35 protein-coding genes, 3 tRNA genes and 2 pseudogenes (1 of these 40 running past the window's edge) are annotated in these 57,671 nt (G+C 43.8%); 16 read left to right on the forward strand and 24 right to left on the reverse strand.

The genetic code is table 11. The annotated features are described in order from the left end of the window. Nucleotides 1-40: 40 nt before the first annotated feature. The 5 genes from EXU57_RS06270 to EXU57_RS06290 form a co-directional block, all read right to left on the reverse strand. Nucleotides 41-1,030, reverse strand: a complete 990-nt coding sequence (locus EXU57_RS06270; RefSeq protein ID WP_133267320.1) for a hypothetical protein — start codon at nt 1,028-1,030, stop codon at nt 41-43. A 22-nt stretch (nt 1,031-1,052) separates the two neighbouring features. Beyond that, on the reverse strand, nt 1,053-2,492 hold the full coding sequence (locus tag EXU57_RS06275) for an outer membrane beta-barrel protein (RefSeq protein WP_133267321.1): 1,440 nt from the start codon (nt 2,490-2,492) through the stop codon (nt 1,053-1,055). Beyond that, nucleotides 2,492-3,028, reverse strand: coding sequence for an RNA polymerase sigma factor (locus EXU57_RS06280; protein ID WP_133267322.1), 537 nt, complete (start codon nt 3,026-3,028; stop codon nt 2,492-2,494). The genes EXU57_RS06275 and EXU57_RS06280 overlap by 1 nt, the downstream gene beginning before the upstream one ends. Nucleotides 3,029-3,198: 170 nt before the next feature. Then, complete coding sequence (locus EXU57_RS06285) at nt 3,199-4,308, reverse strand: carboxylate-amine ligase (RefSeq protein WP_133267323.1); 1,110 nt, start codon at nt 4,306-4,308, stop codon at nt 3,199-3,201. A gap of 104 nt (nt 4,309-4,412) precedes the next feature. After that, nucleotides 4,413-5,366 (reverse strand): RimK family alpha-L-glutamate ligase, encoded by a 954-nt coding sequence (locus tag EXU57_RS06290; RefSeq protein ID WP_133267324.1) that lies wholly within the window; start codon nt 5,364-5,366, stop codon nt 4,413-4,415. Nucleotides 5,367-5,603: 237 nt separating this feature from the next. Between EXU57_RS06290 and EXU57_RS06295 the strand changes: the two genes are divergently transcribed. Further along, nucleotides 5,604-6,431: an alpha/beta hydrolase gene (locus EXU57_RS06295; protein ID WP_133267325.1), complete on the forward strand. Its 828-nt coding sequence runs from the start codon at nt 5,604-5,606 to the stop codon at nt 6,429-6,431. A gap of 148 nt (nt 6,432-6,579) precedes the next feature. On the opposite strand, the gene EXU57_RS06300 is transcribed toward EXU57_RS06295, so the two are convergent. Together EXU57_RS06300 and EXU57_RS06305 are read right to left on the reverse strand one after the other, a co-directional pair. Continuing rightward, entirely contained in the window at nt 6,580-9,915 is a 3,336-nt protein-coding gene (locus EXU57_RS06300) for a TonB-dependent receptor (protein ID WP_165958047.1), read from the reverse strand. 262 nt (nt 9,916-10,177) lie between these two features. Continuing rightward, nucleotides 10,178-13,339: a TonB-dependent receptor gene (locus tag EXU57_RS06305; protein WP_133267326.1), complete on the reverse strand. Its 3,162-nt coding sequence runs from the start codon at nt 13,337-13,339 to the stop codon at nt 10,178-10,180. Between the two features lie 215 nt (nt 13,340-13,554). Between EXU57_RS06305 and EXU57_RS06310 the strand changes: the two genes are divergently transcribed. Continuing rightward, nucleotides 13,555-14,763: a bifunctional 3,4-dihydroxy-2-butanone-4-phosphate synthase/GTP cyclohydrolase II gene (locus tag EXU57_RS06310; RefSeq protein ID WP_133267327.1), complete on the forward strand. Its 1,209-nt coding sequence runs from the start codon at nt 13,555-13,557 to the stop codon at nt 14,761-14,763. A gap of 289 nt (nt 14,764-15,052) precedes the next feature. Here the strand turns inward: EXU57_RS06310 and EXU57_RS06315 are convergent, their stop codons facing one another. The 4 genes from EXU57_RS06315 to EXU57_RS06330 form a co-directional block, all read right to left on the reverse strand. Further along, complete coding sequence (locus EXU57_RS06315; protein ID WP_133267328.1) at nt 15,053-19,948, reverse strand: translocation/assembly module TamB domain-containing protein; 4,896 nt, start codon at nt 19,946-19,948, stop codon at nt 15,053-15,055. 126 nt (nt 19,949-20,074) lie between these two features. Then, nucleotides 20,075-21,118: an aminotransferase class I/II-fold pyridoxal phosphate-dependent enzyme gene (locus tag EXU57_RS06320; RefSeq protein ID WP_133267329.1), complete on the reverse strand. Its 1,044-nt coding sequence runs from the start codon at nt 21,116-21,118 to the stop codon at nt 20,075-20,077. A 434-nt stretch (nt 21,119-21,552) separates the two neighbouring features. Then, nucleotides 21,553-21,636 (reverse strand) — tRNA-Leu (locus EXU57_RS06325). Between the two features lie 40 nt (nt 21,637-21,676). Then, a complete protein-coding gene (locus EXU57_RS06330; protein WP_133267330.1) occupies nt 21,677-22,828 on the reverse strand; it encodes a sensor histidine kinase in 1,152 nt (383 codons plus the stop codon). 48 nt (nt 22,829-22,876) lie between these two features. Here EXU57_RS06330 and EXU57_RS06335 point away from each other — a divergent pair, with 48 nt between their 5' ends. From EXU57_RS06335 to EXU57_RS06350, 4 genes are all read left to right on the forward strand, one after another. After that, on the forward strand, nt 22,877-23,896 hold the full coding sequence (locus EXU57_RS06335; RefSeq protein WP_133267331.1) for a glycosyltransferase family 2 protein: 1,020 nt from the start codon (nt 22,877-22,879) through the stop codon (nt 23,894-23,896). Nucleotides 23,897-23,945: 49 nt separating this feature from the next. Further along, complete coding sequence (locus EXU57_RS06340; RefSeq protein WP_133267332.1) at nt 23,946-24,149, forward strand: hypothetical protein; 204 nt, start codon at nt 23,946-23,948, stop codon at nt 24,147-24,149. Between the two features lie 110 nt (nt 24,150-24,259). Then, nucleotides 24,260-24,335, forward strand: a tRNA-Gly gene (locus EXU57_RS06345). 36 nt (nt 24,336-24,371) lie between these two features. Next, nucleotides 24,372-24,457, forward strand: a tRNA-Leu gene (locus EXU57_RS06350). A 2,120-nt stretch (nt 24,458-26,577) separates the two neighbouring features. On the opposite strand, the pseudogene EXU57_RS06355 reads toward EXU57_RS06350, so the two are convergent. From EXU57_RS06355 to EXU57_RS06385, 7 genes and pseudogenes are all read right to left on the reverse strand, one after another. Further along, nucleotides 26,578-29,175, reverse strand: a pseudogene (locus EXU57_RS06355) (ELWxxDGT repeat protein); the annotation flags it as partial. Nucleotides 29,176-29,876: 701 nt separating this feature from the next. Then, entirely contained in the window at nt 29,877-30,281 is a 405-nt protein-coding gene (locus EXU57_RS06360; protein WP_133267334.1) for a hypothetical protein, read from the reverse strand. A 143-nt stretch (nt 30,282-30,424) separates the two neighbouring features. After that, nucleotides 30,425-30,913, reverse strand: coding sequence for a hypothetical protein (locus EXU57_RS06365; protein WP_133267335.1), 489 nt, complete (start codon nt 30,911-30,913; stop codon nt 30,425-30,427). Then, nucleotides 30,861-31,430, reverse strand: a complete 570-nt coding sequence (locus tag EXU57_RS06370) for a YWFCY domain-containing protein (RefSeq protein ID WP_133267336.1) — start codon at nt 31,428-31,430, stop codon at nt 30,861-30,863. Before EXU57_RS06370 ends, EXU57_RS06365 begins: the two co-directional genes overlap by 53 nt. 137 nt (nt 31,431-31,567) lie before the next feature. Further along, on the reverse strand, nt 31,568-32,842 hold the full coding sequence (locus EXU57_RS06375) for a relaxase/mobilization nuclease domain-containing protein (RefSeq protein ID WP_133267337.1): 1,275 nt from the start codon (nt 32,840-32,842) through the stop codon (nt 31,568-31,570). Continuing rightward, nucleotides 32,830-33,219, reverse strand: coding sequence for a plasmid mobilization protein (locus EXU57_RS06380; protein WP_133267338.1), 390 nt, complete (start codon nt 33,217-33,219; stop codon nt 32,830-32,832). Before EXU57_RS06380 ends, EXU57_RS06375 begins: the two co-directional genes overlap by 13 nt. A gap of 219 nt (nt 33,220-33,438) precedes the next feature. Continuing rightward, nucleotides 33,439-34,341: a toprim domain-containing protein gene (locus EXU57_RS06385; RefSeq protein ID WP_133267339.1), complete on the reverse strand. Its 903-nt coding sequence runs from the start codon at nt 34,339-34,341 to the stop codon at nt 33,439-33,441. A 122-nt stretch (nt 34,342-34,463) separates the two neighbouring features. Here EXU57_RS06385 and EXU57_RS06390 point away from each other — a divergent pair, with 122 nt between their 5' ends. The 3 genes from EXU57_RS06390 to EXU57_RS06400 all read left to right on the forward strand — a co-directional run bounded on the left by EXU57_RS06390 (nt 34,464) and on the right by EXU57_RS06400 (nt 39,025). After that, nucleotides 34,464-34,799 (forward strand): hypothetical protein, encoded by a 336-nt coding sequence (locus EXU57_RS06390; RefSeq protein WP_243745527.1) that lies wholly within the window; start codon nt 34,464-34,466, stop codon nt 34,797-34,799. 1,462 nt (nt 34,800-36,261) lie between these two features. Beyond that, on the forward strand, nt 36,262-38,184 hold the full coding sequence (locus tag EXU57_RS06395; protein WP_133267340.1) for a T9SS type A sorting domain-containing protein: 1,923 nt from the start codon (nt 36,262-36,264) through the stop codon (nt 38,182-38,184). Between the two features lie 376 nt (nt 38,185-38,560). Next, complete coding sequence (locus tag EXU57_RS06400; protein WP_133267341.1) at nt 38,561-39,025, forward strand: hypothetical protein; 465 nt, start codon at nt 38,561-38,563, stop codon at nt 39,023-39,025. Between the two features lie 205 nt (nt 39,026-39,230). Here EXU57_RS06400 and istB read toward each other — a convergent pair whose 3' ends face one another. Both istB and istA read right to left on the reverse strand, forming a co-directional pair. Further along, nucleotides 39,231-39,917 carry an IS21-like element helper ATPase IstB gene (istB, locus tag EXU57_RS06405; protein WP_243745528.1) on the reverse strand — a complete coding sequence of 229 codons (687 nt, stop codon included), beginning with the start codon at nt 39,915-39,917 and terminating at the stop codon, nt 39,231-39,233. Between the two features lie 70 nt (nt 39,918-39,987). Next, entirely contained in the window at nt 39,988-41,517 is a 1,530-nt protein-coding gene (gene istA, locus EXU57_RS06410) for an IS21 family transposase (protein WP_165958050.1), read from the reverse strand. 229 nt (nt 41,518-41,746) lie between these two features. Between istA and EXU57_RS24995 the strand changes: the two genes are divergently transcribed. Continuing rightward, entirely contained in the window at nt 41,747-41,920 is a 174-nt protein-coding gene (locus EXU57_RS24995; RefSeq protein ID WP_165958051.1) for a hypothetical protein, read from the forward strand. Between the two features lie 118 nt (nt 41,921-42,038). Then, nucleotides 42,039-42,476: a hypothetical protein gene (locus EXU57_RS06415; protein ID WP_133267343.1), complete on the forward strand. Its 438-nt coding sequence runs from the start codon at nt 42,039-42,041 to the stop codon at nt 42,474-42,476. Nucleotides 42,477-43,185: 709 nt separating this feature from the next. Here EXU57_RS06415 and EXU57_RS06420 read toward each other — a convergent pair. Both EXU57_RS06420 and EXU57_RS06425 read right to left on the reverse strand, forming a co-directional pair. Beyond that, nucleotides 43,186-43,944, reverse strand: coding sequence for a LytR/AlgR family response regulator transcription factor (locus EXU57_RS06420; RefSeq protein ID WP_133267344.1), 759 nt, complete (start codon nt 43,942-43,944; stop codon nt 43,186-43,188). A 154-nt stretch (nt 43,945-44,098) separates the two neighbouring features. Then, nucleotides 44,099-47,383, reverse strand: coding sequence for a histidine kinase (locus EXU57_RS06425; RefSeq protein ID WP_133267345.1), 3,285 nt, complete (start codon nt 47,381-47,383; stop codon nt 44,099-44,101). A gap of 1,175 nt (nt 47,384-48,558) precedes the next feature. Between EXU57_RS06425 and EXU57_RS06430 the strand changes: the two genes are divergently transcribed. The 4 genes and pseudogenes from EXU57_RS06430 to EXU57_RS25865 form a co-directional block, all read left to right on the forward strand. Continuing rightward, the gene (locus tag EXU57_RS06430) at nt 48,559-48,897 is read left to right on the forward strand and encodes a hypothetical protein (RefSeq protein WP_133267346.1); all 339 of its coding nucleotides are present in this window, start codon (nt 48,559-48,561) and stop codon (nt 48,895-48,897) included. A 340-nt stretch (nt 48,898-49,237) separates the two neighbouring features. Then, on the forward strand, nt 49,238-51,616 hold the full coding sequence (locus EXU57_RS06435) for a WD40/YVTN/BNR-like repeat-containing protein (RefSeq protein ID WP_133267347.1): 2,379 nt from the start codon (nt 49,238-49,240) through the stop codon (nt 51,614-51,616). Nucleotides 51,617-52,901: 1,285 nt separating this feature from the next. Further along, on the forward strand, nt 52,902-54,119 hold the full coding sequence (locus EXU57_RS06440) for a DUF346 domain-containing protein (protein WP_133267348.1): 1,218 nt from the start codon (nt 52,902-52,904) through the stop codon (nt 54,117-54,119). 634 nt (nt 54,120-54,753) lie between these two features. Next, nucleotides 54,754-54,936 (forward strand): annotated as a pseudogene (locus EXU57_RS25865) (hypothetical protein); the annotation flags it as partial. A gap of 94 nt (nt 54,937-55,030) precedes the next feature. Here the strand turns inward: EXU57_RS25865 and EXU57_RS06445 are convergent. Beyond that, nucleotides 55,031-55,291: a hypothetical protein gene (locus tag EXU57_RS06445; RefSeq protein WP_133267349.1), complete on the reverse strand. Its 261-nt coding sequence runs from the start codon at nt 55,289-55,291 to the stop codon at nt 55,031-55,033. Between the two features lie 320 nt (nt 55,292-55,611). Here EXU57_RS06445 and EXU57_RS06450 point away from each other — a divergent pair, with 320 nt between their 5' ends. Beyond that, entirely contained in the window at nt 55,612-55,827 is a 216-nt protein-coding gene (locus EXU57_RS06450) for a hypothetical protein (protein WP_133267350.1), read from the forward strand. Nucleotides 55,828-56,618: 791 nt separating this feature from the next. On the opposite strand, the gene EXU57_RS06460 is transcribed toward EXU57_RS06450, so the two are convergent. Then, nucleotides 56,619-57,671: the 3' end of a pentapeptide repeat-containing protein gene (locus EXU57_RS06460; protein ID WP_165958053.1), read on the reverse strand. Its footprint extends 1,422 nt past the window's final position; only the last 1,053 of its 2,475 coding nucleotides appear in the window; its start codon lies beyond the right edge, outside the window; the stop codon is at nt 56,619-56,621.

Below are 57,671 nucleotides of genomic sequence, written 5' to 3' on the forward strand. Positions count from 1 at the left end.
GATGCTAAACGCAATTGGGCCGCACCTAAACTGTGAAGATTTACAACTGGTCTAAAAAGGTATTAATTTCTGATTTGGTTTTTTTCTCCGGTTCAAGACGAAGCAATGCGTCGGCAGAAACGTTTAACTGTTTGGCGCCGTAATAAAGCTGGTCGCCGATGATCCCTAGAGCAACCAGGCTGACATTACTGCCGATAGGAAGTGCCGGTGCAAAAAATGTTCGGCTCAGGTAATCTGCATCGAGCCGGACAACAATGCGCTGGTCCCGGAGTATGGCATATACACTGGTGTTGGTGTTGGTAAAATTAGGAGGGAGGATGGCATTGACCCTGGTGCGTGGTTTGGAGGTATCCACAAAATAGTCGCAATTAACCCAGGCAAACCTTGCGGAGATCATTTCGTAACCACGGAATACACCACCCATTGAGTCCTGACGCTGAAAGGTTGCAACCCTTGAGCTATCCGCTGCGGGTACCCAGGTAAAGCCGCTGTTTGTTCCGGGTGGGGTACTGCCGGCATTTTGCTCGCCGTAAAATACGCGCATTAGTGGGTTGGTGTTTGGCTCACGGAACCTGATCATTATACTCTTGCCAGCTGCTAACCCAAGTTCCTGGCCTTCCTTAGAAGCCTTTATGTGAACGGCACCACCTGACTCCAGCAACCGGTGGAAGCTGGTGGTCGGCCGGGCAAAACGTACCATGTCGCCCTTTGTTTTAAGGTAAATTACCTCCAGGTTTACGGCGCCTGTAGCGAGCGTTCCATTTGGGTATGCAAAAGCCGAAGGGGGAAATATCATCTCAAGGTCGCGGGGAAAGCTAATCATCCCCCCGGCAACAGCGTTTACGCTACCATTATTTGCTGCCTGGTCCAGGCTTTTCTCAAGCTTGTGTACCGCGGCAGCTGCTCCGGGTTCCGCCACCCAAACAGTATCGTTTAATGGATTGCTTCCATATGGATAGAAAGAGTCAGAAGTTTCTTTCGCGCAACTGTAAGCCATGGTAATTAAAACCAGGCAGAGTAATCTGTTCATCGTCATTTTAATTTAAATGTCATTACCGGAAGTATCGTGAAGAGCCTGGCAGCCGGTAGCGTATGCCAAGGCTTAGACCTGCGACCTGGAATTTCTGGGTAAAAGGATTTTGGGCAGTGGTCATCTGCGAGAAGTTGTACCTGAACCAGGGTTCTGCAAAAATTTGCAGGTTGTTGGAAATGCCTTTCATTATGCTTACACCTGCGTACAGGCCAACTCCGAGATTTCTTTTAAAGACCTGCCCACCCGGGGCTTTGTTTATTGGCACTGCGTTATAGCCGGTGTCGAGCATTTGTCCCGTTTGCCACGATGATAAGTTCAGCAGCACACCCGCATTAAGTGCTACCCTCAGGCGGTCGCTTCCCCATTCGTAGCCTACGATCAATGGCAGGTCGATACTACGGTATTTGTTCATGGACGAAGTAACCAGGTAGCCGATTTGTTCAACCGTACTCGTGTCGCGAACCAATAGGGTATCTCCAGGCGATCGTATGATGCTTCGGATCGTGATCACCGTCGTTTGCCGGCGCTCGTTCTCTCGTCGGAAGAGGAACTTTTCGTTGATCTGCGCATATTGCAGACCTGTTTTTAGAACCATGTTCTTTCCAAATGGCTTGACCAAACGAAAACCGGCTGTGAAAGCATAACTAAAGTTTTCACTGCTGTCTTTTCGGGCCAGGTAATCCGCGGTCATGTTAGGTGCAACAACAGATTTCCTGGCATAGTCGGGAGAACCATACACCTCCAGGAACATGGGGTGGTTGCGGTGCCTGTTGCTGGTTGGGCAGTCGACAGAACAAGCAATGGCAAATTGTTTTAGCGACCCGGGGAGAGTTCGGTTTGCCTGCTTAAAATCCCTGCGGTTATCAGTAATGACGGCCTCACCCCTAAGCAAAGCAATCTTTTCTGAGCGCAGTTGATCAACCGCTTTCTCCTGATTTCCGGCATTGAGCATACGGTTTTTACCCCCGTTTAGCCGTATGCCACTGGTGTATGCTGGTTTGTTGGTTTTTTGTAGTGACGTGAGCTGGACAACTTTTGAATGATTGTCTACTTTATTGTTCAATCCGCCTGGTGTCTTTTTGCTGGCTGCTAATGGCGCTTCGACAGCCTGGTTTAACACTGGTTTTAATGTTGCTGAGCCGTTAGCATTTGCAGTTGTTGTTTCGGCTGTCGAGGGATTGCGTTTGCCGTTCGGCCGTTGATTTGTTTGAGGTACTGGTATATGGTGTTTGCTATGATTGGCCGGAATGACTTGCCTGTTTTTTGTTGATTTCGTGAAGATGACCAGACCGGTAGTTATGGCGATCAGCAATAAGGCTCCGCCAGCTTTCCACCACCAGCCAAATCGCGGTGCTGCACTTTTTTGCGCATGTATCCGGTTCCACATATCCCCCGGAACTGCCGACGAGTGGTCGTGTAACTTATCGTGGACCCATTTATCAAAGTTGTTGTCGGTCATTAAACGGCGATTTTTTGTAGTTCAAAAACCTGGTTTTGCAACATCTTGCGAGCTTTAACCAACTGGCTCCTGCTGGTTCCCGGTTGTATATTGAGCATCGTGGCAATTTCTTCATGAGTAAATCCTTCGATTACACTCAGGTTGAAAACAAGCCTGTAGCCTTCGGGCAATTGGTTAATAAGTTTCATCAGGTCTTCTTCGCCCAGGTTTGAATAAGCAAATGGCTCAAGGTGTTCGGCCACATGTGTGCGGTCGTTTATTTCCTGGAAGTTGATCTTTTTCTTCTTGACGCTTTTTAGCGCATTGTTAACTACGATCCGCCGGATCCATCCTTCAAATGACCCTTCAAATTTAAACTGGTGTATATAGCGGAACACTTTAATAAATGACTCCTGCAACAGGTCCTCGGCTTCCATGCTGTCCTTAGCATAGCGCAGGCAAACCGTCATCATTTTGCCCGCATAGTGCTCAAAAAGCTTCCGCTGGCAGTTAACGTCGTGCTTAAGACATCCCCGGATGATTTCGAATTCGTTCAAAGTTTTACATACGTTTTCGATGGTTCACACACAGATAGGTGCAGCCGATGAAATGCTGCCTGATAAAATAAGAATTTTCAGCAGAAAGCTTGCGGTATGTACATAAAAAAGCCCCGAAACACATTTGGCGGCCGGGGCGTTGGATATTCTCGAGTTCGAAATCGTTGTACTTACACTCTCAGAAAGCTATCATGGATGTAGTCCATAACGCTTACAAGACTTTTTGTTTCGTTATAAACCGCCAGTTGCCTGTCGGCACCTGTACCATTTTCGATCATTCTGTTTACGTAATTTACAGCAGAGCGGCTACCAAGTTGATCCACCACGTCGTCAACAAAGTCGAGCAATTCATAAATGAGGACCCGGGTATTTACTTCGGACTCTTTTCCAAAGTCGATCATGGTACCATCGATACCATACCTGCCGGCGCGCCATTTATTTTCCATGATCAGCCTGCGGTGGTACATCATGAAGTTCAGGTTCTGCATCCGCAGCTTGTACAACTTGGCACAGATCGCCTGAAACAGGGCTGCAATGGCTATGGTTTCATCGATTGTCATCGGCACGTCGCAAATCCTGAACTCCACTGTGTTGAAGAAAGGATGGACCCTGAGGTCCCACCATATCTTCTTGGCATTGTCGATGCAGTTTGTTTTAACCAGCAGCTTTATATAATTGTCGTAGTCTTCAATGCTTTCAAAGTGATCGGGAATGCCGGTACGCGGAAACTTGTCGAAGACTTTAGTCCGGAAGGATTTATAACCGGTCAAACGCCCTTCCCAGAAAGGAGAGTTGGTGCTGAGTGCATAAACGTGTGGGAGAAAGTACCTGGCCGAATTTGCGATATGAATGGCCATCTCGCGTGTTTCCATGCCCACGTGTACGTGTAAGCCAAAGATCAGGTTGCTGCGCGCGGCTTCCTGCAATTCGTTAACGATATCTGCATAACGTGCATGGTCGGTAATCAGCTGACTTTCCCAATGGCTAAATGGATGGGTTCCCGCGGCGCCAACCCACAAACCCAGGTCGCCGGCAATCTTGGAAATGGTGTGGCGCAGTACAGAAACGTCTTTATACGCTTCTTCAATGTTTTCACAGATATCCGTACCCACCTCAACAACGGCCTGGTGCATCTCTGCTTTTACTTTATCCTTGATCACCTTCTGACCCTCGGTAACAATCTTCTGCTCATGACTTTTTAGTTCACGGGTGGTCGGGTCTATGACCATATATTCTTCTTCAACACCTAATGTAAAATGCTTGAAACTGATATTGCCCATATTATAAGTAGTTTGTTGAGCCCTTAAGGCTTTGCGCGAAGCACCGCTGGGTTGATGGTAAAGTAAATACTGCTGTACTCTTGATCGACTGGCTTTACGTTGAGCTAGTACAACGGCTGACCACTGGTACTGCGTTTTACATATTCGCCCCAGGTAAGGTTGTCTGCGCCGGATTTGTTTTCCTGTGCTTTTTCAATCGCATAATTTGCTGAGGTTTCAACAACCCAGTCGAAGTTTTCCTGGCCGACACTTGTTCTTTCCGCATCGGGTGCCGGGTTGCAAAAGTCAATTGCATATGGTACACCATCACGCCATGCCAGTTCAACCGTATTAAAGTCGTATCCAAGATAGGTGCAAATTCTTACGACAATATCTTCCATAAGCTTAAGCTTGGACTCATCAGGCTGGAAGTCGGCAGCGTAGCGAAGGTGGTGGGGGTTCCGTGGCTCATAACTCATGATCCGCACGTGTTTCGTTCCTATGCAATAACACCGGTAGTACTCAGTAAACACAATTTCTTCCTGCAGCATCATTACCAACTGGCCGGTCTCGGCATGCTTATCAAAAAAGTCATCTATACTTTCCAGCTTATAAACATTCTTCCATCCTCCGCCTGCAAATGGTTTCATGTAGGCAGGAAATCCCACGTACTTAAAAATGCCTTCCCAGTCAAGGGGGTATGCAAGGTTGCTGAATGAACCGTCACTTGTATCATCTGGTAAATCCCTTGAAGGTAGAATTACGGTTTTTGGAACCGGAACGTCAATTTTTGTTGCCAGGCAATTGTTGAAAAACTTTTCATCGGCACTCCACCAGAAAGGGTTATTGATTACAGTTGTTCCGGTAAGCGCCGCATTTTTGAGATAAGCACGGTAGAATGGCACGTCCTGGCTGATGCGGTCGAATATAACAGCATATTCGGTGGGTTCGCCTTGCATCACCTTGTCGATTTTAACAGCTTCGGCAGTAATGCCATCTACTTGTTTACTGTTCACCCTGTCAATAAAAGCTTCCGGGAAACTTCTTTCTTTGCCAAACAGCATTCCGATTTTTTTCATAAATGGTTGGTTTTGGTTTGTAATGTCTTGCCTCGATGCGACTTAAAAACACCCATAATAATCATTCCAAGTCAGGCACTTGAAAGCTGAACAGTTTAAAGGAGAAGGATATAGGAAGTTTATTCTGGAAGGTCTGAGTAACCCTCCCAATATACCAAAGTATTTTTCACTGAACTCACATAGCATTAAAAATGTTTGTTGCCATACCCTTTTGGCTAATTCGCTATTTTTGAACATATGGATGAGCAGTATTTACAAGTTGAAGAACGCAGCGGATATTCAGTGCTCGTAGAACAAAATGAGATTGCTTCCGACTTTCTGGAACGACAGGTTATCATCGACACTTACCTGCCAACCAATGTGGCACATACCGGTAACTTAAATCTTTTACTGCTCAACGATGGCCAGGACCTACTAAAAATCGACTTCGCGGAGATCCTGCACAAGTTGATGATCAACGGGGCTATTGAACCATTGATTTGCGTAGGGGTACATTGCGGTCCTGACCGCAAAATGGAATATGGTACGGAATGCCAGGCCGACTATAAGGGACGAGGTGCAAGAGCAGGTTTATACACGAAGTTTATCTTCGATGAACTGTTGCCTTTTATCCGGAAAACGTATCATATACCATCTTTCAAAGAAAAGTCCTTCGCGGGATTTTCGCTTGGTGGACTTAGCGCCATGGATATCGTTTGGAATCATGCAAGCGAGTTTTCGAAGGTGGGTGTTTTTAGTGGCTCCTTATGGTGGCGACGCAAAGCATATGATGAAGGCTACGACGATGAACTGGACCGTATCATGCACCTCCAGGTTCGCAAAGGTCAGCTTCATCCGTGGTTACAGTTCTTTTTTCAATGTGGTGCGCTCGACGAGGAAAATGACCGTAACAACAATGGGGTAATCGATTCGATAGATGATACACTCGATATGATCCTTCAACTCAAACTTAAGGGATACACCGATAAGCATATCCGTTACCTTGAGTTAAAAGACGGGCGGCACGACGTAGAGAGCTGGGCACGGGCCCTGCCTGACTTTTTAAAATGGGGCTGGGGAAGATAAGCGTTGTTCAAGGTATGGGCTATTACGGTATTAGGTATAACTAAAAAGTAAAAAGCGGCCAACAGCCGCTTTTTACTTTTTAATCTTCACTCACACCATATAGCTCAATACCATATACCTCAATACCCAATACCGCTAACCTAAACCATTAATTAAAAAGGTATCTCACTCCCAGCTGACCCTGCCAGCGCGAAAAGATTGCGGTATTGTCCTGGAAGCTGTTTACAAATGGGATTTGATTTGCTGCATCCTGGTAAGGAAAAGAGTACCGGGGTTTACCAAAGTTTGGATCGCCGGGAGTTGAAACAAGGCCTTCATATTTGAGGAAGCTTGCCGCGTTCTGGCTTGTATTAAATGGTGTGGATACCGTCTTGCTTATTCCCCAATTCTTATTAACGAAGTTACCCAGGTTGATCATGTCGAAAGAGACCCTCAATGTATGGCGGTCTTTTCCGGTATTGAAATAAAAGTCCTGTGTTATGTTGAGATCAAGACGCTTAAAATAAGGGAGCACAACCGCGTTGCGTTCTGCAACTTGTCCGCGATGGGTACTCATATACGGATCCTGGCTAATAAAGTTATTTAGCTGGTTCCATATCTGTGCAGGTGTACGGGTATCGGTGATAACCCCTCCACCCGTATTTACCGGAACAAGGATGATTTCGCTTTGGTTACGGGGAATGTAAATGAGGTCATTATTACCGCCTGTGCCATCATTATTCGGGTCGCCGGTATAGGTATATGAAACCGCACCTGTTTGCGGAATATTTGTGCTTGAAGGACTTGGTGCGGCCTCAAATATCAACCCTATTGATGTTGCATAGTGTTTGCCGTACTCTTTCCGGTACGATGCCTGGGCGATCACACGGTGTGGCTGGTAAAAGTTAGGGTAGCCGAGCTCTGCAGCATTCGGGTCATTACTTACCGGCCGGTCCCTCCACATGCTCTGTGCAATTGACCCGCCGTCGTTGAGTGTTTTTGCATCGGTATAGGTGTAGGCAACACTCGTGTACAGGTTACGGAAAGTTTTCTGCAATTGAAGGGTTGCTACGGAAGCATAACCTTTGGAGTAATTCTGCATCAGGATGGCACTGCTGATATTTGGATCGGTGACAGTGTTCTGCGTGCCGGCATTTGCTCCCGTTGCTGGTATAGGTCCGTATATCCGCTGCGACGAAAAGCGCGTTCTAGTATCTGGTCCGGCAAACTGGGTCCCGGTTGTTCCCAGGTTTACGTTTTCGAAATTCACCGCATTGATCTCTTTTGAATAGGTGAACTCGGCTGTAGCAACGATGTTCCCCGGTAGTTTCTGGTCAACCGCTAAACTTGCTTTCAAAACCTGCGGATATTTGAATTCTTTATCCGTAAAGACCAGGTTATACGAAGTATTGGCCGCACCCGCTGCAGGACGATAAGCATTTACATCAGGGTTAAAAGCGACATTGCTCGTAACAACGGAACCAAACTGAACCCCGTTATTACTTGCCTGGTTGCTGATGTAAACAAATGGAGGTGGACCTGAGAACGAACCTACACCACCGCGAACCTGTGTCTTTTGGTTTTTAAATACGTCCCAATTGATACCAACGCGTGGTGAAACCAGGATGTTTGTGCCTGGCTTTTGTCCAACGTCATAGGATTTGCCGTCGCGGAAAATGAGCGCGGGCACATTTGGATTAGATTCAAAATTGTCATCAAAGATGGGTGCGTCGATACGCAGTCCGTAGGTTAGCGTGAAGTTGTCTTGTACCCGCCATTTATCCTGTGCAAAAAATCCCAATTCCGTAGCACCGATGTTTGCAAAAGGAAAAGATCCGTCCTTGGTAAGGGCATAAGATAGGAGGTAGCTTCGGGCATTCGCGGTTCCAAGGTTCGCACTATTGTAAAAATCGGTAAGCGAGTTAAACACGTACAATCCCTGGTAATTTGGTGCAAAGCCGTTCTTAAACGTTTTTTTGTAGTTCTGTGTGCCAAAGGTAAACTCGTGGCGACCGGTGTAGTAAGTAAAAATATCCGATAGCTGCAGGATATCCGTATTCAGCAGGTTGTTGTAGGTAAATGGCTCATACCCGAAGCTCGTATAAGTTGCGCCCTGGCCATTTAAAATGTCAACGAGTGGAAAGGTTCCACTGGCAAGGGGAGAACGGAAATCCCTAAGTGCCGTATATCCAACCTGTAACTTGTTGCTGAACCGGCTGCTGAACCTGGTGTTCAACTCCCCGATAACAATGTTGAAGTTGTTATTAATTGTATATCCGTTACCACTGAAAGGCAGGCCGGTATTTGAAGGTTGTCTTGAACCAACTGCTCCGCTGTTGCTGGCCGTAATGTCGCGCAGCGATTTTAAGTAGTTGTATTTGATGGTAAAGGTGTTTGACTCATTGATGTTCCAGTCGAGTCGAATGGTGGCCTTGTCGCTGTGTGTTCGATAATTGTAATCCTGGTATACACCAGGATCGTATCCAAACTTGGTAATGAGATACTGTTTTAACGCATCGAGCGTATCTGCTATCGCCTGTGAAGTAATGCCCGGGACTGCTGTTTGCCCGGGTTTATTTGCAACCAGTCCCGTAGCTGGTTGACTGATCCGTTCCTGCTCGCCGCTCACAAACACGAACAACTTATTTGGAACGATCGCACCACCAAAGGAAACTCCCCTCAGATTGTATTCAAAAACCGGTTTGGGAACAGTACTGGTCCGAACCCTGTACCCCTGCAACTCCGGGTTCCGGATATAGGTATAAACCGAACCTTTAAACTGGTTTGTTCCGCTTCGGGTAACGGAATTGATCCCGGCTCCGGAGAAACCGCCTTGTCGCACATCATAAGGCGAAACGTTTACCTGTATCTGGTCAATCGCATCAAGGCTTATCGGCTGTGAATTTGTTTGTCCACCTAAGGTCGACGATAGTCCAAACGCATTATTAAAATTGGCTCCATCGACGGTGACATTATTGTAAAGGTTGTTCCTCCCCCCAAAACTCTGGCCATTCGATGACGGGGTCAGCTTTGTAAAGTCTTGCAGGCTCCTGTTTATGGTTGGCAGCCGCTCAATTTGCGACCGGCTTATAATCTCCTGGCTGCCGGTTCTGCTACTATTGAAAACCCTGTCGGGCCTCGTTGAAACAACGGTAACACCTTCCAGCGATGCACTTGAGGGCATCAGCTTGATATCAGCGTTGAACTCCTGGCCGAGTAACAAGGTGACGTTCTGTTGCGTTTCGGTTTTATAACCCACAAATGAAACAGTGATTTCATATGGCCCGCCAATCCTCGCATTGGGTAAATTGTAACGCCCATCTCTTCTTGTTGTCGTAGAATATTTGGTGCCCGTAGGCGTATGCGTGGCAGTCACGGTTGCTCCTGCTACACCACCATTCTGATCTGAGACTATGCCGCGTATTTCAGATGTGGTCTCCTGTGCGAAGGATTGCAAAGAAAGTAGGATGAGGAACATCCACACTAAGGCAGTTGTTGTTTTCATGTTTTGGAGGTTTGTATAACATCGCTCCCGGTTATAGTGAGAACGATAATGTCATGATACAGCAGCAGATCTACGGGCTAAGACAAGCTCTTGTGCAACTCCGATGCTTATACAGGGGCCTATTTTTAGTAGCCTGATATAAATAGCATATGGAGTGGCGGTCCTGCATCTGGTTTTTATTCAAGACCTAAATACGGTCATACCATCAAATAAAAACCCCCACCTTGTTGGGTGGGGGCTGTTGTAACTTTTACAGTAACGACTAATTAAATGAGTAACGAAGACCAAGTTGTCCCTGGAACCTTGAACCGAAGGTTACGCTCCATGGATCTTGTGGATTAAAGTTGTATCCTTTTCCAGCAAACGCTCCGCTGGTTCTGTTGATAACCGATAACAGGTTATAAGCCTGGTTGCTAACATTATACTGTCTGCCCCAGCTGCGGTTTAACAGGTTGGTAAAATTAAACACGTCGAATGTGATCTGCAGGGTGTGTTTTACGTCGTTTGTGGTGATGTAAAAGTCCTGTGCAAAGCGCATGTCAATTACGTGTTCCCATGGTGTACTGCTGCCGTTTCTTTCTGTATAATTTCCGCGGCGGCTATTCAGGTATTTGTTTGCCGTAACATACTTGTCAAAATCTTCAGCCTGCTGCGCTGCAGTTCTTGAAACTGCAGTACCCGCACCGTTTAGCTGGTCCACAAACTTGATCTCAGAAAGATTCCTTGGAATGTAAGCCAGGTCGTTACCAAAACGCCCGTCGCTGTTAAGATCACCATTCACAAGGTATGTCATTCTTTGGCCGGAGTTGCCGGAGTAAAACAAGGCAATAGACGTTCTCAGGTATTTGGTATAGTTCACGTTATAGCTGAAAACACCGGTGATACGATGGGTAAGCGCATAGTTCGATGTTGCCAATGGTGCATTGTTCGCATCTCCGACAACCTGGGTGAATTCCCAATTCGAGAGGGCTGTAGAACTAGCTGCGCTGTTGATCTCAGTAGCGTCGTTGTGGTTGTACGCCAGGGATGCAAAACCATTCTTCCAGTTCTTGCTAAACTGCGCGGTCAGGTTGTAAGAATAACCTTTATCAGTATTGCTAATCAGGATGGCGTTGGTAATGTTGGGATTTAATCTTCTGCCACCCGTGTTTGTAGAGGAAGAGTAAGCCACCCTTTTGTCGAAACCATTGTTGTATGCCTGGTCAACGATGCCAACGGTCGGTGCAAGGTTTACATCCTTGTACAATACGTTGTTGATGGTTTTAGAATACATCGCTTCAAATGTTGCGTTGATACCAAGGGGTAGCTTTACATCTGTGGCAAGGTTAAAGCGCGCAACCTGTGGAAACTTAAAGTTCCGGTCGATCAGGTTTGTTTCGAAAGTACGGCCGGCAGTACCCAATGAACTTTGCTTGTTTGGATCAGGCTGAAATCCACCTGGAATTGCGGTCAGCACTTCGTTTGCAGGTGTATTGGCATTGTCACTGATATTCACCGTGTTGAACAATAAGCCAGTGTTCGTAAATTGGTTTGATATCCATACAAACGGTACACGACCGGTGAAGATACCCGCACCACCACGAAGGATCACACGTTTATTGCCTTCAACGTCGTAGTTAAAGCCAACCCGTGGCGACCAGAGCAATTGCTTGTTTGGAACATATGAAGTCGAGTATTTTCCACCAAAAGTTGAGTCAACCTGTTTGTTAAAACCAGGTGCATCCTGGATCACCGGCATGTCTGCCCTGATACCCATAGTGATCCTGAAAGCTGAATTCACCTGGATCTCATCCTGTGCATAGAAACCCAGTTGTGCAGCTGCAAACCGGGCCGAAGGTCTTGGATCACCTGGAATGTTCGAAGAGGTGATCTGTACCTGGCGTGGGTTGTTGTTTTTAAAATCCTGGATACTCGCAAAAGACCAACGTCCGTTTACGTTATTAATGAAAAGGTTTCTAAACCTGAAAAACTCGTTGTGTGTACCAACCGTGAAGGTGTGTTTGCCACGGAAGATTTTAAGGTTATCGGTGATTTCGAAGATATCCTGGTCAAGCTCATTTGCAACAGAACTCCTCTCAGAACCAAACTGGATAACACCTGAGCCTTTGTTGATCTCAACAAAAGGGAAAGTAGGTCCGGTTAAAGAACGGGCGTCGCGGATGCGGTGAAGACCAAGAATAAGGTTATTAGACACCCGGTTGCTAAAGCGACTTCTTACCTCAGCAACAGTGATGTTCTGTTTGTTTGCAAACCGGTAAGCATTGCTTCCATAACGGAAAAGGGTGCGCGAACGTGAAATGTTGTCGTCAAAGGCGTCAATGAAATTGTGCCTGAGCGTTAAACGGTGTTTTTCGGTAACGTTCCAGTCAAGTCTTCCGAAAAGCTTATTGCTTTCTGTAGCTGCAGCAAAGGGAGTGATATTACCTACATCGTACTGGTATTTGGTATTTACAAATTCTGCCAGGTCCTGGGCCTCTGCAGTTGTCAACAATGCATCCTGCTCGCCTGCATTGTAAAGTGTAGGAGCGGTTCTCCGCGTCATTTCGCCATTGATAAAGAAGAACAATTTATTGGGTATAATAGCACCGCCAAGGCGAACACCATATTGCTTGTCGGTGAAAGCGGTCGACTTTACCTTGGTAATAGGGTCAGAGCCAATGGTGTTCTGGTTCCTCACAAAGTAGTAAGCCGAACCATCAAGCTTATTGGTTCCAGAACGCGTAACCGCGTTTACACCACCGCCGGTAAAATTGCCGTAAGTAATGTCATAAGGCGCAAGTACAACCTGTATTTCCTGGATCGCATCTAAAGAGATTGGTGTTGTTCCGGCAGGTCCGCCCGGTGCACCAGATGACGAAAGACCAAAAACGTCGTTGTTTACCGCACCGTCGATGGTAATATTATTAAACCTGTTGTGTGCACCACCAAAAGAGTTGCCATTTGCCTGTGGGGTAAGACGGGTATAATCCTGCAAGCTCCTGCTTAGGGAGGGCAGGGCTGCAATTTGTGCCCGGCTAATGCTTGTAGATGCGCCGGTTTGCCTTCTTGCGCCGGCTGCGTTTGTTGTTACAACTACCTCAGAAAGCCTTGAACCGGATGAGTTCAGGTCAATGTCAACCCGGGTATTTTCGCCCAGCGACAGCATGATGCTGTCTTGTGTAAACGTAGTGTAGCCCACAAACGATGCCTCAACCCTGTATGGCCCACCAGGTATAAGGTTAACCAGGTTGTAAACACCTTTTGCAAGGCTGCCGGTACGATATACGGTTCCCGAAGGGAGGTGAGTCGCCGTTATCGTTGCCCCTGCGAGCTTCTCAGTTGCATTGCCAACGACTCCTGAAATGCTACTTGTCGTTACCTGTGCGGCCAGCGCAAAAGGTGTGATTAAAACGACCAATAGCTGTAGAATTCTTCTTTTCAACATGTGCTTAAGGTGATTATTTCTGCAAAGAAACTGAATAAAATATTAAGGCTATGCAGATGATGTTAACATACTATTTTCATTTAACATGACAATCCGGGATCAGATTTAGATGCATCGCGCACGGTGATATCTGCCTGCCTGCAGCAAAAACAGGTAAAAGGCTAATACCAATACATTAGAATAATGAACGTAAATTTGCCCGGTAAAATGTGTTTATGTTAGATAGTATTGAAAGTGCAATTGAAGATATAAAGAAGGGCAAGCTCGTAATTGTAGTTGATGACGAAGATCGGGAAAATGAGGGTGACTTTATTACGTCCGCACGAAATGCAACCCCCGAGGTTATTAATTTTATGAGCAAGGAAGGCCGTGGACTTATTTGCGTACCCCTCGAAGAAGAGCGTTGCGACAAGCTTGGCCTTGAACTGATGGTGAATAGTAACACTTCCCTTCACGCTACTCCATTTACGGTTTCGGTCGATCTTTTAGGTAACGGCTGTACCACCGGAATTTCAGCACACGACAGGAGTAAAACCGTGCAGGCACTAATTGACCCTGGAACAGTTCCGGGTGACCTCGGGCGCCCTGGTCATATATTTCCGTTACGCGCGAAAAAAGGCGGGGTACTACGGAGAACGGGTCACACCGAAGCCACCATCGATCTTGCACGCCTGGCGGGTCATGAACCTGCTGGTGTATTGGTCGAAATTATCAACGACGACGGAACCATGGCGCGTGTTCCGCAATTGGAAGAAATTGCCCGCAAATTCGATCTCAAACTCGTTTCTATAAAGGACCTCATCGAATACCGGCTTAAAAAAGATACACTTATCGAGGAAATCGTACGGGTCGACATGCCCACTAAGTTTGGCGACTTCAAATTGATTGCCTTCCGCGAAAAAACAACCAGCAGCGAGCACCTTGCATTGGTAAAAGGCAGTTGGGAGCCGGGTGAACCCGTGCTTACCCGTGTGCACAGCAGCTGCTTCACCGGCGATATTCTTGGCAGTTACCGTTGCGATTGCGGCGAACAGCTTCACAAGGCAATGCGCATGGTTGACGAACAAGGCAAAGGCGTAATTGTATACATGAACCAGGAAGGGCGCGGAATTGGCCTTGTTAACAAGCTAAAAGCTTATAAACTCCAGGAAGAAGGTATGGATACCGTTGAGGCAAACATTCATCTGGGTTTCGGTATGGATGAACGCGACTATGGGGTAGGGGCGCAGATATTACGTTCTTTGGGCGTCACAAAATTGAGGCTGATGAGCAACAATCCAAAAAAACGCGCTGGCTTAAAGGGGTACGGCCTCGAAATTGTCGATATCGTTCCCATGCACATCAAACCCAATCCCCACAATCAGAAATACCTGCAAACAAAAAAGGACAAACTCGGCCACGAAATACTAAACGACCTCTTATAATATAGATCCTGTTACGGGATAGCGTTTTCTCTTACAATAGTAATGCTTTTGGTGACCGGCAGTATCCACTCCGGTTTAGCAGCCGTTGCCACGCTCGGTTCATCTTTAGTGCTCCCATCGCCGGGGTTCTTACCATAATTAGGTATACATTGGCAGCAATGCGTTTAGTTCTTCTTTAATCACCTGAATAAAGGGAAGCGACCAAGACAAATTGAAGGCGCCGGAGCCCAGGATCCAGGAATGTTCAGTCTCCTGGTGTCGGGCGTAATAGCTTAATGCAGTAAGCCACTTATTTGAAGATGATCGACGAGTCTGGCGGACGCTGCAGCAGGGGAGTGTTTACCTTATTGCCGAAGAACTTGTCGAAGTCCTGCCGGTAAGAAATACTTACCCCCTGGCGGTTTCTCCTGCCTACCGAACCTTCGGTAATGTCGAGGTTATTGCGACTAAATACAATTGCCCTCACCTTTCGGTTTTTCGAAAGAATGATCTCCACCGTAATATCCGGCAAAAACTGCAGTGCGCCAAGTTGCTGCGATGTAGCAGAATTGCTTCCCAATTTGAAATCCAGGTCACCCCCAACTGTTACAATTACTTTGTTATCCAGCAGCGACTTTCCAAGTTTGAAGTTTACTTGCTGCCGGTCAATCGTATTTGTGGCCGTCACATTTCCGCTAAAAAGGCTTTGGCTGTTGTACAGCGAGGTACTCACGTCGAACTGGAGGCTTCTGTCGCCGGTGAGCCTGAACAGTAGGTTTGAAACAAGGCTGTTTACCTGCTTCGAAATCATCTGCGAAAGCGTATTGTAGCCTAGTGTTGTGAAATTACTTGCCAGGTTCCGACCCTCGCCATAAGGAGCGAAGCCACCGAATACAATCAGGTAAGTAACCTGCTTCAACATTTCGTTATCGTCGGACTCCAGTTTCGCCAAAAACTTTACAAATGTATCATCGTTTTTAATCCCGGAACCTGTGGGAAAATCGAGGCGGAAACGGATCGTAGGATTTTTCAGCCGGTCGGTCAACACCGCGTATACGTATACATCGTCTTTATAACCCTGGATCGTACTGCTTTGGTTTTGGCTGCCAACAAGGTCGCTCAATTTTACATTTTGGGCAATGTATAGCGCCTCTATCTGGATTTTTGCGTCAAAGGGATCACCATTCCACTCGATATAGCTTCCGGCATTTTCACGCAGAATAAAGGGCTTCTTTATAAAGGATTGGAAATTGAAATCGTAACTACCCGATACGATTTCGTAGCGGCCGTTGATGGTCAGATTTTCCGTTGTTCCCGCGTGAATCTTAAGACGTCCGTTACCATTCGCTTTAATGATGTCACCGGTAAGCTCGTCCAGGATAACGTCAATTTTCGCCAGCGGGTTTGCAGTAAGTTCAAGATCTACTACAATGTTGGTTTCGCCGCCTGTACTTACCTGGCGCATTTCGGTACCATATTGCTTAAAAACAATAAAGTCCGCCTCGCCGCTTTCCTTACTATCGTTGGTGGGAATATAAATTTGAGAGCTGTCGGTAGGTTCGGCTACAATCGACATCCGCATATTTTCCTGGGGGCCGTCAAGGCTAAGTGAAGCGGTGCCAATTGCTGTTCCATAAAACTGTTTGTTGTCGGTAGATTTGGTATCGATCAGCAACATTCGCTTTGTGGTAATATCAAAATCAAACCGCATATTTCTAAATCCCTTATTATAAAGTTTGCCCCGAACCGAACCCGTATTTCCAAATTTGTCGCGGATAGAAAACTGACCAAAGTCGATATTGTCTTCGTGAAATACAAAAGTTGCACTGTTGATGGTATAGGTAACCTGGGTGAACTTTACCAAAAGGCTGCCATCCCGGATGGCTACCCTGCCCAATAATTGCGGCCGGTTTGGATTTCCGTTGATTGATAACTCCCCGGTTGCAAACCCTGACACGTTGTCGAACACGGTTCCAAGAAAGCGGTTCAGCAGGTCGATCTTTGTATTGTTGAGTCGAATGGTAGAGGTAAGTGGTGCAGAAACCGAGTCGCCTATATCGTAAGATCCCGAGGCAGTCAGGCTGTAGAGTTCGTTTAGCGACTCAACGTTAAACACCACTTTTTTATTGGTGCTGTTATATCCACCTTTAATCAGTACCACCCCGATCGAATCGTTATCCAGCCGGAACTGGTCCGCCCTGAGATTGCCCTCTACATTAAACTTACCAAAGAAGTCTTTCAGCACGATCTCTCCGCCAGCAATACCCTCTAAACGGGGATCTGATGTAATAAATGGAGCAAAGTCGCCGATGTTCAGGTTTCTTAAACGTATTGCAAGATTGTTCTGGTTATTGTCTTCCTCGTAGGTTGTTTCAACAGCTATTTCCTGGTCGCCCTGGGTAAAACGTACTTTATCGGCCGAAACAAAATTCTTCCTGATGATAATCTGACCTTCTTTCTCGAGCCGCCAACGTTTGTCGTTAAGTACAAATTCCGACGGTCGTAAATCAATCGTAACCCCATCTTTTAAGGTGACAACCGAAGCATTAAAGTCGAGATCATTTAATGCAGTGTTTGCGCGGGTTTGTAAACTTACTTCTGAACTGTCTTTCCTTGCTACCACGTTGAAGTGAGTTAGCGGAAACGAAGCACTGTCGCTTACTGAAATATTATCAATATCACCCGTAAGCTGGAGATTTTCAAGGTTGCCTTTGCCATCGAGTACCGTATTTGTAAAACGGTATTGTCGGTAAGCCAATTCGGGTACGCTTGCCTTTACCGCGAAAATGGTGTCAATCGTATTGATGTTGCCTGCTATTTCGCTGTTGCTAAAACCTGAAAGATGAGGGTCGAGCAACTGGGTATAGCCTTCAACGTTGCGGGTGTTGATAAGAAAAGCAAAGCGCTGGTCTTTTGGGGTGCTCCGCGGTTTATTAATGTAGGACGGATAATATTGGTGCAGGAACAACTGGAAGCTATTTGGCAGGTCGAGAATGCTGTACTCGCCTTGTACGCTGGCATCGAACTCGTTACTGTTTAGCGATAACATGCGCTGGTTGCCTTCAAGCCGCGACTGTAAACTTAGGGAGTCAAGGTTCAGGCGGGTGCTGTCGTGAAGAAAGGTCGCGTTGAAAATTTTTACCGAACCGAGAAACTGGTCAATGTTACGGCCGCTGAAGTCAAGGTCAAAGAGACCGCTCAGTTCAAATCGCTCGTTGGTAAAATTGAGGTTTTGGAGGTTCGTTTTCACCAGGTCGCCAAGTACGTTGAAACGCGGCTGGGTATTCGTCAGGTCAATTTTAACGGTTGTAGTGATGTCCAGGTTTTCATCGTCAACCTTCAGGGTTCCATCAAACTGCTTTCTTTGAAAAACCCCTTCGATGCCGATATTTTTATAGTTGTAGTTGTGAAATTCGAGCTGCTGGAAGTTTCCGGTCAGGTTAGTACGCAGCGTGTTCATATTTAGTCCGGTGCCGTTTACGGTTCCATCAAACGATACACGGCCGAGTTCTGGTGATTGCAGGAATTTGCCCAGGTTAAATTGTTTTGTCACCAGCCGCCCGTTGTAAACAGGAGAGCCTTTGGCGGGTAGTTCCATGCTTAGGTTTGTACTAAATCCACCCAGTGATGTGCTGAAAGTGCCCGCAGTAATAAACTTTGAAATGGTACCATTGAAGTCGCCCTTGAATTGTACCGTACCAAGACTCGGCAGAGAAGGTGAAGTAACTTTTGCTACTTCGGGCACAAAAAGCACAACGTCGTTGTAAGTTGTGCGCAGGCTTCCGCCAGTGAAGCTGATACGGCTGGTGTTAATGTCGGGTAAGCCAACAATCTTTACGTTGCCGCTTAAAGTTGTATTGCTTCCTGCATTGACAAACAGCTTTTGAATACTCAGGTTTGCCACGGTGCCGGTGCCAATACCTGAAATACTTATTCTTTTGTTCCAGGCTTTTGCTTCAGGTGCAAAAAACGCAAGATCGTCGCTGTCAATTTCGGTATTTAAAAAGCGTGCATGCATGGTGACCTTATTCATATAGTCACCAAAATCGGTGTTGAAATTGGAAAAGCTCATCGCATAGTAATTTTGCAAATGGCTTTTAGGCGTTATCAGGTCAAGGTTGGCAAATTCCATAATCTCAGGGGTTAGCCTGAACTGCGCTTTTAGCTTTCTTACTTCGAAGCCGCTACGCTCTTTACCCGAAAGGTCAACCCTCGCCCTGATGGTATCCTGGATAAAGCTTACATCGCTTAAGCTCCCGTTTAGCTTATCGAATCGAAGGTGCAGACCGTCGAAGTGTTGATAGACTGCACGATCCGTTCGCTTTTCGTTGTAGAAGCTTCCATTTCTGATTTTGATCTTTCCAACGGTAAGCCTGATATTTCCGGGATTAAAATAGTACTCAGGTTCTGCAGACTTTACCGGTTTGCGTTTGAGACTATCCGGTCGGAGACCTTCAAAATTCAGTATTGAGAAAAGTGGCTTATCCAGGTCCAGCTCATTAATTTCAATGGTGCCTTTGTCCATATTGAAATTCTCGGCGTCCAATTGCAGGCTTCCAAGTTTTACTTCCATTTTCTGGCCGATCCATCGATCATCCTGTACAAGTAAAACATTCTTGAAATCGAGTACTTTCAGGTCGAACTTCAAGGCTCCGCCAGCAGATTTCTTTTTTTTCTTTGGAGAGGGAGCGGAGAAATAGTCGACGAGAAAACCGTAGTTCCAGGTAGAATCTTTGCGGCTGAGGTGAATTTGGGCATCCTGTAAGCCTGCAAATTTAAGAACAATCGTATCCTGCAAAAAGAACCAGTCTGTAATCCTTACCTTAAGTTGATCAGCATATAATAGCGTATCACGTTGTTGATCCCTAACAAGGGTGCCTTCGAGGTTCATCCGGTTAAAAAAAGCAAAACTTACATGTTTGATGCTTACCTGGGTTTCAAGTTCCTTCGAAAGCTTCTTTGTAACCTTGCCGACGATCCAATTCTGAACCAACTCAGTTTGAAGAAGAATCCAAACCAATAGTACGAGTCCAAGAATACTCAGGATAATCCGGGCCGTTATCTTAAGGAATTTCTTCAGGTGAGTGGTGATTTGAATTTTTGTAAAAATAACGAAACGGGGAGCGGAGCACAAATTCCAATCCAAAATGGTATAAACAATAACATAACGTAAGTGAATGTACCACTGGGTGGATAAACCCGTCAATGGGTTTGTGCTGGTGTAAGATAACTGGTTTTCGTGTCTTTGCTTGCAGGGGCCGATGGAGCCATTGGTTTACAAGGGCAACATTGCTCAATGCTGCAGCGCTGTTAACAGGGGTTTCCCATTACCTCAGCGCAGCAGCTCCTGCAGTATCCAGGCCGCGCGGCGAAGGTCAGTTTCGGTATGGAGCGCATTTACAACAAGCCGATTAACGGGCGTACCCGATGGATCAGGATAAGAAAAAGACGATATCAGGAGCCGGTGCGAGTCAAGAGCAGGTTGTGGCAGGTTTTTCTTTAGCAAAAAGATCGGTAATGCCGGGTGATTAATGATCCCTGGTACGTCCTTAAGTAGCGCAATAAATAGGGCAATGTTCTCCTTTAGTTTTCGCAACTGCTCAAAATATATATGTTGCCCGTTTAAGTAGGCGTATACCGAGGGGGGCGCAATTGGCGTGGTACTGGTAAAATACGGCGATTGTCTTAATAGCGCCGCCGTTGCATGACTACAACTTACCGCTCCACCATTAATGTGAAGTGCTTTCGATAAGGAGTAAGTCAATATAAACTCAACATTGGAAAGCCGGGGTAAGCTATGTGAAATGCCTTCACCTCCCGGTCCAAGGCAACCGATACCATGCGAGTCGTCGATGATACAGGTGATCCGTTTTTCGGGCTTAATGCTACTCAGGAAAGAAAAGTCCTGGACACAGGCTTTAAGCGGACTTACGGAATCAGCAAGTAGAATAAAGTATTTCTCGTCCGACTCGTTTATTGCCTGCACCATTTCCTTTTTCCAATGGCGCTGTAGCGGAGGAATCCCATTTTGGATGGCCGGATGGGTGTCGGGTGCAACAAAGCAGTTTTTAGTATTTTTTGCAAGCAAGTCTACAATTGCTTTTCCAGCCAGGAATCCTGAAGAAAACGTTACCGTTTCTTCGCTGCCGGTTAGCCAGGAAAGTTGCTTTTCAAACTTGTCGTAAATATCAAGGCGGGTATTGGATAATCGGGATGATGGATGTAATAAACCATACTTGCGCAACCCTTCCTCCACAAGCGAAAGGTAGCCGGGATGGTGACCAATCCCTAGGTAAGAATAACCTGAGAAGAATAGGTACTCCTTGCCATTTACCAATGTTGTTCTGCCCGGGGCCCGTTCAAGAAGGTACGTCATATGCTAAGCTTTGGTTACCGACATTTAGCTGTATTATTGGCAATTCCGCACTGTGATGTTGGCACTGCTGCAAAGTTCAACAAACAAATTCACCGAACTGTTTCAGTGGTGCAAAAATACTTATTTAGAGGTGTTCATTTTTACAAGTTGTATTAATGCTCAATACAATACCTTATTGAAATTGTAGATCGCTGAATCTGTGTACCAATGCAGGTACCTGTTCATAAGCTACCCGGTATCATTGAAGTTAGGGGGCATTTACAGGGGTATGCCATTAATAAGATGGCAATAATCATAGCGGTTTATTTCTGTCGATTGTTGAATCAACCGTACAAGCGAGCGTGGCAAGTAAAGCCCGGAAAGGTTCATCTGTTCGTCACCAAAAAAAGACTCATTAAAAAGAAAAAAACCTTTCCCGGGAGAGAAAGGTTTTGTGCGGAAGAGGAGATTCGAACTCCCACGGCTGTTACCCCGCTACCACCTCAAAGTAGTGCGTCTACCAATTTCGCCACCTCCGCTTGAAGTGCTGCAAATTTAGGGATTCAACCATTTCAAAAATTATTTCTTTAGTACAATTCTAAACGTGGTGCCTTTACCTGGTTCGGAGCTTTTTACAAATATCTGCCCGCGATGGTATTGCTCAACGATCCGCTTGGTAAGTGTTAATCCAAGTCCCCATCCGCGTTTTTTGGTTGTAAAGCCGGGATTGAAAACTTTGCCAATATTCGCCTTACTGATCCCTTTGCCATTGTCTTTTACATCGATCAATACCGCCGACGTTTCATCTTGTATCTGAACGTCAATCTTGCCTTTGCCCTCCATTGCGTCCAGCGCGTTTTTTAACAGGTTTTCTATTACCCAGTCGAAGAGCGGGGGGGAAATCATAGCAGGAATAAGAGCGTCGTTGGTATTAAGGTTGATCTGTACTTTTCCGCTTGCCCTTTTTTTGATGTAGTCGATCATACTGCTTACCTGCTCAACCAGGTTCTTTTCCTCCAGTTTTGGCGTACTGCCGATTTTACCAAAACGATCACTGATCAGCTTCAAGCGGTTGACATCTTTTTCAATTTCTACAACCATTTTTTCAGCACCGGGTACATCGCGAAGTACCTCAACCCATCCCTCGAGACTTGTTACGGGGGTGCCCAATTGATGGGCGGTTTCTTTTGCAAGGCCGGCCCATACCTGGTTTTGGGTATTCTGGTAGCTCGTTCGCTGCGCGATAACCGTAATGGTGATAAACAGGCCTACAACGATGAGCTGTATAATCGGGTAGTAACGGACTTCCTTTTGCAGCTGGCTCTCGCCATAGTAATACCGGTTGGCCATATAGGGTCGCTCACTGATGACCAGCTCGATGGGTTGGTGTTGCTTTCGGAACTCCTGTAATTTTCGCGGCAGGTAACTTTTATCGGCGTTTACAAGCGACGAGTCGATGTTGACATAGCTATTGGTGATGCTATCCTTTTCATTTGTTTCGATAATGGGTATGTCGTCGTTTTCGGTAGCTATTCTTGTTGCAAGCGTGATATCGGTTTGGTCGGTTGCATTCATGATGGTCTTCTGTGCTTCGACCCATGCTTCAATTTTCTGTTTTTCTTCTTTCCCGATTTTTTTGCTGAGGTAGTCTGAGTAAAAGATTGTTCCGCTAACGATCAATATTGCAATGAGGGTCAAAAACATGCGCAGGTTAAACCATTGTTGGATCATATATCTAAAATAGAAAAGCTTTGTGTTAATTTACCCTTTTATATAAGCGTGCAAACATACCCCTCCGTAGCCATTGTTATCCTGAATTATAATACCAGGCATTACCTTGAGCAGTTTCTTCCCTTTGTTCTCGCTTCTGATTATCCGGATAAACAGGTGGTGGTTGCTGACAATGCCTCCACCGACGACTCGGTAAGCTGGGTAAGAAGCCACTTTCCCGGGGTAAAGGTGCTGGTCAACGATCGGAACTATGGTTTTGCTGAAGGGTATAACCAGGCGCTTAGGCAGGTAAAAGCAGACTATTATGTGTTGCTGAATTCAGACGTTGAAGTAACCAGTGATTGGATCATGCCTGTAATAGCTATGTTCGAGGCAGATGAAAAACTCGCCGCATGCCAGCCGAAATTGTTATCGTACCACAACCGTCACCTGTTTGAATATGCCGGCGCCGCAGGTGGGTGGATAGACGCCCTGGGTTACCCCTTTAGTATGGGGAGGGTTTTTGAGATTTGTGAAACGGACAATGGACAATACGATACTGCCTCCAGGATATTTTGGGCAAGCGGGGCTGCGATGTTTGTGCGTGCAAAAGTGTATCATGAACTAAATGGCCTTGATCCCTATTTTTTTGCGCACCAGGAAGAGATTGATCTTTGTTGGCGGATGCAGCTCGCAGGTTATGCGATTAAGAGCTGTCCGCAATCAATCGTTTACCATGTCGGTGGGGGCACCCTTCCACAGAGTGACCGAAAAGTTTTCCTGAACTTTAGAAACAACCTGGTGATGGTTACCAAAAACTGGCCCCCAACGATGCTGTGGTGGAAATTGCCGTTGCGGATTGTGCTGGATGTTGTATCGGCGATGCAGGCTTTGCTCGCGGGTAAAAGGGGATTTGCGCGGGCGGTAGTGCAGGCCCATTTTGCGTTTTACAAATGGTTGTTCAGCACTAAGCGGGAGAACCTTTTTTCGAGGGGGCGAAACGGCAAAATACACGGGGTTTTTAGCGGAAGTATTGTGTGGGCATATTTTATAAAGAATAAAAAAACTTTTAACGAAATCGTGCAATAGGTGTGTAGATATCAACCTGCCCCTTATTTTTGCAACGCAATCGTAAACTATGGTAAACGAATTAAAGGAGCACAAGCAGAAGGATATCGGTTACAACTGGGCGAATTCATCGCAGTTTCTTTTTTATATCCAGGTGTTTTGCATAATGGCGTTCCTGCTGGGCGGATGTTATAAATTGTACACTGAGCGTTATCATGGTCGCCCCGATGTGGAAGTTCCGGATAACACGTTGTACAGTCCGAAGTATAAATAAAAAAGATTTGGTGGAATGCCGGTGATGTTTATTTTTGCACTCCTTTAAACAACAAACAAGGCCTTAGATTTGGAGATTTAAAAGGGAAAATCACCAGGTTCTTGATTAATGCGGAAGTAGCTCATTTGGTAGAGCACGACCTTGCCAAGGTCGGGGTGGCCGGTTCGAGCCCGGTCTTCCGCTCCAAAATCCGCCTTCCAGAGGCGGTTTTTTTTTGGGTACACCCGGGTGGTGGAACTGGTAGACACGCAGGACTTAAAATCCTGTTCCCCGCAACGGGAGTGTGGGTTCAATTCCCATCCCGGGTACGTGAAAATCAAGCAGTTATGAGTAATAATCATGGCTGCTTTTTTGTTTTCTTAATTCTTTCTACAACATTCCGCAAACATTTATTTCACATTCAAAATTGAAAATGACTTTCACGTCGATGTAGCGGAAAACCTTCTTAAGTCGGAAGAGAAATTTCGTAAAGAACGAGAGAAAACATCCAAGCTTTCGTATGCTGATAAGCTGGCATTTAAGGAACCGCCTTTTTTGGTGGGTAGAAAGAGCCCAAAAAGAAACCAGCAGACAGCAAGAAGAATGAAGTCATGCTACAATGGGGTTGAACTCGTAGCTACCATCTTAATTTCGTTAGCCATATTTTATCTTATGTTTAAAGCTACTCCTAGGTTACAATGGAATAGTCGATCAATCTGAAATTTTTAATAACTGAGTGATTTTATCAACCAGAATATTTACAGCCATAGGGTACTCACGCAAACTATATAATTCGTTGTCATCCTTAACTATAGTTAGCAGTCTTTCAACTTCCGATAGGGTTGAGTCTAGGATCAGAATATTCAAATCAAGTAAACTGTATCTCGGAGGTTCTTGCATCTGAAAAGATAAAACATATGCCGTATATGTTCATGTTAAATCATTGGGCAAGTTTTGAGGAGTTGCAGGCATTTCTTTTATATATAGGTGATTGCTAACGAGTAATCAACTGCACTGTACCATTCTTTGTCTTGCTTGACTATATCAAACATCTTTTTGACCTTAAACAAGTTTGCAAATTCAAGCAAAATAGGAAGTTCACTAAGACTGTATGTTGTGGGGGTTCGCACGTATGCAAAAATAGTGACATGTATTTTCGATAAGTAAATATAAAAAAACAGCTCTCTAACGCCGCTTTTCATTAATATTGAGATAGGACCAAGTCCGGGCTCTGTCTTGTTCCGGCAACCTGTTTATACCGATATCGTTCTGGAAAAAGCTTTAAGAACAAGGTTCCGTGTTTCGTAAAGCTGGCACTTGAGGAGATATTTTTATGGCAGATCTTTATTCAGCAACGGAACTCGTCGATGCCGACACAAACTAGGTTGCAAGAAAATGGACCTAAACCATCATCACAAGAACCACAAAGTCAATTAACAGATAACGTTACCAATTATTTGTTAGGAAGGTATCAAAGATGGAACTGAAAATAAGATTTCGTCAGTGTAGTTACATGATATCTTTTTAGTTCAGAAAACCTTCAGAACTGAGCGAAAAAACAAAACCTTTTTCCAGCTGTTCTCCAAGTCATTGGACTCATTAAGCCCTGCTTGTATTAATACAATTGTTCCAGATAGATATCGCCTAGAGCGCCTTTAAGAATGATGTTCAGCAAATAATTCTGATCATTACCTGGGCCGTTCCACTTTATGTTGCCATCCATATTGATGTCTTCTGGAGCGTAAACATTGCTAAAGGTGTTACTTAAAGATCCCTTTAGCTTATTGTTTAGGATATGATTTTGATCGTTCGTCGGCCCATTATATTTAATGTTGTTATTTGCGTTTGCATTACCGGCGCGCATTGCCCATATGTTTCCCAAAGGTATAGTGGCTGTGTATGGCTGAGACTGGTGGCTTTGACCCGCAGTTATAGTAAAGTCATATGCAGCGCTGCCGTTAGTAAAATCGAGAGCACCTGCAGAGCGTATCCCCAGATGATTTCGATGCTTAATAATTACGTCATACTTTGAAGGGGCAATTCCTGGGAAGGTAATCTGAGTTGTACTACCATCAATATCCACTAGGGTTCCATCTTCTTTTAGGAAAGCAGCTCTTCTTGCGACGACGCTTGTCGGGTTCAATCCGTTTCGGAGTTCAACTAGGATCCAATCAATTATTGTTGGATTAGCAGCAAAGAAGCCTTCTTGCACCTCTTCGATTCCGCCGTAATCGAAAATTAAACTATAAGGCTGACGAGTTGCATTTGCTCGTAAGATACCAGAGGTGTTCAAGATCGCACTCATTCTACCGGAGGTGTTATTGTAGGCTGCCTGCAAAACTACTTTGCCGCTGAAGGTTACTCCCTCATTGATCGAGGCGACGTATAAATGACTACTCTCACCATAGTCATCCGGAACAAAATAAATTTTTTCTCCAACACGGATCAGTTCGCTTGGGGCCCCGGATCCTGGGCCTGAAACGACATCCTGGACCAACACAGTTCCTGCCGACGAACCATCCGTTCTCCATAATTCTTTCCCACTCCCACCATCATCAGCTTGGAAATATAAAAAGCCGTTTACTACTGAAAATCGTCGGGGAGTTGATGTGCCTGTTCCGGGATTTATATCTTTGAGCATAATGGTGCCTGCAGCCGTTCCATCACTCTTCCATAACTCGTAGTCGTCCGGGTGGGCACCAGTCGTAAAGCTAAAATACAATGTGTCTTTGTAATTGATAAGGTTTGCAGGAGTCTGATATGTTGGTCCAGAGCTTATATTTTTAACCATTACCGTGCCCGCCTCTGTTCCATCACTTTTCCAAATTTCGTACCCGTTTGTGCCGTCATTTGCTGCAAAAAACAAAGTGCCATTTACGTTAGTAAGATATGCTGGCTGTGAGCCAGTTCCACCTGGGTGAATGTCTTTCACTAGTATTGTTCCGCCCCCAGTTCCGTCACTTTTCCACAACTCTCTGCCATTGATACCATTGTCGCTTGTGAAGAATAGCGTCCCAATAACAGCTGTTAAATTTGCTGGGTAGGAAGGGGTTGCACCAAGGTGAATATCCTTCAACAGAATAGTACCTGTAGAAGTGCCATCCGTTCTGAACAATTCCTCTCCGTATGTGGGATCATTGGCCACGAAAAACACGTTACCATTCACATTTTTGAAGCCGCCAGGTCCGGAACTCCTCTCGGCGGGATAGATGTCTTTGACCATCGCGGTTCCTGCGGCGGTACCATCACTCCTCCATAACTCAGATCCCATAGTTGAAGTTATCGCTCTGAAATATAAAGAACCGTTTGCCACTGTTAACTCCGAAGGGTCGTAACAGATCGGCAGCCCAATTACTTTTAATGTTCCAGCCTCAGTTCCATCAGTTTTCCATATCTCCCTATAGTTCGTAGAATCTAACGCAGAGAAAAACAAAGTCCCATTTAGGATCTGAAAATCTTTCGGGTAAGACGAATTATATCCAGTTTTGATATCCTTCACCAATTTAGTTCCGGAAGATGTACCATCACTCTTCCACAATTCGTTACCCGAGCTTCCATCGTTTGCTGTAAAAAATAGGGTGCCATTGCAGTCAAACAGATTACTAACCTCAGGTTTGTTTGACAGGATCTGATTGATATCCTTGATAAGGAAGGTGCCGGTGGAGGTGCCGTCGGTTTTCCAGAGTTCCTGTCCGTGGGCGCGGCTTGTAGCAATGAAGATAATTGTACCGTTAACGTCAGTAATTTGCTCCGGATCAGAACTACCCCCGGGAAAGATATTATACACTCTAAATGTACCAGCATTAGTACCGTTACTCTTCCATAATTCTCTGCCGCTTCCATTGGATGCACTATAGTACAATGTGCCATTTACATTTACAAGGTTCATGGGGTTAGAACTGTTAGTGTTTGTATTCACCCGTACAGTTCCCGCTTCGGTGCCATCGGTCTTCCATAAGTCTTGACCATAGCCCCCTGCACTAAAATATAGGGTTCCATTTACAGCCGTAAGATTTCGAGGGTTCGAACTTGGGTAACCGGGCAAGATATCTTTAACCAGACTTACCTGGGAGCCAACAATTTTGTAGAGTTCTGTACCAATGTAGGGCTGAGTTGCTCCAAAGAATATGGTGCCGCCACAATTAGTCAACCCACCAGGAAATGAAGGTCCTCCCCACCAAATGTCCGTGAGCCTGATCGAACCAGTAACAGTCCCGTCACTCTTCCATACTTCAGATCCATAGGTTCCGTCATCAGCAACAAAATATAAGCTTCCATTTGCATTGATTATATTGAAGGGGTTTGATGACCCTGAGCCTGGATAGATGTTTCTCACCATAATGGTACCCGTCGTTGTGCCATCACTTTTCCATAATTCTGCACCGTTAACACCATCATTTGCGTTGAAGTAGAGGGAGCCGTTGAAGCTGGTGAGATCATTTGGAGAAGAACCAGTTGTACCTGTATAGACGTCTTTGATTAAAGATGTTCCTTCCGCAGTGCCATCGGTTTTCCATAGTTCATATCCATTTGTTGGATCCGTAGCACTGAAGTACAAGTTACCGTTTAAAACCGTTAGGCTTTGAGGAGCAGCACTTCCTCCACCTGGGTTGATGTCTTTGACCATCACTGTTCCTGCTGGAGTTCCATTTGTTTTCCACAATTCAGAACCATGGATGCCATCATTCGCAACAAAAAACAAGCTTTCAAAAAAAGGGATAAACTTCCCGGGCGAAGAACCGGCTGCCCCGGGCGCGATATCTTTTACAAGGATTGTTCCTTGTTCTGTGCCATCACTTTTCCAAAGCTCTGCGCCGATATTTCCATCTGAAGCCATGAAAAAGGTATTACCATTCAATTCAACCAAGCTGTTTGGACTCGAACCTAGGGTGTTTGGATTGATGTATTTAGCCACCTTAAATGTTTGTGCTGTTAGGCCCGTGGCGAGAATAAATAAAACCGGTAGTAGAGAGTACTTTAGTACTTCCCCTGAGTTAATTCCTAGGCAATGGCACAGTTTGCCGGACAAGAGTGAAATTTTACGCATGAGTATTGATTGTATTGCTTACACGCATAGGCTATTAAATGCTGATGTTCAAAATCGAACATTACTTAAAGCTGATCATGAGAAATCGCAGGTTGGAGAGTACTATTGCCGATGTGCAGCATATTGACGTGATTGAATAAATATATGCAATTTCCGGGACTTTAATGTTTCTAAACTTGGCTGATGCCTTATATTCTTGTGGAAAATTGTCTAACTAAAGGCACATAAAGTACAAACCGTTTCATCCTTTTAGCTTAATTTGAAGGACGAGCTTCGGAAAGCAAGCTGACCTAAACCATAAGCGTGATCTGATTAAACATTATCGCATGCTCAAGTGTCTATTTTTTTAAGAGACTCTTAAGCTTGAATTGCCCGGCGACAGGCAAGTTGATGTAAAGCCGGTGGAAGACAAAAGAATATTGAGGCACTAGCCATAGGCCATAGGGCATGTATAGATTGGCGTCGGATCAAACGCCAGGAAAACAATCTGGGAGAATTGGCGGCTGAATATATTTCAAAAACGCCGGATTTGAGCTAAAGGAGGTAGAAGACATTAAAAAATAACTTGTTTTTTTGTGCAAAATCATTGCTTAAAGAAAAAGTCGATTAAACTGTACTTCCACCTCTAATAAGAAAATTGGGTCTGCTATCAAATATCTGCCTTGTATTGCTGCTTGTATGGCGTGCATAACTTTTAACTCCTAGGAATATGACCTGGTTTTTAGAACATTATTCAGGTTGTAGATAATTGAGCAAGCAGTTATAATTGTAAACACGATCATGACTGTTAATGGAACCAACTCATAGAAGGTACCTATGTTGTAATTGGTTTTACTATTTAAAAAAAACACTAGTAACGATAGCACCTGGAAGATGGATCCTGAGAGATAAAACAAGCTATTCCATTTAGAGAGTCTAAATACACTATAGCCAAGCAGGAAACAAGCCACACCAAGCCAGGCGAGTATCGAATATGTATAGCCGGACGCCAATGCCATCAAAATATACATCAGATAAAACCCACCAAAACCTTCGCCACTGATTAGAATTCCGAAGAAGCATATCAACACTATAAAGGGATGTGCAATGTTCTTGAGGACTTTCATGTCTTTTTTTTTTAATTACAGGAGCCTTTACTACTGCCCGCATAATTTTTGGCTACAGGAATTTTGATAAGAGCTGCTTCCGGCCTATTCGCAAACTTCATTTTACTCAACTGCTGATATAAGCCTTGGGGTGTATTGCTCTCTTAGGGGACAGTGTTAGATGGAATATTATATTTTGGTATGTTCAGCGGATTGTCCGCGCGAACGGAATTAAAAAGGTCTAAAGCGAAATCGGTGCAATTGTATTGTTTTATACTGTAAGCCTTTCTAGAAGAAACAATGGCCTGGTTGAGCACGGTCTGCAGTTCTGCAGGACTGATGTCCATGCGAAGGCTCGCGTTATATTCGTGATGTTGATTATCCACGATTTTCTGGCTGAGCGGCGTTTCAAACACCATTGTTTTCCATGGATGATCTGGGTAAAACCCGATCGTTTGTTGCACGCTCTGTAAACCATTAGACTTTTTGACTTGAACAAAGGCATGGCCTGCTGATCCTTCTCTCCAGTTAAAGTAAATGAATGGGTTGCTGTCGACCGGTATATCGGTCAAAATTTCGATGGAGCAGGTTGCGCCGGCATCAGGTATGGTCGAATAACTTGTAGCGAGCTGGCAGGTTGATTGAATATTCATTGGTGAGTAATATTTCCTCTTGGGGAAAGGATTCATTTTCCTTATTAAAAATGTCCTTACTATTTAGTTTCTGATGGATGACGCGTGAGAGCAAGGTGCCCCCGGTCAGAATAAATATATAGCCAAGTATAGTGAAACTCATGTAAACGATTGCCGCGGTAAATAACTTGATACCGGCAACCAATAAGATCCAGCTTAGGAAATATATTAGTAGGCCTAAGATTACGTAGCCGAAGGCTATTAGATAGCTTAACTTTTCGTCCTTTCTTCCTCTCGCCCCGATGAGCGAGATGATTAAGAAAATCAACGAGATGATTTTCGATTTATTGAAGCTAATAAACAAACCTGTATTACGGATGTTTATAAGCAGCCGATCGGTTAGCATGCTGGTAAGCTGCCAGTGAGCGAAGACCGAATAAAAGTAGTAGTAAAAGTGTAACACTAGAACGACCAGGCTGATCAGCCGGGTCATATCCATGATCTTTCTCAATCCCTGTTCATTTTCACCGGTGTGCATAGTTGTATAGTTTATGCTGATTAAGATGGTTTGTAGCGTCGGTGTTTCTGCGCCAACCACAGATGCGGTGGGATCGTTTTTAAAACTCCCAGGCCAGCCATGTGCTCATTGCGGATTGTCGGTAATTGGGGAGGGGATTACGAACTTTTTAAGACCGTCTTTTTACGTCTTTTCTTTTCTTTCTTTGTTAGTTGACCCGGTAGAAAGTCACCGCTCGTTTGCGGTTGAACCAAGGCGTCAATGATCTCGCTACCGGCCTGCATTCGCGGAGCGTAGGGTGGGTCAGCCATTTGTCCGCCTAAACTTTCTCTTAAGTTGGTTTGTTTAGATTGTTGCTCATCTGCGATAGCTGCTTTAGTTGTTGCGATTCTCTCAAGAATGCCGTTGGCACTATATTGTTTCCCTAGCTCGCTTCCGTTGAATACACATTTTGTTTTGTGGTCAACATAGGTTAAGCCATAGATTAATCCTGACTCGTTTTGCCTGAGTACAGTACTTATTCCTTCTTTCTTCAGAGTGCTAATCAGATCTGGTAGTGATTGACTTGGACGGCGTAGCAAGGCAAGGTCAATCGAGGTCTTGACCCGCCCCTTGTGGAGTTGCCGTGCCTGCTCGTTCGCGAAATATTTCTGTTCCAGGCAAGCTAGTGTTGGCTTGCTGTAGATGAGGCTTGCTTTTATCGGAACACCAACCTTGTTACCCTGTTCATCAAGTATCCGATACACCAGTCCTTTGTTGTTGTAAATCCTCGAGTTTTCACTGCCGAGATCTGCCAGAACATTGTACTGTTTCAGTACTGCATTTAACTCAGCAAGGCTCGTGTATTTGTATTGGTTCAGGACTACGTCAAGCACATTTGTGATTGCACGTCTTGTCTCTGCCTTGCCATACTGAGCCTTGCCCGAACTGTATGCCTTAAGTTCAAAGGCCTGCTCTTTTTTGTTTTGTTCGGCTGGCTTCAGTCCATATGAGATTTCAATTTCCCGCCGAGCTTTTTCGGACTGATTTCTACCGATATTTTGAGTGTCTATCCTAGTCCCGTCAGCCATTATTTTTAATGATACAATATGTATATGCGGGTGTGCGGCGTCGTGATGCTGATACACGAGGTAAGGCTGCGCTCCAAAACCGATCCTATCCATGTAGTTGTTGGCGATTGCTTTCAGTGTCTCGACGGAAAGCTTTTCGGATGGGTCGAAGTTCAGCGAAATATGAACGCTGTTTCTGCTTACATTTTCATTTAGCGCGGCCTGGTTAAGCAGCCTGTTCAGCTTATATTTAAGTGAAAGATCTTCTGCCTCCATCGGATAATTTACTGCCGAAATACAGGCTGCAACTCCCTCCTTTACCTTATTGTCATTGTAGTTCAAAGTGCGATGAAGAGAGTGCCCGGTTTTAATTATTGCAACCATTTTTCGCCCATTTTTTGTACATGAATTTTGATGTCGTTCACTCTTTTAATCAGGATATTTTTCTCTACTTCATAGGTCAGAATCCAAGCCCGGAACTCCGGTATTTTATCCAGCTTATGTAGTCTTTTTACTGCTTGATTAAAGTTATTTCCGATGTTGTTGAGTTCGTTTTTCAGCAAAATCAATTCTGACATATAGTCATCCATAGACTGGTCGCGAACCTTGATTGTAACAGTCTTTTTGAGGAGAATTTTGCGTGCGTATTCGCTCAGCTTTCTGCATGTTGTTTTGCTGAAGTCATTGTGTATGGTGGTGTATTCTGTAGGCTTCAGGCGTAAGTGAAGCCATTTGGTGCGGGTATTCTGATCTGTATTCATCACATTTCATTTTCACGTTTTCAGCAATTTTTGGCTTTGACAATCACCGCCCACGACTCCGGAGTGTGGGGCGGCAAGATCGGTTGTGATACAACCGGACATCTTGCCGATTGCGATAGGGAGGCAATCTGATACGTCTAAAATGTCTCATGACTTACTGATCATCTTTAGGAATTTTGAAAATCAATCTTTTGCTGCTCTAAAGGTGGCTGAGGAGATTTACCTATGTAGTCCCCTGTTATGGTGCGGGCTTTTGCCGATGTGCATCATCCATTCATTTAGATCCTTATAGTTTTCGTACAACGAGCTTCTGTCCTGGTACCTTGGACTTAATGAAAGTGCATAGCGACTGTAATTTTGTCCGGCTTTGTCGCGGTCGAGGTACAGGAGAATTGACTCGTGTTGATCTAAAAATTGCCGGGAAGTTTCAAAAAAAGACAAGGAGTTTAGGATCGTGAAATTGGTCTCAGTAGGTTTTAAATCCGGAAGACTCAGGTAGGAAAGGAAGTCCGTAAATCCTTCGAAAACTGATACGTTTTTTGATGATTTCTGGATCGTTGTAATGCCCTTTGGAGAGCTGCTCAATTTCACAAATGGATTGCGTAATTCGTAGCCGCCATGGTCGTTTTTAAAGCCTATTGCAAAATACGTTTTGCCATAAAGTTCATAGGTAATTTCACGACAATACTCACTTGCAATTTCAATAGAAATTTTCCTCTGCTTTAGGTACCGGCAAAGAGAAAAACTATGCAACGGAGTTTCTTTTACGATAACGATTTTTTTTTTCTTTTCATGTTCAACATTAACTGGTTCTGATTCCCTGATAACCGGCTCGTGAATGAACGAGTTTCCGGTTATTTTAAGCAGGGCTTCTGCCGGGCTACATTGATGGTAGAGCACAGCAAAATCAATGATGTTTCCACCTTTTCCAATACCGTGATCGTACCAACGGTTAAGGCTTCTGTTAACCTTGAAGGAAGGCGTTTTTTCCAGTCGAAGCGGCGAATGGTACCAATAATCCTGTTTGCTGACTTTATCTGGTAAATGCCCGAGTTTCGCCAGGTATTCAACGATGTCATACTGTTTAGCCTCGGCAAAGGAGGGGGCTTTTCTGAATTCCATTTTCTGCACATTTTCTGTTTCACAATTCAGTTTCTTATAATGAAATTAGGTACAGTATGGTACACAAAAAAGACCTGTTCGAATATCGAACAGGTCTTTTTCAAATTGTCAAAATAACTTTGTTGAGAAAACTTTTACTAAAAAAACTTACAATTATGTTCTCAACTAACGATGTCGAAAATCTTTACGATACTATTCTAAGCATTCCGGGTATGAATGATACCGTGAAGATTGATATAAGGCTATCACGCAAGAATGTTTTGTTGTTAAACAAAGTCATAGAACGGGGATTAAAACCTAATCCAGATGACAAGTCAACTGGGCTGTTTAATATTGTTCCTCCTGATGCGTTAGAGCAGCTGTCGATAATTGCTTCAGATTGCCTGGAAAAAGCCGGACTTAAAGAGCTCAATGAAAAGCTGAAATCATTTGGCAACCTTGAAGGAAAAAACAAATAGGTTATTCGGCAGCGACTTTTGGTTTGCGTCCGCGTGTCTTTGGTGCTGCTGGCTCTCAAACCGGTTCTGCAGTTTTTGGTTTTGGACCTCTTTTTTTACTTGGAGTGCTGGTTGACTCAGCACCACTTTCTGAAGTACGAGTGTTTAGTGAATCATACTGAACGGTAATGTTAAGTACGGCATCTGCAGAAAAGATTTTCATTAGTCCTTCGGCGTACTGGGGTGTGAGGTCTGATTAGAACAGTTTGAATTTGATTTGGAAAAGCACCAGCAATTCCTAATAGTGAGGGAGTAGTCTTACTCTATCCAAATACCGGACATCATATATTGATCCACACGTAGTTACAGTTTCTCCAATATGTTGTCCTGCAAGAGTTGGGGAAAGAGGGTTAGCCCGCTGTGCGAACGTCAACGAAGGCAACAGCAGTAAAACAATCAACGTTTTTTCATAAAATTTAGTGTATTTGTCGTCTACAAGTTAGAACAAAGAAAGTTGAAATGGAAGGAGGCTGTTAAATGAAAAATTCTTCAGTTAGGAGTAAGTGTTTCTTTGACTTGCATCAAAATGGGTGGTTGTTTAATTTTTATATTAGTTAAGACGTATCGATTCTCAATAGGATGCTAGGGATAAGACCAATCCATTAATGCTTATTTTCAGGAGAAACAGATCAAAGATATCCCGCCAAGAGGCGGACGGCTCGCTCTGGTATTTAGGGGATCGCAGCCACTAGCTTAATTGATAAAAGATGTGATACATCGGTAAGTAGTGCTTTTGTATCTCAAGGAAATCGATTTTACCTATGGCGTCCCATTTCTGTCGATTCACAACTCCAAACTTACCGGTTACAAAACCAGCTATCACAAGCGATACAGTTGATGTAGCTTAACGTAGAGTAAGTGATTCACTAAAAAACCTTTGTGTCTAGCTGTTGACTGTTTTCAACCGAGATGAAATCGAAAACAGCTTATGAGTTACGGAGAAATTCTAAACATCGGAAATAGAAGTTGATTGCACTTCGTAAGCATTTGACGAACGTGAAAGTTGACCGTCGATATTGGCTATTACAGCAGGTCACGGCTTTGTTAGTTGGCAATTAACGAAGGTGCTCTAACCTGAAACAATTAACTTCTTAAAAAACTGTTTGGGGTTCAGGCTAGTAAACGCACTCGCAAAATCAAAGGTGATTTGGAAGAATGCTGTTGCAAGGTTTAATGATCGACACACATTTCAGAACTATTACTCGAGCCAGCTTTATTGAGAAAAGCAGAAAAAGTTTGTATTGGTAAGGAGAACCTTTTCCTTTTCCATATAGTATCGTAGCGTATAGTGTTCTCCTTTAAAGCAATTAATCGTCTAAGTTCCGCTTTAATAAATCCGCATGCAACTATGAAGGCGCTTATACCACCTACAAAGATTCACTTTAGACAAGTATTCTTTTCATAATTACCCAATCCGCCAAAAATGAGAAAATTCTGTATTAACCGCTATGCCTATTTACTTCTTTGTGTTCTTACTACAATCCCGTCGTTTTCACAAGAGATCAGGAAAGTTTATAAAACGACCCCAAATGGCACCGCTGTAGTCGAGCCGGAACCGGTGTCCAAAGATCAAATAACATTTACCGCCCAGCAGTTGAGTTCTTTGGCTACCGGAAAATTTACGGCCAGCGATTGCCTCGAAAACATTATTGTTAACAGCACAGCGGGAACCTGCGGTGCTACGGTGACCTACACAGCACCTACTACAGGTGTTTGCGAAATGCAGCACCTGTCGCAAACAAATTATACTGATGTTACTGCACTAGGTCGGTTCTCTGCAATTTCATCTTTATGTCTAGGAGGGCGACCCTCTTATCTTAGAGCGTATAATTTACCGGCTTTGGGTATCACTGGTGACTTTACCATCAGCAGTGTAGATTATGGTGGAACAGACAGGGCTTCCTTAATCAACATCTATCAGTGGGATCCAGCTACGACTTTAACATATGCCAATTTTAACCTTGTTAGCTCGGTCGTGCCATCTTCTAGCGCCTCTGTTGGCTATATAAATGAGCCTATCAGTGCTGTAATACCGGCAGGCTATGGAGTAATTGTTGAGATTGAGGGCTCAAAAAGCTTTTTTGGATCAGAGGCATTTCTAATTGCTATTGCACCAACAGAGACGGCCCCTACTTACATTTCTAGAGAAAGATCATGTGATCCATTTGCAGCCCTGGTACCGGAGTCTGGTGAAAGTTCATTCGCTATTCGTGCCATAATCGATGTTAATGGTTGTGCTTCAGCGACAATGCCTGAACAAACAGCTGGACTCCCCAGCGGCAGTGTATTTCCGGTTGGCACCACAACCAATACCTTTCAATCAGGTGGGACTGTCGTATGCAGCTTTGACGTAACAGTACTTGACAACGAACTTCCGACATTGACCTGTCCGGACGTACCCCTGCAATGCTTTAACAATAGTGGCACCTATTCGATTGCACCAGTAGTAGCTGGTGATAACTGCGTTGTTACAAGCGTAAACTATTCGGTTACTGGTGCAACCATAAGAAGCGGCAGTGGCCCAAATGCCAGTGGCAGCTTCAATCCAGGTGTAAGCACTATAACATGGACTGTCACTGATGCTGCTGGAAACACGAACACTTGTGAAACCACGGTCACTGTAGCTGCACCAATTGAGGCTACGATTCCCGATGCCTTTGGTTTTACTCGTGGCGTAGCTCAAAACACCGTCTACATTGGCTATGCTCCTGCATCAGCTATAACATTGACTGCCCAGACATCTGGTGATACCCCACCATATACCTATCTATGGTCTAATGGTGCTACTTCAGAATCTATTACGGTTAATCCAACGGTTACAACTACCTACACTGTAATAATCACTGGTGCAAATGGCTGCTCACAGACTGCCAGCAAAGAGATTAAAGTTATTGATGTACGCTGTGGAAAAAAAGGAGACAAGGTACAAGTCTGTCAAGTACCTCCGGGAAATCCAAACAACGCAGATGAGATTTGTATCGACGCAAATGCTGTCGCAGCCCATCTGGCAAAGGGCTCGTACCTGGGAGGTTGTACAAATGACGCAGTCACCTCAACGAGTAGAAAGAACATTGAACCGGAGGCTTTCGTAGCCGAGACCTTGAGCGTGCAGGTAGCGCCTAATCCTACATCCACTTACTTTACCCTTTCTACCCTAAGCAAGAGTTCCAAACCAGTACAGATAAGAATAATCAATACTGTTGGAATTGTGGTAGAGCTAAAAAACAGTGTCATGCCCAATACCAAGGTGCAACTTGGTCAGGATTTTCGTCCCGGTTTATACTTCGCAGAAGTCATACAAGGAAGAGAATCGATAACAGTGAAACTAGTTAAATCGAACAAGTAGGTAATTAAATACTCATAAGAAAGAGGCAGTCATCGAAGGCTGCCTCTTTCTTACTGAATAAGCCATTGTAGCTTGCTTATAGAGGCTTTCTGCGTTAGGTCACACAGTTTCCAAACACGGGATCTAATCTAAAATCATCACTTCTTTTAGTCAATAGAAGGTCATTACCGAAGTTAACCTGAAGAACAGCTTACCGACAAAGTGTACTTACCCGTAAGCATAAATTACCAACTTAGGTTAAGCAATTAGGCTTGAATATGTAAGCAATAAAATAAATACTTGCTCCAAACTTAGTTGGCAAGCAGTATTTAACTTACAAAACTATATGTGTACTTTAGTTGTACTACATGACTCACCTAAATGCTATCAAAAAGTGATGCGTATACTCTTGGTTCTCCTAACGACTTTGTGTTTTGGGAGGGTTCATGCTCAACATAGTTCTTCTTTACAGAAGAGGTGGAAGGTTATCTCCATTGCCGATAAAGGAATGTGCTACAATTTCAAAAGAGATTCGGTTGCTTTTTCGCCAGAGTTTAGTTCACCTATGGATAAGGAGAAGGCAAGGGAGCTTATAGCAGCTCTTGTTGGTGTGGCTGGTGAAGGTATTTTCGTATTTGGAAAAGATGGACATTATGAAGTGCTGCACGACACTAAGCAGGATGGTATAGGAAGCTACACTGTCAGTAATAAGGATCGTATCATTACCGCAAATGTTGTTAGGAACGGTGTAAAGGCGACCGAAAAAATGAAGTTCTATATAAAAGAAAAACTACTTCATTTCACCTTAGTTAGCGATGCACCCACACCGAAAATGGTGTTAGAAAGGCTACCGCAAAAATAACTGACCACCAAATGGAAAACCTACTTGCATTTGAGTTGCAATTGACAAGTTGATAGCTATTCTTTTCTGTTGCATGCGCAGATGTATAATCCGATGATGTTGACCATCAATCCGGAGTCATTGACCAATCCGTTTGTTTCTGATCTGCAGAAGGCAGCTTTAAGTAATATTTGAAAGAGCTGGGTTTACAAAATAGGTTGTTTTTCTATTTCTTTCTCATCGAGTCGCCTTTTAATTCAATTCGGTGTGCTGTATGAACCATTCGGTCAAGGATGGCATCGGCTACGGTGCTTTCGCCAATTACTTCGTACCATTGAGCTACCGGCAGTTGTGAGCTAATGATCGTTGACTTTCTTCCATGCCGGTCCTCAATGATTTCAAGCAGGAACATGCGGGCGGTGTTGTCCAGGTGAGCCAGTCCAAAATCATCCAGTATTAAGAGATCATATTTTTCGATACGAGCAATCTCACGTGTATAAGACCCGTCAGCTTTGAGCATCTTTAATTTTGTAAATAACTTTTGGGTGTTAAAGTAAAGAGTTCGGTATCCCGACTGGCAGGCCTGGTTCCCGAGCGCTGAAGCAAGATAACTTTTACCAACACCGGTAGCACCGGTTATGAGAATGTTTTCCTTTTTACCGATGAAGCTGGTATCTGCAAGGCGAAGCACCTGTGTTTTATCCAGCCCCCGCGCTGCTGTAAAGTTGATCTCTTCGATGCTGGCCCCGTAGCGGAACTTTGCTAAACGGAGATTGCGGGAGATCTTTTTATTTTCCCGCTCCTCCCATTCTGATTGTATCAGGGTGTTAAGCACCTCGTCGTGTGTAAGTCCGTGGTGGTGATTTGCTGAGAGCATTGACTGGTAGCTGCGCAGCATCCCATGGAGTTTCATCTGTGACATTTTGTTTTGGATCGTACTGTTCATCGTTGTAACGGTTTGTAGTTGTGATGATAATGGTTGATTACTGATAGTCTTGTGGCCCGCGTATGTTGCCATGAAGTGGAAGGGATAGCTGCGGACTTAACTCATCAGTAAAAGGGACTTTGTCAAGGCCTGCCTGGAGGATTTTGGTTATGATGGTGTAGTTAAAAGCACCGTAGAAAGTAGCGCGTTCAATGGCTTTGATCAGCCGGTCTTTACCCACTTTCTTTTCCTGGCTCAGAATGCCAACACAGCTTCGGTAAGCCTGCTCAGGATAACTGGCTTTATCCAAAATGCGAGTGATGTAGTCCTTAGCCACCGGAGCGATAGATCCAGCCCAGCTGGTAAAGTACTCAGGGTTCCATTCGCTTACAAAGCGGTGTGTTGAGGACAGATGGTCCTTATTAGTAGTATAGCTAAACTTCCCCTGTGTTCTTGGATGATAAGCAATACGTTCTTTGTTATAGTATACAGATACCTGCGTAGCAGAATAAATTAATTTTACCTCGCGGCCAATAAAACGGTAGGGAACGCTATAATAATGCTTGTCTTCGTAGATCTGTATGTAGCCATTCTTCATTACAGTTACTTCTTTGAAAACTTTGATCTCATACCGATCAGGGGGCAGTGAAGCAAGAAGCGGCTTTTCATTGGCCTTGAAAAGTTCCTGCCTGCTTTCCGGCCGTTGTTGAAAAGGTTTGCTGTTATGAAGCTGTAATAAATCCTGGATAGCATGATTTAAAGAAGCAAGGCTGTAAAAGACCTGTTCACGCAGGGGAGCGAAGATCCGGCTGTAGGTGATGCTTACTGCTTTTTCCACCAATGCCTTATCACGCGGCTTATAACTTCTGGCTGGAAGAACTGATGTACCGTAATGATTGGCAAAGTCGAGGAAGTCAGCATTGATCTCCGCTTCATATTTGCCAGCTTTTTGCACGGCACCTTTTAAATTATCGGGCACCAGTACACGGGGCACACCACCAAAGAAATGTAGGGCGTTTTCTGTGGCCTGGATAAAATCATGCTTCTTTTGAGAATATACGGCTTCCACATAGGTTAGCTGGCTGTAGCCAAGAACAGCAACGTAGACTTCAACTTCTGTAAGTTCACCTGTTGATGGGTCTACTATAGAAAGCTTCTTACCGGTGTAGTCGATAAACAACTTGTCTGCAGGTTCCTGCTCCAGGTGAAGCGTTCCACAACGGGAAGCTTGATAGTCGCGGTAATGCTCACAGAACTGTGAGTAACTATATCCGGATGGATGCTGTTGTTTGTATTCACCCCAGAGTACCCAACGGGTGACACCGGTCCGCAACAGTTCCTTTTCGATATAAGGAAAGAAGCCCGACAGGAGCTCATACCGGGCTTCTTCAAGGCTGCCACGATCTTGCAGTAAAGCTTCCAAATCCATATCATCCATCTCAAGCAGTGACTGATAATTGAGCTGTTTAACCTCAATTAACCGCAAGTACTTTTTCACAGTGTTTCTCGATATGCTTACTGCCTTTGCAATGGTTTGAAGTGCAACGCCGTTGATGCGATGCCTGATGATCTGTTTGAGTATACTCATGCCAATCGTTTGTCCAGCCATGTTAGTGCAGTCTTTAAATTAAAAAGCTGCAAAACAAAAACGATTACTTAAAACTGCCTTTTGACGAGGTGGTCACGATCGCCGGAATGTCAGGGTTCACATTATTTACCGTGGTCAGTATTGCCGGAATGTCTCTGGTCCGGATTAGGTGGTCACGATCGCCGGAATGTCACCTGGGCTATTCTCAAAAGAGGTCAAGATTGCAGGAATGACAATCGTGATCACAAGTGGTCAACATGACCGGAATGATCTTACGACTTTGCCACACGATAGCCAGCGTACCAAAATGCTCAAAAATAAGGAGTGGTCAACATCACCGGAACAGGTGGTCAACTTGATCGGAAAGGGTGGTCAGTATTCACCAGAATATACACAGATCTAATTTTCAGCCAAAGAATGGCTGCTGCTTTGCTATTGTCGCGGCGATTAACCTATTATATCCCGGGTCAAATGAATAACGATTTGCTTAATTATAGAAGCTTAGTACTTTAAATTTTATAATGAGGAACACAGCCCCAAACTATCAGGTATTCTTAATATTTTCAATCGTGTTGGTAGGAGTTTTGCTGGCTAACTTCATAAAGTATCGACAGGAGCAACAACTATGGCAAAATACCTCTCTTGCCAGTGGACGTATTACTAACCTATCAGTTCCAAGGGGCTTCCAACAAGTTTTTGCAGATTATGAATACGAAATAGATGGGAAAGTCTATTCAGGAAGAGCTGGTATTAGAAGCAAAAACACATTCGGAGATCGGGATTTATTGAATATGACATTAATCAATAAATTCTTTCCGGTAGTGTATCCGAATGCCAATCCAAGTAAAAGCGAAATGTTATTATCTAAGAACCAGTACCTGAAATTCAAGGTAACTAGACCCGCCTCTCTCAAGATATACTTTAGGATAATTGATAGCATCTCGAATGTAATAAATTGAGGTCCTCGGCTAACCACTGCTTGAATGAAATAAAAGGTTTTGGCATGGGAATTCCTTTTGTGTCAATAGTTGTGAGGCTTGTCGTCGTTTGCGATATTGACCATCAAAATCGAACTCGTCATTTATGATTACTAGCGAGTTTGACAAATAGCAGCGTTAAAAACTGCTCAACAACCTTTACATCAGCTGCCAATGTCCACAACAGCAACTGCAGATATCCCGTCATTAAAGCAAATCTCGCCTAACTGACGCACAAAATTATCCAACAATGATAGATTTATACAATCGCTGCAAGTCGTAATAATTTCACTTCACAGAACCGAAGTTCAGTGGCTTTGTTTTGATCAACCACTATCCTGCTTTGTAGTATTCAGTCAAAAAGTTAATAAGCAGCGGACACCGTGCGTACTGTGCCGCGGTGAAGTAATTTGTATGTTGTTGGTGCATTTATAAGTCGGGTTGGCTTTCAGTGCTTCATCTATTCTTCTGGTTTACTCGGTTCTTCATTGATCACACCGTCAAGATTGTATTGGACTGCACTACAACCACAATCCGGGATAATGAACTATAGTATTTTGTTCAAGGGCAGTGCACTTTGTTGTTGAAGCTTCTCTCTTTGTTTGATATTGAACCAAGTACTTCTCCCAATAGTTACCGCTCAAGTTGCACTGTATGATGTTTCAGCATTAAATGCGCCCGAACCCGAAAGTTATCGGATGCACTCATCAATAAATTCCTGTCGTTTGTTTCTTGAAATTGGTATTTGTGCACCATTACTCATAACTACAAACCCGCCCTCTGTGCGTACAAACTCAATTATCTTCTTTGTATTCACCAGGAACTGTCTATGGGTACGGAAGAAACCTGATAAGTTCAGGATATCATCGATTTCAGCTAGGGGCTTTGAGATCATGATGGGCGGTTTTGCTTCTAAAAAAAACTTGGTGTAGGTGTTATAAGCCTCACAATAGATGATTTCATCTACTCTTTGAAACAAGTACCCCCTTGCATGAGGCAAAATTATACGCTCCAGCGCCTCGCAACTCTTATACGACTTCATGCCTTGTTGCATTACATCTACCTTTTCCTGGTATTTACGGCCTCCCTGCAATACTTTGACAACTGCAGCTTTTAGTTCATCGGAAATTATTGGTTTAAGCAGATAATCCAAGGCACTAAACTTAAAAGCTTTCAAAGCGTATTGATCATAGGCTGTAGTGAAGATAAGGCAAAAGTAAAGATCGCTTACCTGCTCAAGTAGCTGAAACCCATTTAACTTTGGCATTTCTATGTCCAAAAAGACGATATCCGGAAGTTCTTTTCGTATCAATTCGATGCCTGTTTCGCTGCTTATGGTGCTGCCACATATTTGAACTTCCGGACAATTTTCGATCAATAGGAGCCGTAAAACGTCAATAGCGTTTTGCTCATCATCTATAATCACGGCTTTGTACGTTTCTTTTCTCATTTAGATAGTTTTCTTGCAGATGAAAGCATTCAAACCAACATCGCCCTGATATCCTATTAAGGTTGGTCACAAAAACAGATGCAGGACCAACCTGCTAATTTCTAAAACTCTGCATATGGAGGACTCCGACCCGTAATCTTCGTCAGCAAAATATTCACACAGGTATTAACATGGTAACCCTTGTTCCTGCAGGTTTTTGCAATTGATCATACAGATCGTCAATCTGTACAGTTGTGTTGATCCCATATAGTTTGTTTACCACCTTGATCCGATCACTTGTGATTTGCAAGCCATACGACTTATGCGCTACCGCTGATTTGCTTTTTAATTCCATTGCCTTGGCACGCCCGATTCCGTCATCCTGAATAACAATCATTAGAAGAGTATCTTCTGGTTGTGTTATATGCAATTGTAAGTGGCCAATTACTTCGCTTTGCATTAGCCCATGCCAGATGGCGTTCTCAACATAAGGCTGGATCAGTAATGGTGGAATTTGTACGTATTGCGCATCAATGTTCGGATCAATGTTTATTGTGGACCTAAACTTGTCACCAAAGCGTAATTTCTCCATACCTATGTATATTCGAAGTGCTTCCAGATCTACCTGTAATGAAACTTTTGCCGACTTGCTGTTTTCGAGAGTTAATCTTATTAGCCGCGAAAACTGAACAAGATAGTCAGATGCTGTTTTTTTGTCGTTGCTCAGTATATATTTGTTTATACTATTTAAGACGTTGAAGATGAAATGCGGGTTCATTTGAGCACGTAGAGCCGCCATTTCTGTTTCTGCTAACTGCTTGTCAAATTCTGCCGTAAGTTGCTTCAGTTCTGCTTCCCGTTGTTTCGCCACATTTTCGCTTTTCAGTTGCTTTACGCGCAAAAAGTAAAACACGGTAAGAAGTGTGATAATGAACAAGCAGAACGCTGTTTTAAACCACCATGTTTGATACCACGCCGGAGTTATGGTGATTGTTAAAAGGATCTTAGGGGCGCCCTGCACGCCGTCATTGTTTGCCGCCTGCACGTAAAACGGGTAAGTTCCGGCAGGCAGAGCTGTATAGAAGGCTTCGGTGCGGGTGCCCGCATCAACCCAATCCTCATCCACTCCCTGAAGTTTGTACCGGTAAGTGTTGTCTTCTTCGGCGATATAATTGTTGCAGGTATATTTGATGCTAAAAAAGTTCTCATTACTTTTTAGTCGAATGTGCTGATTGTATTCAATGGTAGTACAACCGTTGAGGGGTTGGCCAGCTAATAGAAAGTTGCTGATCCGGGGGACTGGCTTTAACGGATTGCGTGTGATTGCGGAAGGGTCAATGATAACACCATCGTGCATCATAAATCGCCCGTCCTGCAGCGCAAACGGGCGGCTTGTAGCTTCCCAGTAGTAACCGTCCGCAGCATCGAAAACTTTGAAGTTTTTCGTAATTGGATCACCATGCGCTACTCCGTCAAGTGTTCCTAGCCAAAGCTTGTTTGCTTTATCAGCTATTATCCAGTCACAGTCCAGGTGAGCAATCGTCCTAAAAGTTGCTCTTGTTCCCGGTACCGCTTTTGTCATGCAAACTCCTGACCGTGAGGCTATATAGAATGTTTGGTCGGGACCCTCACAAACACGGGGTGATTGCACTCCGAGCAAGGAGGTTGTATCACCTTCTTGCGGCGAGTAGTGTTCAAAGATCTCTTTGTCTGGATAAAAGATATCCACTCCGCCAACCGTACCGCACCAGATGCGGCCATAACTGTCCCCGGCAATACGGACAACATGATTGTCCTGTGGAAAATGGGGGGAAGGCTCGGTTGTATTTGTCTTGTAAATTTTTACACTTTTAGTCTTCAGGTTTATTTTCACAAGGCCAGTGTTGGCCGACGTTCGGCGGCAGCTATAAAGGATGCTGTCGTTCTGCATTACGTTATTATATAGGTCGGAGTATTCTTGGCTGCCGCCACTTTGAGATGCAACTTTTATAGGTACTGGTTCTATTGTAAACATTTTAAGATCCAGCTTAAAGGCCAGAAAGCCTAAGACATAGAATTGATGATTACCAGCCGGGATGAATTGTCGTATGGTGGAAAGGTTGGAAGAAGCTTGAACCCAGGTTCGGCGAAGGATCTTATCGCCCTTTACTTCGAAAATCCCAGTTTTTCTATAGTCCGTTGCTGGTACAGTTGCCTTGACAGCCACAAGGTAATGTTCTACTCCTAGCTGATATAATGCCGTGATTTTCTTTCCGCGTAAAAGGAGACGTATGCCATCGGCTGCAGCAGAGAAACGGTTTGATAATGTGTTGCTTTTGAAAACGCCATTTACCCCGGCCAGCCATTGATTTGCACAATGGTCGACTAACGAAAATGCTGACTGTTTCAAAAAAGGAGGCGCAATTGCTGATCCCTTCAAATAGGAGTAGTGGTAAGCGGTTGCGGTTTGGCAGTTAAATTTAAAGCCATTATTGTTTGTGGTAATCCAGAGTTCGTCTTTACTTATAAAAGTGATGTTTAGGATGTCGTTACTAACCTCATCCGCCCGACCCGAAGTGATATCAAAATAGTGGTGATTCCATTTTCCCGTGTTTGTATTAAAGCAAAATAAGCCAGTACCCCAACCACCAAACCAAATACGACTATCATCATCGATATACAGCGTTACTGAATTGATAGTTGCCATATTTGGTGGCTTGTGTAATTGAGCGGCATCGGTATTCGAATCTGAATATGAGATTTTCGGCGCAATAAATGTCCAACATTTATTTTTTATGTCGAATCTGAATAACCCCTCAAGTGTATTCGTTTTGCCAACCGCCCACAATGTGCCATATTTGTCAGTTTCCATTTTTGCGATACTTAATGACTCGCCAGTGTAAACTTTGTTTTCTTCACTAAATACAAACGGATGTTGCAGGCTATGCAAGTGCCGGGTGCTGGTGTCAATCCGGTATAGTCCTTTTCCCATCAGCGAAGTGTACAATGTGCCATCAGATGTTTTTCGCACAAACCGTGTTTTAGGAGGAAACCGTTTGAACTGACCCGTTACCCTATCCAACTTCACTATCCGATCGCTCGTTGTGATCCAAAGGATGCCAGGTGTTTCTTCCCAAATCTCATCGATACAATTTACAGGGAGCGAAGCGTGATTGTTAGGGTCAAATCTAAAATGCTTTATAGCATTACCGGAGTAACTTAATAATCCGTCGGACTCAGTGCCGATCCATACTGTTTGGTCGCTGCCCTGGTAAATCACCTGCGCCCTCTTGATAGATAGATTATTCTCTTTCACCTCTGTAAAATTACCTACTAGTTGCTCTCCCGGACGGAAGTAAACTTTTTTGAATTCAAGGTTCTGTGCCTGGATGAAAGAACAATAGCAGAACATCGCAGCCAGCGAATAAAAAGGTAGGCCGTAGTTCCTGCAACTAAAAATAATGGTGTGTAAGCGGGTCACCGTTAAATTTATTGATTAAGGCTTAATTAAAGAAGAGCTACTTTGTAAATCAACCCTTTCACCATGTAAACTGTTGATTTAGAAAGGTAAGCTGCATTGGCGGTCTAGAACTCTCGGATTAAAAATCATTCAGGATATATTTCAGCCGAACTTATCTATACCCAAATTCAAGGCGCCGGGACCGTTCTTCGCATTGTTAAACCGACCATTTACAACCTCAATTGTACACCTCACTAAGTAAATCATAAAACTGCCAAACCGCAGTATAGGTTTACACTCGGGAACAAAGAATCATTCTCAAACAATTCAGATGAATAAACAAACACACTCACAGCTGTATGCAAATCTCAAGAGTCGTCCGCATACTAGCTGATAAGGAATCCTTTATGGAGCCTGGCTGAAATCAGGTTATATGAAACTAAAGAAAAGCTCTATTAACCGTACCCAATCTAATATATGCTCATTTGCATTTATCAAATTAAGCTCCTGAAGAAGACCAAGGCCCAGGAATTCGAACAATCTATCAAAAACGAGCTTTTTCCACAGGCTAGTCTAATATCCACTCGGCGAGGTGCAATCATGCATATACAACTTTTGAAGGCTGACACACTTAACCTGACCAGTCAATATCAACTGCTTATACATGGAACCCCTTTAACCCACGAGTGGGAAGAGAGGATCAAATCTTTTGGAGTAAAGACTTTTTCTGAGGCAACCTACAGCGAATGTGCAAGTTGGCTGCAGAAGTTATCTGAATACCCTGCAGAAAGGTCTTCATAGCAAGGATGAGAAAACAAGTGATCACAATGTCGAGAAAGAATAGTTACCAGGTAGCTTTCTGGTGCTCTGCTGGCGTTCAGTATTATGGGACATGGTACATAGGTTCCATTTTAATCCTTGCAATTAAGACCGATAGGTGGTGTCGGCAGAGGTCGGGATGCAGAGCAGACTTCAGCCAAATAACAGGTAAGCACTGTCGTATAAGCATTGGATAATAGAGGCGTTTACACGGCTTCTGATGAAGTTTGCGGTTATCATACGCATCATTTGCTGTCACGGCGCTTTTTTTATTGCTTAGCCATTTGTTACTTTAGCCCTTTGTCATACAATTTTTGACATGGAAGGGCATTTGGCATGAAGTAAGCTTAACTCATATTCGAATAAAATCATGGTTAGTGACTGATGCAAAACTCAAAATCTCTGAAGAGAACTTGGACCAGTTAGTTGCATTTCTGATCCAGGAATGGAGCTTTGATTTTGAGAAGCATAGTACAGACGCGTCAATACTGATTTCAGAAAACTTCTACTTTAGAAATATGTCTACTCAGATGAACATTGTGATCTTGAAAAAAGAAAACAATTCTATACTGATAGACATCGTAGCAGGAGGGGGTGCTGGTATATTCCATGTTGATCTTAATTCTGCAAAAGCGTTCGTTGACGGGATGTCCAAATTAGTCATGAAATACGCAAAGGAATATGGGCTTAATGTAAGAAAAATAACCCCCGCGTGAGTGCCGCCAGTTTTAGCTGAGCTGCTTTAGTTACAGGCTTTGGCATTTCCTTTAAGAATAGTTCATTATTGGACAATGTATGTATGTTGGATGACTACTTGTTCATCAGGAAAACTAATCAGTATTGCTGTTATTTAGTCCTGTCGCTATTTCTTTTCAATGGCTTCTAGCGATCGGGTTTATCGTTTCGATTCGAACTGCAAACGTTTTTTCCCGAAAGTTGGGAATCTTCAATCACACAAGCTATACGTAGCGAAAGTTGTGGCGAAGCGTGCATTGACACATTTTTTCGCCGAGAACGTTCCCTTGAAGTTTAGATAACGATTGTAAAATCAAATAAATGAAAAAGATACTTTGCACTGTTATTTGCATTTTAGCTTACACCTTGGTTTATTGTCAAGCCATAAAAGTTAACCCGGGCGCTACTGTTCCCGATTTCAGAACATTAAGTCCCGTCGCTACCGACGTTAAATGGACACTAGCTAATCCATATGGTATTCAAGTCGATGTGACTAAAGAAAACTGGCATGCAGGGAAGATTATTAGTGTCTTAGTGAATAAAGGAAATGGTATCATTGCCGCTTCTGAAACCAGTGGGGTCTGGTTATTATCAGAAAGCGGCAGTGCTATCTCTCTAAGCAATACCTGGGAGAACCCTGATGTGCAGTGTTTAAGTTTTGGTCCTGATAACGAGAATCAGGTGTTTGCCGGCTGTCGTAGATTACGGGGAACCAATAATATGCCGCTACTATATGTCACAGATATTTCCAAAAGTCTTCCCTTGATACAACCTTGGGTCGCTGTGCCCGTTCCTATTGAGGTAGGTAGTATATACCAGATAGCCGTTTTACCCGCCGATCGTAAAATAGTATTGGCGTGTGACGGAGGTATTTATTGGTCAAATATCCCTAAAACGGAGGGTGAGTATTTTTGGCAAAAAGCCACTGGTTTGCCTGACGGACCCTACTTTGGCGTCGCTTTGGGACCAGACAACACAGTTGTTGTTTCAGCGTGGGGTGCAGATTTGGCAAGGAAGCGCTATGGTATTTTTCACGGCGGTTGGATGAAACCAGGCTCTTTTCCAACCGCTATGATACAAACATTGCAGTTTAGAAGAGCAAAGATGACGCTTTTTGGTTTTACAGAGCAGGAGATGGGTAGGACCAGTATTGCGTCTTGTGAGACTCAGCCGGAAAATATGTATGCGCTTAGTACTGTTGATACCAGCGGCGCTCCAAACGCTGTTCTTCGTTCTCAAGACGGCGGTAAAACGTGGGTTCGTGTAGCTGGCAACCTAAGTTGCCCATGGGTAAAAGGCAGCAAAAACATTACCAATGCTGAAATAAGTGGCACGAATGGCGCAGGTGGGCCGATCCACAGAATAACTGTCTCAAAAACGAATCCGAATCTTATAGCATATGGAGGTTTATGGGCTTATTATTCAAAAGATGGAGGAACTAATTGGGAATTTATAGGTGGTTGTGATTGGAATAAACATCCAGGCTTACATGCAGATGTACATGAAGTTCATTTTGATCAGAAAGAACGCATGCTAATTGCGAGTGACGGGGGTGTTGCAATTACTGCTAATTATGGTAACACATTTAGTACCAAGTATAACGAGAAACTTGCAAACTTGCAATGGTACAGCACTTTTGTAACACGGAATTTTTATGGAAGGTTCGATGTAAGTTATCAAGAACCAGGACTCATAGGAGGTGGATTGCAAGACAACGGTAATTTGTATTCTAAGGTAGGGTCTAATCTTACTCCCTGGAAACAACTTGACGGGGGTGATGGGGGTGCTGGTATGTTTATCCGAACTGGTAATTTTCTTCGGGCAAATATGAACTCAAGTATAATGTGGTACTCAAGATGGGATGCAGCAAAGGGTGAACTTGTAGGAAGAGATGTCGTCCCCTTTAGAGATCCAAGAAAATTGCCGTGGGTAGATTTCAAACTAGTAGGGTTACAATCTGACATTGTTAATTCTCCACAATTCCGTAATGCGGCAGGACAGCTAATGTATGTAGTTGCAGGCCAAGCTGGTAAGTTATATGGTTTATTTGCAAATGCCGATGGTAGCGATCCGCATTGGGAACTCGTTGCTTCATGGCTTATAGACGATCATAGGATTGATGCAGTTGCTTCTGCTACCGGTAAACAGATATTTGTAGCTGTAGGGGGACCAAAAGGGCCAAAAATATGGCGTATTACTCCCTCGTTGGAAAAGATGTCCGATTTCGGTGGGGGCATCGGGGGTGGTTTTGTGTCAGGAAGAGTCGAAGAACTTGCCAATCTACCTAGTGAGATGATGCCAAGTCCCGGAGATGAAAGCCGTTATTTAACTTTAAACCGTCTATTTTCCGAAAGCGATCAAGTGCTCTATGCCCTTTACAACAGCTATCTGAGTGGTAAGGGCGGGGTATTGCAAACTTTAGATGGTGGATTAACCTGGAAGAAAATGCAAGGATTACCGGATGAAGGTTTTTATGGGTTAGAAACTGACTGGACTGTGATGCCTAATACTGTTTATGTCTGTACCGACAGGCGTGTTTATAGAAGCACCAATTCCGGCAAAACTTGGCTAGATGCCAGTCAAGGCTTACCGGAAAGACCACACTGTGCCGATCTAAGTTTTGTTAGAAATCCTGATGGTAAGCGCTATTTATATGTAAGCACTTATGGCTGGTCGGTCTGGCAAACTGAAATAAAATAGCGCAAGCTACCGTCGAAAGTATATAATCCTAGTCGTCTTTGCTTTAGAATTGTAGCACTATTACACTTCCCACGAGTAGCTGAAGATAGTGGCAATTTGAACACGCAGCGGATGATGGAGGTAGACCATAGTTCGGAAATAGCCTCTCCACTAAACAAACTTTTTCTCGCCATAAACAAACAAGCTTTTATGCACAATTAAGTTGTATCTGAGGCTTTGGTTTTATCGCACTTGCTTAATTCCTTAATTAAGCACTAACCCTTACCAAATGTTTAAAGGTCGTTACTTTCCTATGCAGATTATCTATTGGCATTATAGTTTAATACAAAATCATCTTAAGTTATCAAGATGTAGAAGAGCTATCAACTCATGGGGAAGAGATAGTAGACCTTAGTGCTGTACAAAGATGAGGATATAACTTAATCTAATGATTGATGTCGGATTTAGGAAAAAGAGCGTTTTTGTATGAAGGTGATAATAAGCCACGAAACACCGTGAATGTTCTATAAAAAACGAGAAATAGCTTTGCAGCATACAAGTTACTGCTTAAAGCGGTCAGTAAAGATCGATGTATGAAACCAACTAACATACAAAGGAGCGCAGAATAAAGGCGGCGCAGGAACTAACAATATGACTTGGTTTAGGCAATGAGAATTAGGCACAATAAGTCTTTCGATAGTATGGTAGAGGGAGAGCATAAATTGATAACCTGGCGACTACAACTGATATTCCCATTTATGAGCTTCAAGTCGGCAACGAAAACATGGTTAGGAACAAAAAAATATAGACGTTTTAATGGCAACAAGCTTTCTGTCGATAAGTAGTTCGCAATCCTTTTGTTCATAAGCAAGATAATCTTAGTTCGGTTAAACATTCCATGTTAGTGATTGATGTGTTTGGAAATTTACAGCAGTCTTTTTTCATTATCAGTTCTCATTGCTATAAGTCCTAAATGGAGAGCTTTCGGCGATTAAGCATTTGACTTATTTCAGATAAATTAGTTATAGCCTTAATTTGAATTAAGTCAATTAAAAGGAGTTATGCAAAGACCAGGTTTTGTTAGAAAATAAAAAAGACTACAACAAGCCTTAACCGATGCAGCGAAAAGCACTAACACAATGCTGTTACCTTAACTAGAGGCTAGCCAAGTCCCCAGATAGATTAGCACTGATTAGCAAAATTGCTTCATGCTCTTATGTGTATCTGTATATAAGCTTGATCTGTCTAATTAACTCATCTTAATAAACACAATTAATAATCAGAAGCAAAACGGAGGAAAAAAAATATGAGTTGGCGTAAATGGGAACCTTTGGGAGGCCAGATTATTGGACCCCCTGCCGCTATTGCCTTCAAAAGCCCTTTTCTAGATGTTTTCGCCCGAGGTATAGATAACCAGTTGTGGCAAAAAGCATGGCGGAAGGATCGCTGGGTTGAGTGGCATAGGCCTGATGGAGAAAATTTTCTTTTAGATTCTTCTCCGACAGTTGCCTCCACCGGCAACGATCTTCAAGTATATGCACGTGGAACAGACGGGCAGTTATGGGCTAAGGTATGGATAGATCGTCAAGGATGGCGTAGATGGGAGCCAATGGGTGGTCAAATTATCGGCGCACCCACTGCTATTTCTTTCAAAAACATCTTTATGGATGTTTTTGCACGTGGTATAGATAACCAATTGTGGCAAAAAGCATGGCGGAAGGATCGTTGGGTGGAGTGGCATAGGCCGGACGGAGAAAACTTTGTTTTAGACTCTTCTCCGGTGGTTGCTTCAACTGGAAACGATCTTCAGGTATATGCACGTGGAACGGACGGGCAGTTGTGGGCTAAGGTTTGGGTAGATCGTAGAGGCTGGCGCAGCTGGCAGCCTTTGGGTGGTCAAATTATCGGCGCACCAACGGCCCTGTTTATTGTTTCGTTTAAAAATCAATTATTTGATGTTTTTGCTCGGGGCACAGATAATCAATTGTGGCAGAAAGCTTGGCGAACTAACCACTGGGTGGAGTGGCACAGGCCTGATGGAGAAAATTTTGCATTAGACTCCTCTCCGGCAGTTGCCTCAACGGGGAACGATTATCAAGTATATGCCCGGGGAACGGACGGGCAATTGTGGCGTAAGGTATGGGTAGATCCACCACCTCTTAAGGAATTTACAACACTCTTCACTCTCCATGCCGACTCAGTTTTTGCCGGAGTCCAAACCTATGCAGGCGGATTTCCCGGTAGTCTTATTATGGCTGGAGAGATCAAGGCCATAAATATCCCTGTGCAGATCGAACCTTATACAGTGTCATTTCTAAAACCGGGATTCTCAAGTACTGATCTAAACAACGAGAACGCTTGGATAACGGTCGGTTCAGGAAGTAGTTTAACAGGAGAAAACCTAAAGCTTTTCCTGGATCCGCAAAGGAAGCAGGTGGCTGCACGTGCTGCCTCTTCAAAACAGATCGCTACACAACTTCTACTAACGGTAACGTACACAAGTAGGGACGAAATTCTTTTCTAACGTTTGTTACTGCTCGATACAAGAATCACGGTAAATTCTGGTGGCAGGATACGTGTAAAAACGACTCTACACTTCAATATGATTGCTGTCAGAAACCTGATGCGTTATTGCTGCATCGCAGTTTTTTTGATTGTACGATAAAGTAAGGTAGCCAGAAGTTGAACCAAATAGTTGATGGGTCTTTAGTTGGAATCCAAGCTGGAGCAGAGCGAACATAGAAACCTGCCAGCAGCTAAATTCAGCAAGTATAATTAGACTTGTGGCATAGAGAGTAGCGTAGAAGCAACAAAGGTCAGTGGCTAAGTACCTTTTTGCTCGTTTCCGCATGTAATTCACATCTTCCAGGGTAGCACCTATCTGTTTGTCTTCTTAATAGGTCTAATAGATAAGTGGGATCTGTGGTCTATATACATTTAGAAAGAATTATGTATTAATCCCGGATAATATTGGAAATGTAGGCTGTCTTTTTAAGGTTTGTACCTACTATGCTGCTTAACTGTTGCGACCCGAAGCCTGTGCTTGAAGAAAGGTTAAAGTACATGCGGAGAACTTTGTAATCAAACATGTTACTTATTTGAATGTGCTGATGCAATTTTCATTGGAAAGGACTAGTGATTTCTAGGAAGACGCTGAAGGTTTTATGGTATATGACTCGAAGGAAGGGGGTCATCAAGGCAAAACAGATTTCCTACAAGATTTGATAAATGATCTAATCTGCATGGATGTAAACTGCCATGAACTCAACAACGATATCGTCAGCTCAATTCAAGACTATAATATCGATAGCCGGGGATTAAGCAAGTTCTTGAGCGTATAAGTTTACAGTCCAAAACATTCGGATATTAAGTCGTTGGCGTTAATTAACATAGTTAGCGCTTCCTGAATTACCTGTTCGATTTTCAGACGCATTTTTAATCTTTAACTGTGGCTAAACTAACACTCATATTCGTAATCGTTTCGTTAATAAAAGGAACTTTGATGTTTTTAAATGTTTTGACCGGAGATTGGCTACCCATGTTTTCTGTCTTTCTCAGGTATTTGGTTCTCTTTACGTTGTTCTGGTTTATTGACCGAATCACCCTTTCAAAAATTGAGGTACAAATGAAAAAGATTACGTCGTTAAAATCTACACTTTTCTTATTCGGGACCTTTGTTTCTATTTTCGTAACCACTGGAGTATTTTTTTTTATTTACAATATCATATTTGACATAAACCCAGAGCCGGTGCCTGGCTCTATACTATTGCCCCTAATAGGAATTTCAGCTTTCGGGTTGGGACTTATTTTCATAAATGTCGCACTTTTTTTCAGACGGATTGCTCGGCATAATTGAACTACTGCCTATAAGGTGTTTATGTAAGGCTTGCTGAGGGACACACTTTCCACGAATTATCTTAGTTTCCCTCCTGTTTGCTGCAAGCTGTAGTAAGACACAGTCCAGCACTGAATCAAGACTGTTAAGTTATGCCCACCAACTATCGTAAATTCAACAATTGAAATCGTTTATCAATACATCGCACTATCATTTTTGGACCGATACACGCTATTCAAGAGCATTGGCTCACCAGGCAGATAACCAATGGGACAAAGGCACCTACGTTAGGTGGACTGCTATGACTGGCTGGAGCGTCCTTGAAATGCCTTGTAGTGCCACACTAGATAATGAAAAATTGGATACAGGTTTAAAAACGATGTTGTTATCGCTATAAATAAGAAGGGCTTACTAAACTTGATTGGAGCGGAGGAGTATAGCAAATCGTTAGTTCACTTTGAAATAAGAAAGAAGTATGTTCACGTCAACATACCTCAAAATGACTTTTTACTCTAACTCAAAAAGCGGATTGCGCTGTTTCCCTGATACCAGATCCTGTAAAGTCAATTTAAACGGTCGTCGACGAACTTGGTTCCATTAATTGTGTTCAGATAGCTTTGCGGCGTTCGGCTGTCAAAATAGAAATTATGGGTATTTAACCAAGGGTCAAACTCTTAAGGAGACCCCCAGTGCGTTAAGCCGTGCTTAAAAGGAGTAAAAAATGATTTCTTAGGTTCTGTTACAGTTTACTTGAATATATTTGAGGGTTTTCGATCGTCGTAAAAAGCCGGCACGCTCACATCTAACTAATTTGAGGTTACATTCATTAACGTGTGTGAGTGCCATAAGATGCTTCCAGCTTACATGAATAGAATATAGATAAGCCAGAATCTCGGTATTCTGAACTTGGACTAGGAACTTGGTTCAAGAATCGATTCTCCGAAAATAAAGTCTGTGGTATTTGCCTTGGCTACCGAGCAAAGTTATAGCAGTTAGGAGAATCTCCGACATCTTCTGGCAATTCTACCTTTGTCTCCGTGGAGTTGTGTTATTGATCTTATTACATCGCATCCGATTACATCCTTGCTAAGTGGTTTAAAAGTCAGACCTCAAGTCAGTACAACTATCTTCTATAGACGATTCAAAACAAAAAGAGGTCATCTGCAGTACATGAACCAATTGTATGGTTTACCCTAATGATTTCTTAATCTGTTTTTCTAAAAAAGTAATCTTTTTCTCCAATTCAATCTCTCTTGCCGTTTTACCCGTATTTTTAGATTGTACGTTTCGTGCCACTATCCATCTTTCTGATGGCTTAATGACACTTTCAGATAGTGCAGTAACAACCTCGGCAGTGTTCTCATATGTGAATGTTGGCAGAATGTTCTTAAAAGCTCTACGCATTTCAGACAGCGTGACATACTCTTCTTCACCATTAAGAAGAAGTGGTTGAATTGGCTTCGCGGGGTACCTTTCTACTACGCACCTCAACTCTTCTCTAATCATTGTGGCGCCAGATACATCAGCAATGATAAATCGGGCCATCCCGGCAAGTATCATCACCGTTTCTAAAAGCGACTGGTTTTCTGTATTCTCAAAATCAAAGAGAATTGGAACGTAATCATGGTTATGCAGTTCTTCACGTATACTATCTAAAACTTCTTTGCGAACTGGTGAGAAACGACCTAATATCAAGATAGTTTTTGAAGTAACGGTGTCAATGACATTCCTAACAGTTTTGTTGTTCAGAAGAAGGTAGATAAATTGGGCTACCTGAAGGTCATCTACAGTTACGGTCGGTTCCCCATCCGGAGTAATTACAAGCTTTGATTGATCCTTAGGCACACCCTGTAGGCCCCATGCTGAAATCCCATAGATTTTACATCCACTTAGAATAGCTTGGCTCAGATTTACTTCAATTAAACTTGTATTTTGTAGGTTGACCCCGCTTAGGTTGGCCCCGCTCAGGTTGGCGCTAATCAAGTCCGCTCCACCAAGGTTTGCTTCCCTGAGATTTGCCCCCTTAAGATTGACTTCTCGAAGGTTGGCTTCCCACAGACTAGTTTCACTCAGGTCAGCTCCACTCAAGTCCGCGCTTATCAGTTTGGCTCCGCTCAGAGTAGCTCCACTCAGGTTGGCTCCACTCAGGTTTGCCCCAGTCAGGTTAGCATTCCTCAAATTAGCATCCTTCATGTCAGCCTTACTCAAATTAGTTCCGGACAGGTCAGTATTTCTAAGATC

The organism is Segetibacter sp. 3557_3, from assembly GCF_004354985.1.
GTDB lineage: Bacteria > Bacteroidota > Bacteroidia > Chitinophagales > Chitinophagaceae > Segetibacter.

Coding starts and splice junctions, on each gene's coding strand:
- EXU57_RS06270 (WP_133267320.1), bottom strand. CDS start 1,030: ATGAACAGATTACTCTGCCTGGTTTTAATTACCATGGCTTACAGTTGC.
- EXU57_RS06275 (WP_133267321.1), bottom strand. CDS start 2,492: ATGACCGACAACAACTTTGATAAATGGGTCCACGATAAGTTACACGAC.
- EXU57_RS06285 (WP_133267323.1), bottom strand. CDS start 4,308: ATGGGCAATATCAGTTTCAAGCATTTTACATTAGGTGTTGAAGAAGAA.
- EXU57_RS06290 (WP_133267324.1), bottom strand. CDS start 5,366: ATGAAAAAAATCGGAATGCTGTTTGGCAAAGAAAGAAGTTTCCCGGAA.
- EXU57_RS06295 (WP_133267325.1), top strand. CDS start 5,604: ATGGATGAGCAGTATTTACAAGTTGAAGAACGCAGCGGATATTCAGTG.
- EXU57_RS06300 (WP_165958047.1), bottom strand. CDS start 9,915: ATGAAAACAACAACTGCCTTAGTGTGGATGTTCCTCATCCTACTTTCT.
- EXU57_RS06305 (WP_133267326.1), bottom strand. CDS start 13,339: ATGTTGAAAAGAAGAATTCTACAGCTATTGGTCGTTTTAATCACACCT.
- EXU57_RS06310 (WP_133267327.1), top strand. CDS start 13,555: ATGTTAGATAGTATTGAAAGTGCAATTGAAGATATAAAGAAGGGCAAG.
- EXU57_RS06320 (WP_133267329.1), bottom strand. CDS start 21,118: ATGACGTACCTTCTTGAACGGGCCCCGGGCAGAACAACATTGGTAAAT.
- EXU57_RS06330 (WP_133267330.1), bottom strand. CDS start 22,828: ATGATCCAACAATGGTTTAACCTGCGCATGTTTTTGACCCTCATTGCA.
- EXU57_RS06340 (WP_133267332.1), top strand. CDS start 23,946: ATGGTAAACGAATTAAAGGAGCACAAGCAGAAGGATATCGGTTACAAC.
- EXU57_RS06360 (WP_133267334.1), bottom strand. CDS start 30,281: ATGAAAGTCCTCAAGAACATTGCACATCCCTTTATAGTGTTGATATGC.
- EXU57_RS06365 (WP_133267335.1), bottom strand. CDS start 30,913: ATGAATATTCAATCAACCTGCCAGCTCGCTACAAGTTATTCGACCATA.
- EXU57_RS06370 (WP_133267336.1), bottom strand. CDS start 31,430: ATGCACACCGGTGAAAATGAACAGGGATTGAGAAAGATCATGGATATG.
- EXU57_RS06375 (WP_133267337.1), bottom strand. CDS start 32,842: ATGGTTGCAATAATTAAAACCGGGCACTCTCTTCATCGCACTTTGAAC.
- EXU57_RS06380 (WP_133267338.1), bottom strand. CDS start 33,219: ATGAATACAGATCAGAATACCCGCACCAAATGGCTTCACTTACGCCTG.
- EXU57_RS06385 (WP_133267339.1), bottom strand. CDS start 34,341: ATGGAATTCAGAAAAGCCCCCTCCTTTGCCGAGGCTAAACAGTATGAC.
- EXU57_RS06395 (WP_133267340.1), top strand. CDS start 36,262: ATGAGAAAATTCTGTATTAACCGCTATGCCTATTTACTTCTTTGTGTT.
- EXU57_RS06400 (WP_133267341.1), top strand. CDS start 38,561: ATGCGTATACTCTTGGTTCTCCTAACGACTTTGTGTTTTGGGAGGGTT.
- istB (WP_243745528.1), bottom strand. CDS start 39,917: ATGAAACTCCATGGGATGCTGCGCAGCTACCAGTCAATGCTCTCAGCA.
- istA (WP_165958050.1), bottom strand. CDS start 41,517: ATGAGTATACTCAAACAGATCATCAGGCATCGCATCAACGGCGTTGCA.
- EXU57_RS24995 (WP_165958051.1), top strand. CDS start 41,747: ATGACAATCGTGATCACAAGTGGTCAACATGACCGGAATGATCTTACG.
- EXU57_RS06415 (WP_133267343.1), top strand. CDS start 42,039: ATGAGGAACACAGCCCCAAACTATCAGGTATTCTTAATATTTTCAATC.
- EXU57_RS06420 (WP_133267344.1), bottom strand. CDS start 43,944: ATGAGAAAAGAAACGTACAAAGCCGTGATTATAGATGATGAGCAAAAC.
- EXU57_RS06435 (WP_133267347.1), top strand. CDS start 49,238: ATGAAAAAGATACTTTGCACTGTTATTTGCATTTTAGCTTACACCTTG.
- EXU57_RS06440 (WP_133267348.1), top strand. CDS start 52,902: ATGAGTTGGCGTAAATGGGAACCTTTGGGAGGCCAGATTATTGGACCC.